48 protein-coding genes and 1 riboswitch (1 of these 49 running past the window's edge) are annotated in these 57,671 nt (G+C 60.7%); of the genes, 30 read left to right on the forward strand and 18 right to left on the reverse strand.

Features of this window, described 5'->3' with window-relative positions; all coding sequences use genetic code 11:
• Positions 1-215: hypothetical protein (locus RHIBUN_RS37130; protein WP_025661928.1), on the forward strand; the 215-nt coding region annotated here is incomplete at its 5' end.
• A 175-nt stretch (positions 216-390) separates the two neighbouring features.
• Here the strand turns inward: RHIBUN_RS37130 and RHIBUN_RS0124985 are convergent.
• From RHIBUN_RS0124985 to RHIBUN_RS0124995, 3 genes are all read right to left on the reverse strand, one after another.
• The gene (locus RHIBUN_RS0124985) at positions 391-1,266 is read right to left on the reverse strand and encodes a hypothetical protein (protein WP_025661667.1); all 876 of its coding nucleotides are present in this window, start codon (positions 1,264-1,266) and stop codon (positions 391-393) included.
• Between the two features lie 133 nt (positions 1,267-1,399).
• Entirely contained in the window at positions 1,400-1,924 is a 525-nt protein-coding gene (locus RHIBUN_RS0124990; protein ID WP_018854826.1) for a DUF1003 domain-containing protein, read from the reverse strand.
• 81 nt (positions 1,925-2,005) lie between these two features.
• The gene (locus RHIBUN_RS0124995) at positions 2,006-3,934 is read right to left on the reverse strand and encodes an LTA synthase family protein (RefSeq protein WP_025661668.1); all 1,929 of its coding nucleotides are present in this window, start codon (positions 3,932-3,934) and stop codon (positions 2,006-2,008) included.
• Between the two features lie 217 nt (positions 3,935-4,151).
• Here RHIBUN_RS0124995 and RHIBUN_RS0125000 point away from each other — a divergent pair, with 217 nt between their 5' ends.
• Both RHIBUN_RS0125000 and bluB read left to right on the forward strand, forming a co-directional pair.
• Positions 4,152-4,985, forward strand: a complete 834-nt coding sequence (locus RHIBUN_RS0125000) for a TolB family protein (protein WP_025661669.1) — start codon at positions 4,152-4,154, stop codon at positions 4,983-4,985.
• A 26-nt stretch (positions 4,986-5,011) separates the two neighbouring features.
• A riboswitch (cobalamin riboswitch) is annotated at positions 5,012-5,194 on the forward strand.
• A gap of 39 nt (positions 5,195-5,233) precedes the next feature.
• A complete protein-coding gene (gene bluB / locus RHIBUN_RS0125005) occupies positions 5,234-5,923 on the forward strand; it encodes a 5,6-dimethylbenzimidazole synthase (RefSeq protein ID WP_025661670.1) in 690 nt (229 codons plus the stop codon).
• A gap of 6 nt (positions 5,924-5,929) precedes the next feature.
• Here the strand turns inward: bluB and RHIBUN_RS0125010 are convergent, their stop codons facing one another.
• Entirely contained in the window at positions 5,930-7,015 is a 1,086-nt protein-coding gene (locus tag RHIBUN_RS0125010) for a DUF2865 domain-containing protein (RefSeq protein ID WP_025661671.1), read from the reverse strand.
• Between the two features lie 122 nt (positions 7,016-7,137).
• Positions 7,138-9,450: an NADP-dependent malic enzyme gene (locus tag RHIBUN_RS0125015; RefSeq protein WP_025661672.1), complete on the reverse strand. Its 2,313-nt coding sequence runs from the start codon at positions 9,448-9,450 to the stop codon at positions 7,138-7,140.
• 227 nt (positions 9,451-9,677) lie between these two features.
• On the opposite strand from RHIBUN_RS0125015, the gene RHIBUN_RS0125020 reads away from it, so the two are divergent.
• Both RHIBUN_RS0125020 and RHIBUN_RS0125025 read left to right on the forward strand, forming a co-directional pair.
• Positions 9,678-10,502, forward strand: coding sequence for a UDP-2,3-diacylglucosamine diphosphatase (locus tag RHIBUN_RS0125020; RefSeq protein WP_082728551.1), 825 nt, complete (start codon positions 9,678-9,680; stop codon positions 10,500-10,502).
• A gap of 163 nt (positions 10,503-10,665) precedes the next feature.
• Entirely contained in the window at positions 10,666-11,886 is a 1,221-nt protein-coding gene (locus tag RHIBUN_RS0125025) for an MFS transporter (RefSeq protein WP_025661674.1), read from the forward strand.
• On the opposite strand, the gene dgcA is transcribed toward RHIBUN_RS0125025, so the two are convergent.
• On the reverse strand, positions 11,838-12,821 hold the full coding sequence (gene dgcA / locus RHIBUN_RS0125030) for an N-acetyl-D-Glu racemase DgcA (RefSeq protein ID WP_025661675.1): 984 nt from the start codon (positions 12,819-12,821) through the stop codon (positions 11,838-11,840). The two genes, RHIBUN_RS0125025 and dgcA, sit on opposite strands and share 49 nt — an antisense overlap.
• Positions 12,822-12,920: 99 nt before the next feature.
• Between dgcA and RHIBUN_RS0125035 the strand changes: the two genes are divergently transcribed.
• The 4 genes from RHIBUN_RS0125035 to RHIBUN_RS0125050 are packed head-to-tail and all read left to right on the forward strand — an operon-like array spanning position 12,921 to position 16,956.
• Positions 12,921-14,090, forward strand: a complete 1,170-nt coding sequence (locus tag RHIBUN_RS0125035; protein ID WP_025661676.1) for an MlaE family lipid ABC transporter permease subunit — start codon at positions 12,921-12,923, stop codon at positions 14,088-14,090.
• A gap of 9 nt (positions 14,091-14,099) precedes the next feature.
• Entirely contained in the window at positions 14,100-14,945 is an 846-nt protein-coding gene (locus RHIBUN_RS0125040; RefSeq protein ID WP_037089011.1) for an ABC transporter ATP-binding protein, read from the forward strand.
• 9 nt (positions 14,946-14,954) lie between these two features.
• A complete protein-coding gene (locus RHIBUN_RS0125045; protein WP_018854837.1) occupies positions 14,955-16,325 on the forward strand; it encodes an MlaD family protein in 1,371 nt (456 codons plus the stop codon).
• Between the two features lie 22 nt (positions 16,326-16,347).
• Positions 16,348-16,956, forward strand: a complete 609-nt coding sequence (locus RHIBUN_RS0125050) for an ABC-type transport auxiliary lipoprotein family protein (protein ID WP_018854838.1) — start codon at positions 16,348-16,350, stop codon at positions 16,954-16,956.
• Positions 16,957-17,140: 184 nt separating this feature from the next.
• Here the strand turns inward: RHIBUN_RS0125050 and RHIBUN_RS0125055 are convergent, their stop codons facing one another.
• On the reverse strand, positions 17,141-23,350 hold the full coding sequence (locus tag RHIBUN_RS0125055; protein ID WP_025661678.1) for a membrane protein: 6,210 nt from the start codon (positions 23,348-23,350) through the stop codon (positions 17,141-17,143).
• Between the two features lie 464 nt (positions 23,351-23,814).
• On the opposite strand from RHIBUN_RS0125055, the gene RHIBUN_RS0125060 reads away from it, so the two are divergent.
• Together RHIBUN_RS0125060 and RHIBUN_RS0125070 are read left to right on the forward strand one after the other, a co-directional pair.
• Entirely contained in the window at positions 23,815-24,183 is a 369-nt protein-coding gene (locus RHIBUN_RS0125060; RefSeq protein ID WP_025661679.1) for an Hpt domain-containing protein, read from the forward strand.
• Positions 24,184-24,387: 204 nt separating this feature from the next.
• Positions 24,388-24,708 (forward strand): 2Fe-2S iron-sulfur cluster-binding protein, encoded by a 321-nt coding sequence (locus RHIBUN_RS0125070; protein WP_018854842.1) that lies wholly within the window; start codon positions 24,388-24,390, stop codon positions 24,706-24,708.
• A 290-nt stretch (positions 24,709-24,998) separates the two neighbouring features.
• On the opposite strand, the gene RHIBUN_RS0125075 is transcribed toward RHIBUN_RS0125070, so the two are convergent.
• Positions 24,999-25,625, reverse strand: coding sequence for a DUF922 domain-containing protein (locus RHIBUN_RS0125075; protein WP_025661680.1), 627 nt, complete (start codon positions 25,623-25,625; stop codon positions 24,999-25,001).
• 98 nt (positions 25,626-25,723) lie between these two features.
• Between RHIBUN_RS0125075 and folP the strand changes: the two genes are divergently transcribed.
• Genes folP through folK form a run of 3 tightly spaced genes read left to right on the forward strand, consistent with a single transcriptional unit; the run spans position 25,724 to position 27,466 of the window.
• A complete protein-coding gene (gene folP, locus RHIBUN_RS0125080) occupies positions 25,724-26,590 on the forward strand; it encodes a dihydropteroate synthase (protein WP_025661681.1) in 867 nt (288 codons plus the stop codon).
• Positions 26,587-26,955, forward strand: coding sequence for a dihydroneopterin aldolase (gene folB, locus RHIBUN_RS0125085; protein WP_025661682.1), 369 nt, complete (start codon positions 26,587-26,589; stop codon positions 26,953-26,955). Before folP ends, folB begins: the two co-directional genes overlap by 4 nt.
• Complete coding sequence (gene folK / locus RHIBUN_RS0125090) at positions 26,948-27,466, forward strand: 2-amino-4-hydroxy-6-hydroxymethyldihydropteridine diphosphokinase (protein WP_025661683.1); 519 nt, start codon at positions 26,948-26,950, stop codon at positions 27,464-27,466. The genes folB and folK overlap by 8 nt, the downstream gene beginning before the upstream one ends.
• A 52-nt stretch (positions 27,467-27,518) precedes the next feature.
• On the opposite strand, the gene RHIBUN_RS0125095 is transcribed toward folK, so the two are convergent.
• The 4 genes from RHIBUN_RS0125095 to RHIBUN_RS0125110 all read right to left on the reverse strand — a co-directional run bounded on the left by RHIBUN_RS0125095 (position 27,519) and on the right by RHIBUN_RS0125110 (position 31,402).
• The gene (locus RHIBUN_RS0125095) at positions 27,519-28,070 is read right to left on the reverse strand and encodes a hypothetical protein (protein WP_018854846.1); all 552 of its coding nucleotides are present in this window, start codon (positions 28,068-28,070) and stop codon (positions 27,519-27,521) included.
• Positions 28,071-28,279: 209 nt separating this feature from the next.
• Positions 28,280-29,356 carry a TIGR01620 family protein gene (locus RHIBUN_RS0125100; RefSeq protein ID WP_025661684.1) on the reverse strand — a complete coding sequence of 359 codons (1,077 nt, stop codon included), beginning with the start codon at positions 29,354-29,356 and terminating at the stop codon, positions 28,280-28,282.
• Positions 29,353-30,825 (reverse strand): YcjX family protein, encoded by a 1,473-nt coding sequence (locus RHIBUN_RS0125105; RefSeq protein ID WP_025661685.1) that lies wholly within the window; start codon positions 30,823-30,825, stop codon positions 29,353-29,355. Before RHIBUN_RS0125105 ends, RHIBUN_RS0125100 begins: the two co-directional genes overlap by 4 nt.
• Positions 30,826-30,904: 79 nt before the next feature.
• Positions 30,905-31,402: a histidine phosphatase family protein gene (locus RHIBUN_RS0125110; RefSeq protein WP_018854849.1), complete on the reverse strand. Its 498-nt coding sequence runs from the start codon at positions 31,400-31,402 to the stop codon at positions 30,905-30,907.
• A 272-nt stretch (positions 31,403-31,674) separates the two neighbouring features.
• Between RHIBUN_RS0125110 and dksA the strand changes: the two genes are divergently transcribed.
• Positions 31,675-32,094, forward strand: coding sequence for an RNA polymerase-binding protein DksA (dksA, locus tag RHIBUN_RS0125115; protein ID WP_007532954.1), 420 nt, complete (start codon positions 31,675-31,677; stop codon positions 32,092-32,094).
• A 76-nt stretch (positions 32,095-32,170) separates the two neighbouring features.
• On the opposite strand, the gene RHIBUN_RS0125120 is transcribed toward dksA, so the two are convergent.
• Positions 32,171-33,187 (reverse strand): flagellar biosynthetic protein FliO, encoded by a 1,017-nt coding sequence (locus tag RHIBUN_RS0125120; RefSeq protein ID WP_025661686.1) that lies wholly within the window; start codon positions 33,185-33,187, stop codon positions 32,171-32,173.
• Between the two features lie 288 nt (positions 33,188-33,475).
• On the opposite strand from RHIBUN_RS0125120, the gene RHIBUN_RS0125125 reads away from it, so the two are divergent.
• Positions 33,476-36,076, forward strand: a complete 2,601-nt coding sequence (locus RHIBUN_RS0125125) for a PAS domain-containing sensor histidine kinase (protein WP_025661687.1) — start codon at positions 33,476-33,478, stop codon at positions 36,074-36,076.
• Between the two features lie 28 nt (positions 36,077-36,104).
• Here the strand turns inward: RHIBUN_RS0125125 and RHIBUN_RS0125130 are convergent, their stop codons facing one another.
• Together RHIBUN_RS0125130 and RHIBUN_RS0125135 are read right to left on the reverse strand one after the other, a co-directional pair.
• Entirely contained in the window at positions 36,105-37,031 is a 927-nt protein-coding gene (locus RHIBUN_RS0125130) for a pseudouridine-5'-phosphate glycosidase (protein WP_025661688.1), read from the reverse strand.
• Between the two features lie 28 nt (positions 37,032-37,059).
• Entirely contained in the window at positions 37,060-38,004 is a 945-nt protein-coding gene (locus tag RHIBUN_RS0125135; protein ID WP_025661689.1) for a carbohydrate kinase family protein, read from the reverse strand.
• A 240-nt stretch (positions 38,005-38,244) separates the two neighbouring features.
• Between RHIBUN_RS0125135 and recA the strand changes: the two genes are divergently transcribed.
• From recA to RHIBUN_RS0125150, 3 genes are all read left to right on the forward strand, one after another.
• Positions 38,245-39,333, forward strand: coding sequence for a recombinase RecA (gene recA, locus RHIBUN_RS0125140; RefSeq protein WP_016554154.1), 1,089 nt, complete (start codon positions 38,245-38,247; stop codon positions 39,331-39,333).
• Between the two features lie 154 nt (positions 39,334-39,487).
• Entirely contained in the window at positions 39,488-42,148 is a 2,661-nt protein-coding gene (gene alaS, locus RHIBUN_RS0125145; RefSeq protein WP_025661690.1) for an alanine--tRNA ligase, read from the forward strand.
• Positions 42,149-42,287: 139 nt separating this feature from the next.
• Positions 42,288-43,139 carry an AraC family transcriptional regulator gene (locus RHIBUN_RS0125150; protein ID WP_025661691.1) on the forward strand — a complete coding sequence of 284 codons (852 nt, stop codon included), beginning with the start codon at positions 42,288-42,290 and terminating at the stop codon, positions 43,137-43,139.
• Positions 43,140-43,150: 11 nt separating this feature from the next.
• Here RHIBUN_RS0125150 and RHIBUN_RS0125155 read toward each other — a convergent pair whose 3' ends face one another.
• From RHIBUN_RS0125155 to RHIBUN_RS0125165, 3 genes are all read right to left on the reverse strand, one after another.
• Entirely contained in the window at positions 43,151-43,771 is a 621-nt protein-coding gene (locus RHIBUN_RS0125155; protein ID WP_018854856.1) for a glutathione S-transferase family protein, read from the reverse strand.
• 88 nt (positions 43,772-43,859) lie between these two features.
• Complete coding sequence (locus RHIBUN_RS0125160; protein WP_025661692.1) at positions 43,860-44,306, reverse strand: GNAT family N-acetyltransferase; 447 nt, start codon at positions 44,304-44,306, stop codon at positions 43,860-43,862.
• Positions 44,307-44,384: 78 nt separating this feature from the next.
• Positions 44,385-45,596 (reverse strand): NADP-dependent isocitrate dehydrogenase, encoded by a 1,212-nt coding sequence (locus RHIBUN_RS0125165; protein WP_018854858.1) that lies wholly within the window; start codon positions 45,594-45,596, stop codon positions 44,385-44,387.
• 187 nt (positions 45,597-45,783) lie between these two features.
• Between RHIBUN_RS0125165 and RHIBUN_RS0125170 the strand changes: the two genes are divergently transcribed.
• The 11 genes from RHIBUN_RS0125170 to RHIBUN_RS0125220 form a co-directional block, all read left to right on the forward strand.
• Positions 45,784-46,314, forward strand: a complete 531-nt coding sequence (locus tag RHIBUN_RS0125170; RefSeq protein ID WP_025661693.1) for a hypothetical protein — start codon at positions 45,784-45,786, stop codon at positions 46,312-46,314.
• A gap of 133 nt (positions 46,315-46,447) precedes the next feature.
• Positions 46,448-48,430, forward strand: coding sequence for an FUSC family protein (locus RHIBUN_RS0125175; RefSeq protein ID WP_084659809.1), 1,983 nt, complete (start codon positions 46,448-46,450; stop codon positions 48,428-48,430).
• 57 nt (positions 48,431-48,487) lie between these two features.
• Positions 48,488-49,318, forward strand: a complete 831-nt coding sequence (locus tag RHIBUN_RS0125180) for an RNA methyltransferase (protein ID WP_018854861.1) — start codon at positions 48,488-48,490, stop codon at positions 49,316-49,318.
• A complete protein-coding gene (gene murI / locus RHIBUN_RS0125185; protein WP_025661695.1) occupies positions 49,299-50,099 on the forward strand; it encodes a glutamate racemase in 801 nt (266 codons plus the stop codon). The genes RHIBUN_RS0125180 and murI overlap by 20 nt, the downstream gene beginning before the upstream one ends.
• Positions 50,100-50,240: 141 nt before the next feature.
• Positions 50,241-51,368, forward strand: a complete 1,128-nt coding sequence (locus tag RHIBUN_RS0125190; protein ID WP_025661696.1) for an MFS transporter — start codon at positions 50,241-50,243, stop codon at positions 51,366-51,368.
• A gap of 92 nt (positions 51,369-51,460) precedes the next feature.
• Positions 51,461-52,975 (forward strand): ATP-binding protein, encoded by a 1,515-nt coding sequence (locus RHIBUN_RS0125195; RefSeq protein WP_025661697.1) that lies wholly within the window; start codon positions 51,461-51,463, stop codon positions 52,973-52,975.
• A gap of 164 nt (positions 52,976-53,139) precedes the next feature.
• Entirely contained in the window at positions 53,140-54,597 is a 1,458-nt protein-coding gene (phoA, locus tag RHIBUN_RS0125200) for an alkaline phosphatase (protein ID WP_025661698.1), read from the forward strand.
• Positions 54,598-54,841: 244 nt separating this feature from the next.
• Positions 54,842-55,459 (forward strand): 30S ribosomal protein S4, encoded by a 618-nt coding sequence (gene rpsD, locus RHIBUN_RS0125205; protein ID WP_025661699.1) that lies wholly within the window; start codon positions 54,842-54,844, stop codon positions 55,457-55,459.
• 69 nt (positions 55,460-55,528) lie between these two features.
• Positions 55,529-56,458 (forward strand): glutaminase, encoded by a 930-nt coding sequence (locus tag RHIBUN_RS0125210; protein ID WP_025661700.1) that lies wholly within the window; start codon positions 55,529-55,531, stop codon positions 56,456-56,458.
• Between the two features lie 59 nt (positions 56,459-56,517).
• Positions 56,518-57,402 (forward strand): tRNA 2-thiocytidine(32) synthetase TtcA, encoded by an 885-nt coding sequence (ttcA, locus tag RHIBUN_RS0125215; RefSeq protein WP_025661701.1) that lies wholly within the window; start codon positions 56,518-56,520, stop codon positions 57,400-57,402.
• A gap of 29 nt (positions 57,403-57,431) precedes the next feature.
• A protein-coding gene (locus RHIBUN_RS0125220; RefSeq protein ID WP_025661702.1) for an inositol monophosphatase family protein crosses the window boundary here: on the forward strand, positions 57,432-57,671 show its start. The gene runs 585 nt beyond the window's last position; the window shows 240 of its 825 coding nt (coding positions 1-240); it begins with the start codon at positions 57,432-57,434; its stop codon lies beyond the right edge, outside the window.

Genomic DNA, 57,671 nt, shown 5'->3' on the forward strand with positions numbered 1-57,671 from the left:
AGTGGATGCGCCATCGTGTGAGGGTAATCCAGCTCAAGCAATGGAAGCACGGCAGGACGATCTTTCGGGAAATGATGGCAAGGGGAGCGAAACCTGGGGTGGCCCAGCAAGTGGCAGCAAATGCCGGTCGCTGGTGGCGCAACAGCGGCAAGCTCCTTAACGCCACCCTCACCATTAGATGGGCTGACCAACTTGGAATGCCCAGGCTCGTCTAACCTCAATCTCTCGAACCGCCCGGTGCGGACCCGCATGCCGGGTGGTGTGGCAGGGGTGCGATCACATCGATCGTCCCCTATGCCGATTTATACGATGGTGGCGGGTGGCGCGCTCTGACTACCGCATCGGACGTTGGTCCGTATAAGTTCCGCATCGGCGGGATGCTCAATGGTGCTAGCGGATTTGGTCGGCCGCCCAGTGGATAGCGCTGTCTAATTCAGCAAACTTTGCGGATTGCCAGTGGAAATAGTCTTCGATGAATGTCTTGGAAAGCCATAGCGTGCCGAGGTTGCGCGGGTTTTCCCAGCCGAGCATGCCGTCCGTTTCTGCTTTCTTGAACATCCGTTTCAAGTTGGTGAGGGAGATGCCGAAGTCGCTCGCGATTTCGCTGATCGTCACGCCTTTCAGCAGAGTGCGATCATGCTCCCGCGCGTCGTCCGGCAGGCGGCTGATCAGATCGTGCAGCACGAGGCCGCCGACATCCGACCAGAGGAAATGCCCGATGCTGCTCGGTGGTTCTTTCCAGACCGGATCCTGGATAAGGGCACGCGCAGCGCGTGGCTGTGCGAGAAGGAAGTGTCGCGGGGTGTCAGCGGTCAGGCTTGCGCGATTGCCGCCGTCGAGTTGATCGAGGCAGGCCATATGGCCCTGGAACCAGGAGGCCATGGCCTCCTCGCTCGCCTCGGTCGTCTCGAGGCGACGCAGGCGCCGGTCGGGCGTTTCATCGGCAGCATCCCGCAGGAACTTATAGGCGATGAGTTCGGCAAGGAACGAGGCAGCCGTATTCTTGCTGGCGAGATCGAACTCCTTGGCGGCCTGCATCATGCGGCCGGCCGTGAGTCCCGAAAGCGGGTTGTCTCGGTCCCGTCCGGCGTGCATGGCAAAGAGCGTTTGCGTCAGCAGCCACTTTTGGTGCGAGGCGGCGAGGCGGGCAAGGCGAGGAGCTCGCTTGTGAATTCCGATAAGGTGGAGCGCGATCTGGCGTTCGATCGACAGAAACAGAGGGTGATGAAGGATTTCGTCGCGTGTATGCAGTCGGCCAGTGAGCATCGTATCGTATTGTCGGATCGGATTGGTTCCCGTTGCTCCTCCAACATTTGCGTCGGTGTTTCAATGCGGGACTTGGTTAGCGGATCGTTAATCGATTGTTATAGTTAAATTCAAGCGATCCCGGATCCTTCGATCAACTGGGCAGACGCTGGTTCAAACGCTCGATGTCTTCGCGCAATGCTGCAATTTCGGTGAGCACGCGCATGTCAATCTTCTGATGGAGGGATAGAACTTCCAGTTCTGCTTTGAGATTGACCTCATAGTCTTTTGCCGCCTCGAACCGATCGCGCTCCGCCTGGCGGTTTTGCGACATCATGATGATCGGAGCCTGGATCGCCGCCAGCATCGAAAGCACGAGATTGAGGAAAATGAACGGATAGGGATCGAAGGCGCGCGTCAGCAATACAATGGTGTTTACAACGCACCAGAAGACCAGGAAGAGCAGGAAAGCAATAATAAAGCTCCACGAGCCGCCAACACGCGCAATCGTATCTGCCAAGCGCTGGCCGGAGGAAGATTCGGCTTGAAGAGCGGCATTGATATCGGTCGAGATTATCTTGCGCTCGTGCGCCTTCGCGAGAACGCGCCTTTCGATCTCGCCGAGTTCGTCGGCCGGCTTGTCGAAGTGATGGTGGATGAGGTCCGATAGGTTATGCATGGCCGACTCCGAATGCTAGATCGCTCGGGCGCCAGTATTCCGTAATGTTTTCAAATTGCAATGCGGGCTTGTGCCGCTTTTCTATGTGCCTTGCGCATAGAGCCAGGCATGCTGCGGGAAGAACCGCTCGAGCGTCTGAGCCTTGCCGAACATGATGTCATGCTGGAGGTATCGATAGTCCCGGACGAGGGGATCGAGGTTCTTCGGCTTCAGGACCCAATCGGGAGATGCCGCGTTGTCGCGGGCGATGAGCTGATACCGGTCGATGACGCTGTACTTCTTCTGCACGCGGCCAAGGAAGCCCGTGTAGTAGGGATGCTCGAAGCCGGCGAACTTCAGGAGGTGGTACGGAAGCAATGAGGGGCTGATGGTGCCGACATCCTTCTTGCTGCCCTTCTTGTTCGACCAGATGACGAGCGGGGTCTCGTGTTCCTGCTTCATGACGCTCACTGATGCCTTGCGGGTGGCAACCTGGTCCGGCATGTAGCCGGTCGCCATGTAGACATTGCCGAGCGGGGGCAGGTGGTCGCCCCACAGCACGATGATCGTTTCGCGGTCGCGCTTTTCTGCCCAATCCATCAGCATCTTGAGGCTGTCGTCGGCTTCCTTGACACCCTGCGTATAGGTGCCAAGGGTGGCGCGGTCGGCATCGTTCAGGTTGCCCTTGATGTCGATAGTGTTGTGGGCGTAACGGTTCGGTTCGTAGGGGCCATGTCCCTGCAAGGTGACACCAAAGAAGAAGAACGGGCGATCCATGCCGTCAGCCTCGTTCATGATCTCCTTCATAAGCGACTCGTCCGAAGCGAAGATGCCTCGCTTTTCCATGGGAGGCAGGGTTTCTTCGGAGCGGAACTGCTCGAAGCCGAAGTCCTTGTAAACCTCGTTGCGATTCCAGAACCAGCCGCTGAACGGATGCAGCGACCGCGCCGCGTAACCTTCGCCACGGAAGAACGTGGCGAGCGAGGGAACATCACGACGGATGTATTGCTGGTAGGGAATGCTGCCGTATGGCAGGAAGGCGTTGGAGAAACCTGTCAGCGCCTCGAATTCGACATTGGCGGTCATGCCGCCAAACTCCGGCGAGAAGACATAGCCGGACTGCTCTGCACGGATCGTCGGCATAGGATCTGGCGACAGGCTCAGCGTCTTCAGGCGGGTCGGATCCCAGAATGACTCGCTCATCAGCATGATCACGTCAGGCTTTTCGCGTGGTCCGCTGAGGTAGCCGTAGTTGCGGCCGGGGATGGCGTCGAGCGCCTCTGTACCGAAGCCGACAGGCGCTGCCACGTCTGCCATCGGAATGTTGAAGATGAAGGCGAGGATGAAGCCGTTGCTCCGGTAGTTTTCCTTCTGGTCCCACATCATCGGAACCACCTGCAGGCGGTCACGGATGAAGGAATACTGGGAATAGTCCATCAAGGACCCGAAAGCCGCGATAACGGGCAGGCCGACGCAAAGCCGGCGGACGCGAGAGGCCCTTGGGAGCTTCGGGAAGTTGCGCCAGGCGAAGCGCCAGAAGATGACAATCGCGGTAGCGGAAAGGACAATGCCGACAAGCATTGCAACGGCCGTCCAGGGGCGGTCGCGCACCATCACAGGGAGCAGTTCCATGATCTGCCGCCCGAAAAGGACGTCCGATGGATAAAGCGGGTCCGAAAGGTAGTGCTGCTTCTGGTTGGATACGATGGCGGGGACGATCACAAGCGGAAGAACGATCAGCGCCGAAATGAACCGCCGGCCCAGGACTGCATCGAGCGACAGCATCAGGACAGTCAACATCACAACCGTCGTCATCCCCGGACGCACAGGCGATGTCAGGAATTCGCGGACGTCGGCCAACCCATCGCGGGCAATGATCTCGACAGTGGCGGTGGCAAGGAGCGCAAGCAGGGCACAAAAAGCAACGCTGAGTGCGGTGCGTAGCGCGGGCGACCGAGCGCTTCCCCCGAAATCGGTGGAAAGCGACGCAAAACGCGCTGCCGCTGCAGACCTCATTACCAACGCGATCAACTGGAAAACTCCGACGTCATAAAAGCTTCGTCGAACTGTCACATCTTCGTCATGAACGCTAGATGAACCGCTAGGTTTCCCGCATTTGTGATCGGTGGATAAAACGCCCATCACGCAGGAGCTACCTCCAGAGCAGATTCTCGGTCAGGCGCATTTGCTTGTGCTGAGTGGCGAGCCGTCGTAGGTCTGGCGGATTCGATGCTCAGGAGGATTCAGATTGCGCAGTTCCGTTGAGATCTACAACATCAGGACAGGCGAGGCGCGCGTCGTCTGGCAAACCACGCAACTCGTTGAGGCGCCGAACTTTTCGCCGGATGGGACCTATCTACTGTTGAACGGCGACGGACTCCTCTACCGTCTCGCACTTGATGGTTCGAGCAAGGTCGGCAAGGTCGATACCGGCTTTGCGACGACCTGCAACAACGACCACGGTATTTCGCCCGATGGCCGCCAGATCGTCATCTCCGACAAAACCGAGTTCGGGAAGTCGACGATTTATGTGCTGCCGGCCGAAGGTGGTACGCCGCGGCTGGTGACGCAAAATCGGCCATCCTATTGGCACGGCTGGTCGCCCGACGGGAAGCAACTCGCCTATTGTGGCATCCGCAACGATTTGTTCGATATCTACACGATCTCCGTTGACGGCGGCGAAGAAAAGCGGCTGACCCACGGCGAGGGACGCAATGACGGGCCGGACTATTCCGCCGACGGTCAATGGATCTACTTCAATTCTAGCCGCACCGGCCTCATGCAAATCTGGCGAATCCATCCCGATGGGACCGGTCTCGAGCAGGTCACCAGTGACAACTATGGGAACTGGTTTGCCCATCCGTCGCCCAACAACGACAAGGTTCTGATCCTTTCTTACGATCCTGATGTGTTCGACCATCCACGCGATCTCGATGTTCGCCTGCGGCTGATGGACATGGATGGCGGAAACCTGACGACGCTCTTCGATCTCTTCGGCGGGCAGGGAACGATCAACGTGCCCAACTGGTCGCCGTCAGGTGATGAGTTCGCCTACGTGCGCTACTTTCCCGTCTCGGATTAAGGGATTGCGTCGGCCAGGGTTTATAGGCATAGACGCGTCCGTCGGGTGCCCGCCGCAGGCGGGAGAATCGGGAATTCGGTGAAAGACCGAAACGTGCCCAACGCTGTAAGGCTGACGGCTGCCGCAAAGAGCCACTGGTCCAGTACCGGGAAGGCGCGGCAGTCGGATGACGCCAAGTCAGAAGACCGGCCCGACATCATAGACTGACCCGCGTGGACGGCGGGCGGTTGTGTTGTTGGGGATTGACGATGCGACCAGACCATTCAGGCTCCCTGTCGGGAGCCGCAGCCTTTTCGACTGAGGAACGCGACGCCGTCTACAGGGCGATTTCGACGCGACGCGACGTGCGTTCCGAGTTTCTCCCGGATGCCATACCGGACGATGTCGTCAAAAGGCTTCTGACGGCCGCACATCACGCGCCGTCCGTTGGGTTCATGCAGCCCTGGAATTTCATCCTGGTGCGCGATGACAAGGTGAAGGAGGCCGCGTGGCAGGCCTTCGATCGCGCCAACCGCGAGGCGGGCGAGATGTTTGAAGGCGGGCGGCAACAGCTCTACCGGTCACTGAAGCTTGAGGGCATCCGCACCGCACCGCTCAGCATCTGCGTGACCTGCGATCCGCATCGCTGCGGCGATGTCGTTCTTGGCAGGACGCACAATCGGCGAATGGATTCCTACTCCACGGTCTGTGCCGTGCAGAATCTGTGGCTCGCCGCCCGAGCCGAAGGCGTGGGGGTCGGCTGGGTGAGCATCTTTCACGAGTCCGACATCAAGGACATCCTCGGTGTTCCTGATCGGGTCGAGATCGTTGCCTGGCTCTGCGTCGGCTATGTCGACCGGCTCTATGACCAGCCGGAACTCGCCGTCAAAGGATGGCGCCAGCGATTGCTGCTGGAGGAACTGGTGTTTACGGATCGCTGGGACAATCCAGCGGACTGAGGGCGGCTATTGCTGCCGCGGCTGAGGGCCCGGCTTTGCCGGATGCTTGAGGTCGATTGTGCCTTGGTCGCCGGCCAAGAACTGCGGACCGATCTGGCGCACCTTGTTGGTCGCCGGATCATATGGCCTGTCCGGCACCTGAGGCTGCGGTGCAGCCGGGGCGGCGACCTTGCTCGCTGGCTCGGGCTTCTTGGTTTCGATCGTAGTGATCGATCCTTGTTGCGGCGGTTCGCTGATCGATTGGCTTTTTCGCATCCGTTCATAGTAGGCGTTGAGGTCGCAGCTGCAGGATGATTTTTCGCCGGGTTTGCGGTTCTTGTAGGCGAAAGCGTTCGGCATCGCGCTGTAAGGAGCGCCCGTTGCCGCCGATATCATCTGTGAAGTCTCAGTGCTGGAGACGTCATGATAAAAGAGCTCGGTGTCGATGCCGGGACACATCTTCGAGCAGGTGTCGGCATCGCGGGCGAAGTCCTGCGAGGTTGCATTCGAGCTTAACGGAAAAAAGCCACCGTCGCAGGTGCGCACACAGACGGTATTGAGATGAGAGGGCGTCGACATGCCGGGGAGACCGTAGCGGCGTTGGCCGGGATCGCCACCCGGCGGTACGAAGGTGTCGTTTCGCAGCGCCTGATCTTCAATGCTTGGAGGCGGTGCATATCCATCGCCGCTGTCGGCGGGCCACTGTTCCTCGTTGCAGCCATTGTCATCGAGCGCCGCAAGAAGCTCGTTTCGCGTGCGGACATCCTCGCTTTGGCCACGCAGCTCGTCGCGCCGCTGCTGCAGATAACGGATGTTGTCGACCATTTTGCTCTCCGCGCGCTCAAGCTCCCCGCAATAGCCGTCATCGTCGCCGATCACGACCATGCTGCCGCTTGTGCAGCCGTTCTGACGGAGATCGCTGCGGACCTTGCGAAGCTCAAAGTTCTGTTCGGCGATGGCGCTGGCGAATTTGCGCACCTCGGGCGTGCTGCCGATGATTTGCGGCAGATCGGCAAGGCGGGCACGCAGGTCTCCGCAGATCGCCGGCACCTGGGCGTGGGCCGGGCCGATCAACACAAGTGCGGCTGCGAATGACAGAATCCAGCGGTTCAAGGCATCGTCCCATCGGTGAGCAGGTCGTAAGGCGCGGCGTCCTGCCGCGCCTCCATTGCTAGCCCGTTTGTCTTAACAGGCTGCAGTCGGAATCTTAGCGCATTTTCTCGATCGGCCGCAAATCACGCCGGCTGTGAAGCCTCGACGACGGCGAGGGCAGCCATGTTGACGACACCGCGGGAGGTCACCGAGGGCGCCAGGATGTGCGCCGGCAGCGCAGCGCCCAGCAGGATCGGCCCTACATGCAAGCCGTCGATCATCGATTTCACGACGCCGAGGGTGATGTTCGCCGAATCCAGGTTCGGGAAGACCAGCAGGTTCGCTTCGTCATGCAGGGTCGTGTCGGGCATGACGCGCTTGCGCAGGGCGTCGGAGATCGCGCTCTCGCCATGCATCTCGCCGTCGACTTCAAGCTCCGGGGCTGCTTCGCGAACGAGCTTGAGAGCAGCACGCATCTTCGTCGCGCTCTCGGATTCACGCGAGCCGAAATTCGAGTGGGAAACGAGGGCCACGCGCGGCGTAATGCCGAAGCGCTTGATTTCCTCGGCGGCGAGAACCGCGGACTCGGCGATTTCTTCCGCAGTCGGATTGAAGGTGACGTAGGTGTCCGTGAAGAACGTGGCTCCGCGCTGCGAGATCAGCAGGCTGAGTGCCGAGAAGTCGCAGACGTCATGCCGCTTGCCGATGATCTGGCGAACGTCGCGCAGATGCTTCTCGTAACGGCCTTCTAGGCCGCAGATCAGCGCGTCGGCTTCGCCGCGCTTCAGCGCCAGCGCGCCGATGACGGTCGTGTTGGTACGAACGATCGTGCGGGCGGCCTCCGGAATGACGCCGCGACGCCCGACCAGCGAGAAGTAGAGATCGACATATTCGCGGAAGCGCGGATCGTCTTCCGGGTTGATGACGTCGAAATCCGAAAGCGGGCGGATGCGCAGGCCGTAGCGCTGGAGGCGCGTTTCGATGACCTGCGGGCGGCCGATCAGGATCGGTTCGGCAATGCCTTCTTCCAGCAGCACCTGCGCGGCGCGCAGCACACGTTCATCCTCACCCTCCGAGAAGATGACCCTCTTGCGCTCGGCATTCTTCGCCGCAGCAAAGATCGGTTTCATGATGAAGCCGGAACGGAAGACGAAACGGTTGAGCTGGTCGAGATAGGCGTCGAAATCGGTGATCGGACGCAGGGCGACACCGCTTTCGGCGGCAGCCTTCGCGACCGCCGGGGCGATCCGCAGGATCAGGCGCGGGTCGAAGGGCGAAGGGATCAGGTAGTTCGGGCCGAAGACCGGCGTTTCGCCCGAATAGGCGCGGGCGGCGACGTCGGACGGCTCCTCGCGCGCAAGTGCGGCGATGGCGCGCACGGCAGCCATCTTCATTTCTTCGTTGATGGTGACCGCGCCGCAATCCAAAGCACCCCGGAAGATGTAGGGGAAGCAAAGAACATTGTTCACCTGGTTCGGGAAGTCGGAGCGACCGGTGCAGATCATTGCATCGGGGCGGGCAGCGCGGGCGAGATCGGGCATGATCTCCGGCGTCGGATTGGCGAGCGCCATGATCAGCGGGTTTTCGGCCATCTGCGCCAGCAGTTCCGGCTTCAGCACGCCGGCGGCAGACAAGCCAAGGAATACGTCGGCGCCACCGATGTTTTCCGCAAGCGTGCGCGTGTCGCTCTTTTGGGAGTAGACGCTCTTCCACTCGTCCATCAACTCTGTACGGCCTTCGTAGACCAGGCCTTCGATGTCGTGGACCCAGATATTCTCGCGTTTGGCGCCCAGCGTGACGAGGAGGTTGAGGCAGGCGAGGGCAGCGGCACCCGCGCCCGAAGCGACGATCTTGACCTCGTCGATCTTCTTGTTGGCCAGTTCCAGGCCATTGAGGATCGCCGCAGCGACGATGATGGCCGTGCCATGCTGGTCGTCATGGAAAACCGGGATCTTCATGGTCTCGCGGAGGCGGCGCTCGATCTCGAAACATTCCGGCGCCTTGATGTCCTCGAGATTGATGCCGCCGAAGGTCGGCTCGAGCGAGGCGACGGTCGAGACCATCTGATCGACACTCGTTGCATCGACCTCGATATCGAAGACATCGATGTTGGCAAACTTCTTGAAGAGGACGGCCTTACCCTCCATGACCGGCTTTGATGCCAGCGGACCGATATTGCCGAGGCCGAGAACGGCCGTACCGTTTGAAATGACCGCTACGAGATTTGCGCGCGAGGTATAGTCGGCGGCCGTCTCGGGATTGTCGCGGATGGCGAGACAGGGTGCTGCGACGCCGGGGGAATAGGCCAGCGCCAGGTCGCGCTGGTTGCCGAGCGGCTTGATTGCCTGGATTTCAAGCTTGCCCGGACGCGGATAGCGATGGAAGTAGAGCGCCTGCTCGTCGAGGCTTCCACCTGCCAAATTCTTTTCCGTCTTGGACTTTTCGTGATGATCCATCATCGCCTCCGGCTGCCGCATGCTGTCTTTGAACTGCCTTCAATACATCAAACGGGATGGTCGAACAGTCGGAATTTCCGTTCGAAATGCGAAAACAGCGCAAATCTGCCGTGACGGGAGCGCAGGTCTGTAGAGACCGGGAAAATCGGGCGTGACAACCGGATGTCATCTTCTTGAAACACGACTCTGGTTTTGGATGGTCGGGTGAACCATGGGACACGAGCAGGATGCTTGTGAGGGACAATATGGATACGCGGCACTTCCGTACGCTTTTCATTTCCGATGTGCATCTCGGCTCCAAGGCCGCGAAGGTGGACTTCCTGTTGGATTTTCTCAAGCATCACGAGGCGGATACCATCGTCCTCGTCGGCGATATCATCGATGGCTGGCGACTGAAGCGTAGCTGGTACTGGCCGCAGGATTGCAACGACGTGGTCCAGAAGCTGCTGCGCAAGGCGCGGAAGGGCACGCGGGTGATTTATATCCCCGGCAATCACGACGAATTCCTTCGTGACTTTCCAGGCACCCATTTCGGTGGCATCGAGGTTGCCGAGCGCATCATGCACGATGCGGCCGACGGCAAGAAGTACCTCGTGCTGCATGGCGACGAGTTCGACGTCGTGGTGCGCAACGCCCGCCTGCTCGCCTATCTCGGCGACTGGGCATACGACATGGCGATCATGATCAATATTGGCCTAGCAGCAATCCGTCGCCGGATGGGGATGCCGTACTGGTCGTTTTCCGCATGGGCCAAGCTTCAGGTGAAGCATGCAGTCAACTTCATCGGCGAGTTCCAGCGCGTCGTTGCCGACGAAGCCCGTAAGCACGGTGCGGACGGCGTGATTTGTGGCCACATTCATCACGCTGTCATGGAAGACATGGATGGGATCCGTTACATCAACACTGGAGACTGGGTCGAAAGCTGTACGGCGATCGCCGAGCATCAAGACGGCGCCTTTGAATTGATCGAATGGCGTTCCATGAGCGGTACGCAGGCGGTCCCGATGGCGATCGGTCATCGCGAAAAGGACGTCGCCCCGCAAGCCGCTTAGGCGCAATCTCCCAAGCCAGCAATTCAATGCATCAGTTTAGCCCGTTGTGTCTTTGCGACAGGCCCTATTTATTTTTTTAAACGTTTCAATCGGGCAATTTCTTGCCATAGTCGCCCTTAGGTTGACGTGATAGGCAGCGTTCAGTTTCCTGCAGGTCCACCTAATGATTCCCGCTCAAAACCCTCAGACAGGCGAGGGCGCCCCGCCGCGCTTTCGGCTTCTCAGTGCCCTGTCTTACTGCGCGCCCCTGCTCGTCAATGGCGTTGCGTTGCCATTCTTTCCGATGTGGCTTGCACAGCACGAATTCAACGACCACGAGATCGGCGTCGTCCTCGCGGTGCCGATGGTCGTGCGCGTGCTCGTCGCCCCGATCGTGGCGATGTATGCCGACCGGATGAGGGAGCGAGCGGATGTGCTGCTGTTTTCCGGAGTCCTGTCGCTGCTGACAGCCATCGCGCTCTACTGGACGAACACATTCTGGCCGGTGCTGATCGTCTACACGATCCAGGGAGCGACCTTTGCCTGTTATGTCCCGGTTGTCGAATCGATCGTGATCTCCGGAGTGCGGCGCTGGGGTCTGGATTACGGCTCCATGCGGGTATGGGGGTCGGTAGCGTTCATCGTCTCCACTCTGATCGGCGGGCAGCTGATCGGGCATTGGGGTGGCGAGATGGTGTTGCCGGTCATGACCTTTGGCTTTGTTATGACTGTTGTGATGGCTATCTATTGTCCCCGGATCGGCCCGACGCGCAGGCGCGGGATACCTGTCGATATCTCGGCTGCAACGGGGAGTTCTCTGCGCCAGCCCCATTTGTTGGCGTTGCTGATCGGGGTCGCAATCCAGCAGTCGAGCCACGCGGTGCTGCAGGCCTTCGCATCCCTCTACTGGCGAGAACTCGGCTTTTCCGGCACCGAGATCGCCGTTTTGTGGAGTGCTGGTGTTGCGGCCGAAGTGACCGTCTTCTTTCTTTCCCGCCGGCTGAACCGCCGGTTCAGCGCCTGGACGCTAATTCGGTTCGGGGCGGCTGTCAGCGTGTGTCGTTGGATTCTGTTCCCGATGCATTGGGGGTTCTGGGGCTTCTTCCTGCTTCAGTGCATGCATTCCTGCACCTATGCGTTCGTGCATACGGGCGTGCAGACACGTATCGTCGCCTCAGTGCAGGAGACGCAGGAATCGTCGGCGCAGGGCGCGTATTTCTTCTACAACGGCATGTTCATGGGGCTGATGACCATCGCCTCCGGTTACATCTACGCTTGGCTCGGCCTCGCAAGCTACTACGTGATGGCACTCGTCGCCCTGACCGGTCTCGGGCTGGTTATCGCGGCTTACTATCTTCAGCCCCAGAGCGTCGGTTCCGGCGGGAAAACGAGAGAGGCCGTATAACGCAGTCCCGGTTCGCGGTCGCGAGCAAGCAGCAGCGGTCCATCGAGGTCGACGAACTCGGCGTCCTGGGCCAGCAGCACGGCTGGCGCCATTGCCAGCGACGTGCCGACCATGCAGCCGACCATGATCTTGAAATCAAGGCGTTGCGCCTCTTTCTTCATCACAAGCGCCTCCGTGAGGCCACCCGTTTTGTCGAGCTTGATATTGATCGCGTCGTAGCGGTCGCGAAGGCTGGCGAGGTCCCCGGTATGGTGGACGCTTTCATCCGCGCAAACGAGGACGGGACGACGGATCTCCGCCAGAAATTCGTCCTTGCCGGCCGGCAGCGGCTGTTCGACCAAGGCGACGCCCATCTCGGCAGCGATGCGCAGATGATGCACAAGCGTTTCGTCAGGCCAGCCCTCATTGGCATCGAGGATGATCGCCGCATTGGGCGCTGCCTCGCGAACCGCGCGGATACGGCTTTCGTCATCGCCGGTGCCGACCTTGACCTTCAGGAGGGCCCGATCGGCGTTTGCGCGCGCCTGTGCAGCCATGACGTCAGGTTCGCCGAGCGAGATCGTGAAGGCGGTCGTCAGCGGCTGCGGCCGCGCCAGGCCCAGCGCCATGATCACGGTTTCGCCCGAACTCTTGGCTTCCAGATCCCAGAGGGCGCAGTCAACGACATTGCGCGCGGCGCCGGGAGGCATAGCTCGCTGAAGTTCCTTTCGCGTCAGGCCGGCTTCAATCAACGGCTTTGCCGCTTCGATCTGTGCTGCCACGCTTTCCATGGTCTCGCCATAGCGGCGATAGGGAACGCATTCGCCTCGGCCGGCAAACCCGTTTTTCCGGATTATGCAGAGGATCACGTCTGCCGACGTTTTGGCGCCCCGCGAGATCGTGAATGTGCCCGCTATGGGGAAGGAATCCGTCCGAATTTCAAGTGACCGTGGCATATTTGCAATCCTGCGCGCATGGAAATTTGGTGCGGCTTGGGTATATTGATCCGAAGCGGCGAGCCGTTAGTTCGCGAGTCGGCAATGTCGCCGTAAGCCTTGAAAGACACAAGCGTTTTGAAGTCCGAAACCCGTAACGCCGCCTCACTGCATGTGGACGACCAGAGCCATGGCGCGGGTCAGTTCGTTCATATCGAAGGGAACTGGCGAAGCGCCAACCTGCATCTCGTTTTGCGTGACTTCGACAAGCTTACCGCCGGCCGAAGCGGCGAGGTGACACTCGACCTGTCAGGCGTGACCGATATCGACACTGCGGGCGTCTGGCTGCTCTGCCGGCTGAAGAAGCAGGTGGAAGGCGCCGGTGGGATCGTGCGCTTCGAAGGCAGTAACACCCATATCGACGAGATGATCGCGGAGTTTTCCGAGGAACCGCCGCAGCCCGAGCAGGAGCCGCAGCCAAGCGCAAGCTGGCCGGAGCGGATCTTCGCACCGATCGGCAAGATCACCTCCGAGCTCTGGAACAACCTCGCGGCCGCGATGTATATCCTCGGCTCCGCTGTCCGCGGCGCGCAAATGAAATTCGGGCGAGGCAGCGGCGTATCGCCGGCGTCGATCGTCAACCAGATCGACCACATGGGCGTGCGCGCGGTGCCGATCATATTGCTGATGTCGTTTCTGATTGGTGCGATCATCGCGCAGCAGGGCGCCTTTCAGCTCCGCTATTTTGGCGCCGAAGTCTTCGTCGTCGATCTCGTCGGTATCCTGCAGCTTCGAGAAATCGGTGTGCTTCTCACCGCCATCATGATTGCCGGCCGCTCGGGCAGCGCCATCACGGCTGAAATCGGCTCGATGAAGATGCGCGAGGAAGTGGACGCATTGAAGGTCATGGGGCTCAATCCCGTGGGCGTGCTGATTTTCCCGCGCCTAGTTGCCCTTACGGTGGCGCTGCCGCTGTTGACGGTCATCGCGAACTTTGCCTCGCTCGCCGGCGCAGCCGTGGTCGCCTGGGCCTATTCCGGCATCACCTTCGCCAACTTCGTCTCCCGCCTGCATGAGGCGATCACGCTGTCGACGGTGCTGTCCGGGATGATCAAGGCGCCGTTCATGGCGCTGGTTATCGGTATCGTTGCGGCGGTCGAGGGCTTAAAGGTAGGCGGCAGCGCCGAGTCGCTTGGCCAGCACGTGACCGCGGCGGTAGTGAAGGCGATCTTTGTCGTTATCCTCATGGACGGGCTTTTTGCCATGTTCTATGCGGCCATCAATTTCTAAGGATTGTACGTGGACGGGCAGCATACAGAGACCGGAAACAACGAGGGGCGAGATGTCGTGCTATCAGCGCGCGGCGTGACCGTCGCATTCGGGTCGAAGGTTGTTCTCGACCATCTGGATCTGGATATCTATCGCGGCGAAATTCTCGGTTTTGTCGGAGCGTCGGGAACGGGCAAGTCGGTCTTGATGCGGACGGTGCTTCGGTTGCTGCCGCGGCGCTCTGGAACGATCAAGATTCTCGGTCAGGACTTCGATGAGTTGGACGAGCCGCAGCGCAACGCGCTCGACATGCGGCTCGGTGTGCTGTTCCAGCAGGGGGCGCTGTTTTCCTCGCTGACCGTCCGGGAGAACATCCAGGTTCCAATGCGCGAGTATCTGGACCTGCCCCAGTCGCTGATGGACGAACTCGCGCAGCTCAAGATCCGCCTCGTCGGGCTTGCGGCTGATGCCGCCGACAAATACCCGTCGGAGCTTTCGGGCGGGATGATCAAGCGTGCTGCGCTGGCACGCGCGCTTGCGCTCGATCCGGAATTGGTCTTCCTTGACGAGCCAACGTCGGGCCTCGACCCGATCGGTGCCGCGGAGTTCGACGAGCTCATCGCAAGGCTCAGGGACACCCTCGGCCTGACCGTCTACATGGTCACGCACGACCTCGACAGTCTCTTCTCGGTCTGTGACCGGATTGCGGTGCTTGGCAAGAAGCGGGTATTGGTCGAGGGAACGATCGACGACATGCTGGCCTGCGACGATCCCTGGGTTCAGGCTTATTTCAAGGGCAAGCGGGCGCGTTCGGTCGTGCCGCAGCGTGGCCACGCAGGCAAGGACAGCCTGGCGCAAGATAGCCGCGGGAAGTGAGCGGATACGATGGAAACAAAAGCGAACTACACGATTGTCGGCTTTTTCACGGTGCTCGTTATCGCGGCGGCGTTCGGTTTCGTCTACTGGATGGCGGAATATGGGCGCGGTGGGCCGATGGCCGAACTGATCGTCCGGATTCCCGGCTCCGCGAACGGCTTGAGCGTCGGCTCGCCGGTGCGGTTCAACGGCATTCAGGTCGGTTCGGTCAAGTCGCTGTCCATCGATGCCGACGATCCCAGTTTCTCACTGGCGTTCACCGAGGTGCGGGTCGACGCGCCTATCTATCCCTCGACGAAAGCCATCCTTGAAATCCAGGGTCTGACGGGTGCTGCCTATATCGAACTTTCGGGCGGGAGGATCGGCGAAAAGAACATCCTTCAACAGTCCCTCGAGACCGGAAAGCGAGCGGTCATCGTCGCGGATCAGTCGAGTGTCACGAATCTTCTGGCGACGGCAGACAAGATTCTTGACAGAGCGAACGATGCTGTCGGGCAGATTCAGGGCTTTGTGACGGATGCACGCGGGCCGCTGACGAAGACATTGCAGAATGCCGAGACCTTCTCCGATGCACTGGCCAAGAACTCAGGCAACATCGACTCGTTCCTGCAGAGTGTCGGCCAACTCTCCGAGACCGTGCGTAAGGTCTCGGGTCGTGTCGACTCGACGCTGGAAGCGGTCGAGGCCCTTGTGAAGGCCGTCGACGCGAAGAAGATCGACACCATTCTCAGCAATGCCGAGAAAGTCAGCCGCGACGTCGCCGATGCTTCGGGCAACTTCAAGGGAGCGATCCAGAAGTTCCAGGAAACGGCGACGACCTACAACGACCTCGGCAAGAAGGCGCAGGCGACGCTCGATCGAGTAGATACGTTGGTCGCGCAGATCGACCCGGCGAAGGTCAAGGGATCCGTCGACGATATCTCCCAGGCGACAAAGGACGCACGCACCGCAGTCGCTTCGATCAAGGACGTCGCGAACACTGTTTCGGCTCGGCAGAAGGACATCGACCAGACGATCCAGAATGTTTCGCAGATGGCGAACAAGCTGAACGCGGCGTCCACACGTGTCGACGGCATTCTGATCAAGCTGGACGCGCTGCTCGGTACGGACAATACGCAGTCGCTTTTTGCGCAGGCGCGTGACACGCTCACCTCATTCAAGAAGGTCGCCGACAATCTGAATTCGCGCATCGGTCCTATTGCGGACAACTTGCAGAAATTTTCCAGCGGTGGGCTGCGCGATGTGCAGTCGCTCATCAACGACACGCGCTCCACCGTGCAAAACCTCAACGATGCGATCGGCAATTTTGACCGCAATCCGCAGCGGCTGATCTTCGGTGGGGATACCGTAAAGCAATATGACGGCCGGACGCGGCGTTAATAGGGATATTAGGGGAGCGCATATGGCCGTATCGGATCTGTTGCAGCGTCGTTCGTGGCTATCGACGACCGCGATTACGCTGCCGCTATTGGCGGGTCTGGCAGGCTGTGGGACGGCTGCCAGGAACGACACCTACGACCTCTCCGCGTCGGTGACTGGCAGTGGGCCGGCGGCCAGGGGCCGGCAGATCCTGGTGCAGCAGCCAACTGCGTTGCGGGCGATCGACAGCGAACAGATTGTCATTCGGGTGGCGCCGTCGCAGATACAGTACCTTTCCAAGGCGCAATGGGGCGACAAGCTGCCGCGCATGGTTCAGGCAAAGCTCGTCGAAGCCTACGAGAACTCAGGCAAGCTCGGCGGCGTCGGCGTGCCGGGGCAGGGACTGGCGATCGACTATCAGCTCGTGACCGATATCCGCGCTTTCGAGATCGACACGACCGGTGGCAGCCACGCGGTCGTCGAGATTTCGGCCAAGATCGTGAACGACCGGAATGGCACCGTGAGAACCCAGAAAGTGTTCAGACAAGCGGTGCCGGCCAATGGGTCCAACGACGGTCTTGTGAAGGGTCTCGATCGCGCGTTCGCGAGCGTGACGGCTGAGATCGTGAACTGGACCCTCCAGTCGATCTGATCGAGGGCGCCGGCAATGCACCACAAGGTGCCTGCTGGCGCGTGCCGGCCTAGCGCGATGGCGTAACACGATCCACCGTCCACGACCCGACCCGACCTTTCGCAGAGAGCGACGTCAGGACAATCGCCCGAGATGAAAATGGCCGCCTCTTGGGCGGCCATTTCATTTGTTCCTTGAGTGTGGCTTAGCCCAGTCGCCCTGCGGCGTGAGCAAGCATCGTATAGACCTTGCCGGTATCCGAGGTCAGATAGGACTGCGTGATCGTCTTGTCGCGATCGCCGCGGGAAACATCAGAAAGGAGCTTCTCGAAATCGGCGATATAACGATCGACGGCGGTGCGGAACTCCGGCTCGCGATCATACTTGCGCTTGATCTCGTCGAAGGTCTGCTGGCCCTTCAGCGTGTAGAGGCGGCGCGTAAAGACGTCCCGTTCGCCACGCTGGTAACGACGCCACAGATCGACCGAAGCGTCATGATCGATTGCACGCGCGATATCTACCGAAAGCGAGTTCAGCGATTCGACGACGTGGCGCGGATTGCGGCTATCGGCCGTGCGGGCAGGTGCCGCCGCGGCAGCCTCGGCGCGTGGGGCTGGGTGCCGTGCTGGAGCTTCCTCGGCGGTCTCATCGCGCGATGCACCACGCAGGAGGTCGCTGATCCAGCCGCCGCTTGCCGGGGGAGCGGCAACGGGGGCGCGCTGCGGCGTTGCGGCTGCAGGCGTCAGGGAGCCACGCAGACCGAGGTTCTCGATCGGCGAGGGTGTTGCTGCCGGAGCCGGGGCGGGGGCTGCGGGAGGGGTGGGTTGGGGCGCCTGCTGGGTAACGGCCGGCTGAGCCGGGCGTGGCGCAGGCTGAGGCTGAGGCTGAGCAATGGCCCGCGGCGCAGGCTCGGAGATCTCCAGTTGCTGCGTCGAGCGGCCAACGATGTGCGAGATGTCCTGCAAAGCCTTGATCTGCTCGGCAACGGCGCGGCGCATGGCAGCAGCGCTTTCCTTGGCCTCTTCCGGAAGATCGAATGCACCGCGTTTCAATTCGCTGCGGGTCATGTCGAGTTCCTTGCGGATATCGCCGGCCGAGCGGCGGATCTCCTCGGTGGCGCCGGAGAAGCGGGATACTGCCTCCTCGACTGCCTCGCGAAGCGACTCGCGCATGGTCTGGGCAGCGCCGTCGGATGCACGACCTGCCTCGCCCAGCATACGCTCGACTTCCGACAGGGAGGCCGTCAGGCCGCCACGCAAGCGGCTGGAAAGCTCGCTGGAGCGACGTTCGGCGTTGCCGAAGGCGCCGTCGATTGTGGCATTGGCGTCTTCGCCGGCCTTGACGATCGCAGCGCGCATCGTTGAGGCGGCTTCCTCAGCCCGCTTTTCGGTTTCGGAAAGAACGCGGCCGATGTCGGAGAACGAGGATTGCACGCTTTCGCGCAGCGTTCCGCTGACCTGGTTGGAGCGCTGTTCGGCGCGGTCGAATGCGGATTCGACCATGCCGCCCAGGGCACGCATCGTCCGTTCGATTTCCTCGGAGCGCTGGACAAGTCCCACGGAAAGGTTCTGGAGGGCGCTTTCGCGATCCTCGAGCGTTGACACGAGGTTGGATTGAGCGGCTGCCAGCAGGCCGGATGCCTGGCTGAGCACCTTGGAGTGTTCGTCGAACCGGCCGATGATACCGCCGACCTGGGCAAGCGTCTGGCCCGAAATGTCCGAGAGGCGGTCGACCTTGCCTTCGAGCAGGCGCGTCGAGGCAGACACCATTTCGGCGGCCTTCTGGGCAGACTCGGTGAAGCGCGACGTCGTATCGCCGAGGCGGCCATCCACTGCCGCGAGATTTTCGGCGGCACGGCTCATCACCTGGCCCATAGCTGAGCTGTTGTCCGACAGGCGTTCGATCAGCTTGTTGACGTTGGCAAGCAGGCTGTTTTCCATCGCGTCGACGGCCGAGGATGCGCTTTCGGTCCGTGCCGTGATTGCGTTGACGAGCGCCTCATTCTCACTGCGCAGGCGCTCGGTGCTGCGTTCGGTCGCTGTCGTAATGCGCGCGGCGGCGTCCTTACCTGCTTCGGCATAGCGGTCGATCAGCGGTCGCGCCGTCTCCTCGAGAATGCGCGACAGCTCCGTGGAACGACCGGACAGCATCGAATTGAGCTCGCGGGTGCGATCGTCGAGCGTCGAGCGGATGGCGTCGCCACGCGCCTCGAGCGCCTTTTCGACATTGGTCAGCGTCGAGTCGATTTCGCGCGTGCGATCCTCGAGGTTCGAACGGATTGCATTGCCACGTGCTTCCAGAGCACGTTCGACGTCTGCCATGGTTGAGGTAATTTCCTGACTTGCGTCGGAAATCGTCGTGCGGATACCGGCACCATGGTTTTCGAAAGTCGCTTGGGCGTCGCCGAGGGCGCGGGAAATGGCGCCAACCTGGCCACTGACGAGGGTCTCGGCTTCGGCGACCTTCTTGATAATGGCATTGCCGGCTTCCGAGAAAGTCTGGGCAACGGCCGCTGCCTGGCCGGCCAAACGGTTCTGGGCGTCGGAGACGCGGCCGACGATCTGCTCGGAACGCTCTTCGATCGTGCGGGCGAACTCGTTGCTCTTGGCGTCGAGGCCTTCGGCAAACTGCTGGCCGGTGCGGCCTAGGTTTTCGGCGGCGCGGGCTGCTTCGTCGTCGATGCCCTTCGTCGTCTCGGCGACGGCGCTGCGCAGCGAAGCCGCGAGCCCGGCAGCCTTACCTTCGATCGTGCGATTGACGGCGTCGAGGCCGACTGTGAGGGCCCGGTCCATCGTGGACAGGCGCTCCTCGATGCGGACGCTGCCGCGTTCCATCGCCTCGTCGATGCTGACCGTACGGGAGTCGATCTCCGAGGTGAGGTTGGCGGTGCGGCGATCGATCGTTTCGGTAAACTTCGTGGCGCTGCCGTTGATCGCCGCAGCGATACGGTTCGTTGCGTCTTCGCCGAGCGTTCCGAGGCGGGAAATGCCGTCGGACAAAGTGCTGGAGAGGCGACCGCCAGCGGCGTCGACCTGCTCGGCCACGCCGCCGACGCCGTCACGGATGCGGTTTTCGAGGGCGGCAAGGCCGGCCTCGACGCGCGAGCCGGTTTCCGCAAAGCGGCCCGTCATGCCCTCGATCGACTGGTCGAGCTGTGAAGAGAAGGTCTCTGCCGAACGTGAGATCTCGCCAGCAGCCTCCTGGAAACGGCCGGCAATGTGACCGGTGCTGTCGCGCAGGCGGTCTTCCAGGGCCCGGCCACTGTTGTCGATCGCCTGGCGAAGCGAGACTTCATGGTCTTCCAGGGACATTTCCAGCATGCCGACGCTGGTGGCAATCGAGGCGCTGATCGTCGTCGCCTGATCGGAGAGCGTATCGCTGATACGGCTGTGGGCGTCGGTGAGGGCGAGGTTGATAGCCTGCTCGCGATCGGCCAGCGTCGAACGGATGCGTTCATGGGCCGAGTCCAAGCCGCTTTCGATACGCGTAGCGGCATTGCCGGTCAGGGCTTCGAAACGATCATGCGCAGCCGCAAGACCGCCTTCGATGCGGGCGGCAGCGTCGCCGTGCAGTGTTTCCAATTTCTGATGCGCATTGCTGAGGTTGTATTCGATGCGGGCCGCGGCGCTGCCAGCCAGCTGCTCGATCCGATCGCTGCCGCTCGACAGCGTGCCGGCAAGCGTCGATGCGTGTTCGTTCAGGGAACGCTCGAGGCGCTCCTGGCTTTCCGTGTAGGCGCTGCGGATGGCGTCCGACTTGTCGACGAGGGCGCCGGCAACCCGGGACTCGGCGCCGGCCACGGTGTCGAGCAAGGCGTTGGTGCGGGCTTCCAGTGCATCGTCAAAACGGCTCTGGCTTTCTCCGAAGGAGATCGCGAGCGCCATGGCCTTCTCGTCCAGCGTATCCGAGAGGCGGTCCTGGACCGTAGCAATCGAATTCGCGATGGTATCGACGCGCCGGGCAAGCGCCTCGTCGATGCGGCTATGACCTTCGTTCAGCGATACCGTAAGCGCCATGACACGGTCATCAAGCGCCTCGGTGATCCGGTCGTGCCCGCCGGCAAGCGAGTTGCTGATCGTTTCGGCGTGATGGCCGAGCGTGTCTTCAATGCGCGACTGGCCTTCGTTGAGGGAGATGGCGAGGGCCATTGCCTTGTCATCAAGAGTATCGGCGAGCTTCTCATGGCCGCTGGCGATCGAAGCGGCAATCGCTTCCGCACGCTTGGCGATCGCATCCTCGAAGCGGTTCTGACTCTCATCCAGCGAGATGGCCAGCGTCATGGCCTTGTCGTCGAGTGCGTCCGCAAGGCGCTCATGGCTGCCCGAGACGGCGCTGATGATTGCGTCCGAGCGGCTTGCCAGGGTGCTCTCAAAGCGGTCGTGGCTGTCGGCAAGGGCGGCAGTCAGCGCGCCTCCGCGATCGGTCATCACGCCGTCGATCCGCTCATGCGCGGAATCGAGCGCGTGCGTGATATCGGCAGCGCGCTTGGAGATCATCGTGTTCAGATCGTCGGCGCGGCCGAAGGCCGAAGTAATTTGCTCGGTGCCCGCGGAGACGGCCGAGCTGAGATCGGAGGTCGTGGACAGCAATGTTTCTCGGAACTCTGTCGCGCGTGCGGAGAGATTATTGTGGAGTTCCGAGGTGCCCGACGCAAGCGCCAGGGAGATTTCGGACGTGGCGTGGCTCAACGCCGAGGTCATGCCTGTCGTGTGGGTATGGATAGCCTCGGTGACCTCGGAGACCTTGCCTGCCAGCGAGGTTTCCATAACTTCCTGGCTGGTCGCGAGGGCAGTGGCCAGTGCGAACGATTGATCGGTCAGCGACGCGCCAAGGCGTTCGATGCTCGAGCTCAAAATGCCGTTCAGCGACTCCGAACCGCCGGTCATGGTGTCGTTGATGCGGTTGAGGCTCTCCATGAGCTTCGTGTCGAGCGAGCCGGCACGCTTGTCGAAGGCATTGGCGAATTCCGCGACGCGCTCATCGAACGAGGTCGAGAGCTGCGCGACAGTCGCTTGCAGCCGTTCGTCAAAGAAGCCGGAACGAAGGTCGAGATCCATGATGGTGTCGTCGACGCTCGACTGCAGGCTCTGGCGGAAGGTCGAACCCTTCTCGTCGAGCGCGCTGTTGAGCTTGGAGAGAACGTCATCAAGCGTGGTGCTGATCGTGCGCTCGCCACCGGTCAGGCTCTCGTTGATCTCGCGGGTGCGGGCGATCAGGATTTCGTTCAACTGGCGGGCACGGTCGTTCAGCGCGGCGTTCAGCTTCTCGGCGTTGCTGTCCATCGTGGACGCACGCGTCTCGAACTGCCGAAGGACAAGCTCTCCATGCTCGCTCAGGCTCGACGCCAGGGTATCCAGCCGCGTGTCGAATTCGTTGGTGAGTGCGAATCCGGAGGAGGTGAGCGTTTGCAGCAGTGAATCCGTCTTTGCCGCAAGCAGCGTGCCGAGCGACTGGATGGCCGATTCCGACTTTTCGGTGATCGCCGCGGCGCGCGTGTCGATCATCGAGGCGAATGCTTCGCCCGAGGTCGCAAGGCGTATCGCGATCTCTTCCGTGGCAAGAGAGAGGTCTTCCTTGAGCTGATCATGCACGCCCGAGATCGACGTGCGGATGCGCTCAGCGTGGTTGACGATCGCTTCGCGCTCCGACCCGAGTTCATGGACGAGGCCGCGCACGCGCAATTCATTGTCGGCGTAGCTGCGCTCGAGGGCGTTGACCTCGGAGTGGACGAGGGTTTCAAGCTCCGAAGCGCGTGCGATGGTGCGTTCGATGCCTTCGTTCATCGCCGAGACTTCGCGGCGAACGGCCTGGCCGACCGTCATGATGCGTTCGGAAGCGACGGTCTCGGGCTCGGAGAGGCGAAGCGCAACTTCGGCCATGGAGCGTGCTGCGTTGCGCATGTCCTGGGCGCGCGCCATCATGACGGCAAAGGCATAGAACAGCAACACCGGCACGATGATGCCGATGAGGCCGGCAACAATGCCCGGAAGAGCCAAAAGATCGGCGATCGAGCGGATCTGCCAGATCTGCGGCGAATAGAGCAGGGCCATGAGGCCGAGACCGCCGACGATCCAAAGCAGCGACACGATGGTTGCGTTGCGAACAGCCGATCGGCTGGAGCCGGTCTCCAGGGACTTGAGAAGCGTAGCCGGCGATATGCGGTTGGCGTCGTTGGCGGCGAAGGACGGGGCGCGAGACGGCTGCTCGGGCTGGCGAGGCGTATTGGCGGGGCGCACGCGCTCCTTGGAGCCTTGTTGATTGCGGGCACTCGGTGTTTCGGACAATTTGGCCTCCGGGGCGTCGGTCTTGCCGTTGCGAGACAGCGTATCGTCTTCTCCGAAGTCGATCTGGAGCGCCTCGTCCAATGCCTTGAACGCCTTGTCCTCGATCGATTCGCTGTACTTGTTGTTCGCCATTTACGTTACGCCTCGTTACATCCCAGCCGGTTCAACAACGCCTCGGGCTTCCCGCGGAGCCCGCACAAAACCTTAGCCTCTGAGCCCGCCCGTCGACATTGCCGAGGACGGATAAGCATATCATTTCAGAGTGGATAGCTGCTTTTTCATACAGACGGTATCAAAACATTACCATTATCCACTTGGCGAGCAAAGGCAGGTACCGGAAAGCTCGCCCAGTAGTATCGTAGTGACACATCCGGGACTGCTAGACAATTAACGCAACCGCTCAAATTCCCGGATAATAAGGTCTTGTTAACATCATTTAATAAAAGCGGGCCTTTGAAACCAAAGCGTTAGAGACGTTTAGCTGGCGTTAACCATACCTCAAGAAATCCGCCCTGAATGTGCCGGAATTTAACGCGATGGCCACTCGGTGCCCGCACTTTTGTGGAAAGTCGGCATGGACGACGGAGGATTGGCACATGGCAGCAGTCAGTATTGCGTTTGCGGCGCCCGACATTTGCAAGGGACCTCGGCCTTCACAGGAGCGTCCGGTAGATCTTGTGCATCTGGCAAACCAGACAATGGGCGACAAGAGCCTGGAAATCGAAGTTCTGCAAATGTTTGCGCGTCAGGCGCGGGCCTGCCTGCAGGAAATATCGTCCGGTGACGCGAAGATCGTTGAAGCCGCGGCCCATCGCCTCAAGGGCGCGGCCGGAGCGGTTGGGGCGTTTCGCGTCCATGCGGCTGCCGAGGCGCTTGAGGGCAATTGCGGCGACGCGGCCAGCATGGCGGCGGTCGGTACTGCCGTGATCGAAGCGGAGAATTTTATCCTCAAGCTTTGCCGCTGAGTTCTATAAATCTGACGGAATAGAGGCCCGCTGATCCATTTCGGAGCAGCGGGTCTTTTTGTGACCGCCAGCATGGCGCATTTTGACAAGCGCGTCGCTTCTCAATCTGTGATGAAGGACACCGAGCGGTCGATGTTGACTGCCTCGGCGATTTGTTGGAAGAAAAAATCCAAACCCTCCCATTGACGACCACCGGAAATCATCATGCCCAAACTGACCATTGTCGCCTTCGACGGCACGCGCTTCGATCTTGATGTCGATCAGGGATCGACCGTTATGGAAAATGCCGTGCGCAATTCGGTACCAGGTATCGAGGCCGAATGCGGCGGCGCATGTGCCTGCGCGACCTGTCACGTCTACGTCGACGACGAATGGACGGAACGCGTCGGCTCGCCTGAGGCGATGGAAGAGGACATGCTCGATTTCGCCTTTGACGTGCGTCCGACGTCGCGCCTCTCCTGTCAGATCAGAATGAAGGCGGCTCTGGACGGGCTCGTGGTTCACGTGCCCGAGCGGCAGGCCTGATTCCACCACAGTCCAAAAAAAGCCTCGCTTGCCGTTAGACGAGCGAGGCGAGGTAGGCGCATTACCTGCGGACGAGGGAGGATCATCCGCGGCTTCGCAACGCGCCAGGAGAACCCAGGAGCGAAAGTTCGGGCTTACGGACCTGAACTTTCGAATGTTTGAATATTACCGCGTTATGGTTGATTTAGCTAGACCGAGAAATAACCACTAAATCACTGGGGCGATTGCGGTTTCGCACAAGTTTTGTTACGCGGCTAACCTTTTGTGATCGCGTTAAGCTTGAGAATCAGCTATCTTGCGCCGCCGGATATTTTAATCCGATCGTTCAGAAGTCTCATCATTCGACTTTGAAAATTGACGGCTTCGATTCGGTCGAATCGGGCCTGCAACCTGTCGTGCTCATCGATGCCGCGGGTCGATACCTCGGTGACGAGCTCCTGCATACGCTCGCAGCTGCGCTGCGGTGGAAGTGCGAGGATCTGCTTTTCCATGACACGCGCCTGGTTTCGCGCGATCTCTGCATGGCGCTCCTCGTGCCGCTTGATGTCGCTCGCAAGTGCATCCCAGATGATTGACAACTGCTTGCTGGCACCCTTGCGGTCGGTCCAGCGGGGCAGGATTATCTGCGTATGGACGGTGACCTTGGCGCTGGAGACGCGGCAGCGCCCTCCGGCCTGAACATAGGTCGCATCGCCGCCGAAGCGGATCTTGGTCGCACCCGGGTGGCGGGCGGACGAGCCACTGGCCGTCGGCCCGTTGATGCTCAGTTGCTGGTCGAGTTGGTCCGCGGTTTTGCCCTTGATGGGAAAATAGGAATAGCTTCGCGTCGCGATTACGGTGGCGGCAGCTGGGCTGCACGCCGCTACGGCCATGGAAAAGCCGAGGAGGAGGGGCATATAACGCGGTACGGAATGCATTCTGCAGATACTCATGTTGAAGTTTGCCGGAGCTTGGGGCATAGCCACGGCCAGTGCAAGGTCATGGGCGCCTTTTTCGATCGATAGGATGAATGCCGTTGGCACAGCTTGAGAGCAGTTTCTGGCGCGTCGGGCATGGCCGCGAGATCGAACTGGGCGCGCGCGCCGTCCTTATGGCGATCGTCAACGTGACACCGGATTCTTTCTCGGACGGCGGGCGATACGAGACGGTCGATGCGGCCGTGACGTATGCGCTCCAGGCGGTAAGCGATGGCGCTGAGATCATCGACATTGGCGGTGAATCGACGCGCCCCGGCGCAGACGTCGTCACTCCACTGGAAGAACAGGCCCGGGTGCTGCCGGTGATCGAGGCGTTGCGCGGCAAGACCGATGCCTTGATCTCGATCGACACCTATCGCGCTGAGACCGCCCGGCTTGCCGTCGCTGCAGGCGCGCATGTAATCAACGACGTATTCGGGTTGCAGAAGGAGCCGGAGGTGGGAAGGATCGCAGCCGATACCAGTGCGGGACTGTGCCTGATGCATACCGGCCGCGATCGGGAGAAGCTTCCGGATGTGATCGGAGACCAGTTCTACTTCCTGGAGCGCTCGCTCGCGCTCGCTTCGGCGGCCGGCGTGCCCAAGGATCGCATCGTACTGGATCCGGGCTTCGGCTTTGCCAAGGATATACAGGAGAATGTGGAACTGATGGCGCGTTTCGGAGAACTGCGCCGCTTGGGGTTGCCGCTGCTTGCCGGCACGTCGCGCAAGCGTTTCGTCGGCGCGATCACAGGTCGGGAAGCCGCCGATCGGGATGTGGGAACGGCTGCGACAAGCGTATTGTTGCGTTTGGCGGGCGCTAGCATTTTTCGTGTACACGATGTCGCAATCAACAAGGACGCTTTGGCCATCGCCGATGCTATGCTCGCGGCGCGCTATAGCTTTGAGCAGGGACAATTGGCATGAGCACCACCTACACCATCACGCTTCAGAACTGTGCCTTCTTTGCCCGCCATGGCGTTCATGACGAAGAAGAGTTCCTCGGCCAGCGCTTCTTTGTGGATGCCGAGCTCGACGTCGTCGCCGGCGACGCCCTGGAGAGCGATTCCATCAATGACACGGTCAATTATGGCATTGCCTTCACCGTGATCGAGGAGATCGTGACGGGCAAGCGTCGCTATCTGATCGAGGCGCTTGCGCTTGATATCGCCAAAGGGCTGTGTTCGAAGTTTCCGCAAATCACGCGTGCAAAGATTACGGTGCGCAAGCCGAACGCGCCGGTGCCGGGCGTTCTGGATTTCGTTCAGGTGAGCGTCGAACACTTTGCCTGAGTCCATTTTCAAGACGGCAACACTCGGCCTTGGCGGCAATCTCGGCGAGCCTGTGCACGCGATGGCCGTGGCATTGAGGGCGCTTGACCAGCGCTCCGATTGTCGTGTGGTAGCCGTGTCGCGGCTCTATCGGACGCCGCCATGGGGAAAGACCGACCAGTCCTATTTCTTCAACGCTTGTGCTGAAATCCAGACAACGCTTGGCCCCGAGGCGCTTCTCGACGTCTGCCTCGATATCGAACGGGAGATGAAGCGCGAGCGTATCGAGCGGTGGGGGCCGCGAACGCTCGATATTGATGTCCTGACCTACGCTGATGTGGTGCAATCGGCACCGCGACTTGAGCTACCGCACCCGCGCATGACGGACCGTGGCTTCGTGCTGATGCCGCTTGCCGATTTTGCGCCTGACATGCTTGTCGAAGGAACAACCGTTCTCGAGTGGCTGGCGAAGGCCGATGTGCAGGGGATCGAAGTGGCCGATCAAAGCAGCGCTTGGTGGCATATCGCCTGAAATGCAAAAGCGGCGGAAAATCCGCCGCTTTGGAATGTCTGGGGTTGGAACGCTATTCGACAGAGCCGACCGTGATTTCGTCGACCTGGCGCGTCAGCGTCAGGCCGATGACAGGGATCATCTGGCTTTCGACCTTGACCGAAACGGTGACGTTCATGGTCTTGTCGTCACGGACACGGGCGATCATGGCGCCGTTGAGCTTGGAGCGATTGAGGCCGACGACGACGGTATCCTGCGTGACAGCACCTGACACGACGTCGAGCCCCTTGCCTTCGGCGCCGTCAAGAAACTTCCCCTTGTAGGAACTCCCCGACTGGGTGATGAGCGCGGTCATCGGCTGCTTGAAGACGCCGACCCTGCAGCTTCCGTCGAGCTTGATGCCAGCACCTCCGGCGCTCACTGGTTCGCCCACCAGATTGCAGGTGAATTTCGTGCCTTTGTACTTTCCGGCAACGATCTCGCCGGGACCGCGCCAAGTGCCGGCGACAGACTCGAAAAAGGCTTTGTCACGTGTCGCCGCAGTCGCCGACGAAGCCATGTCGGCGGCCGGTGACAACGCCACCGCAGCCAGGCCGAAAAGAAGAAGAAACTTGCGCGAATACATGGATTTTCCCTAGCGACACCATCGCTTAACTAGGTTCAAGTTTTGCCGATGAATGGTTAATGCTTGGTTTCTTTTAGGCCGAAAAGCACTGAGCAGCAAGTAATTCCGCGGCTCGCAGAGGACGGCGCGGAATGTTAGTGCGTTGAATTCTTGACGAGTATTTTGGTGCAGCGCTTCTGCCACGGCAGGCGCGACGAAAGTTTCAATTCTCAGGAATTCTTGTCGCGCGCTGTCATGGACGGTGTCAGGTCCCCGATGAAATCGCCGATTCCCGGACGTTTCAGCGCGTGAAAAGAAAGGGGACGGCAAAGATCCATCGCCGCGATCCCGATGCGGGCCGTCATCAGGCCGTTGATGACGCCTTCGCCGAGGCGCGCCGAAAGCTTCGACGCCAATCCATGGCCAAGTACCTGCTGCACGAGGCTATCGCCGACCGCGATCGAGCCCGTCACGGCGAGGTGCGCCAGAACATCACGCATCAGCCGGATCATGCCCAGCGTTCCCGGCCGGCCGCCATAAAGATCCGCCATGGCTCGGACAAGCCGGGCCGCCTCGTAGAGCACGTACAGGAGATCGACGATCGCGCGCGGGCTGACCGCCGTAACGATGGAGACCCGTTTCGAAGCGTTGACGATCAAGGCCCGCGCCTGCCGGTCGAGCGGTGCCAGAAGCTCGCGTTCCGCGAGGGCGATGAGATGCGGTGGGTCGATGATGTCGCCTTCCGCCGCCTTCAACGTGGCCCGGCCCTTCGCCGTCTCCGGCTTTCCGGAGAGCAACGATTCCAGCCGCTTGACCAGCGCACGTGCCTTCGCCGACTTCGTCTCCACCATGGCGGCCTCAGCTTCCGCCTTGATTTCCTGCACGGCCGCCAACCGCATCATGCCCGCCGTTTCACGAACGACGATGGCAATCACCGCCAGAATGCCGATTGCGAGCGCTCCAAGGGCCGCATAGCCGAGCCAATCCGCGCGGCTGAAGAGATTGCGGATGAGGCTGTCGGTCCAAAGCCCGAAGGCGAGGGAGAAGAGAACGCCGAAAGCGGCGGCAGCGATTTTCGCGAATGAGGTGCCACGCTTGCGCGGCAGGGCGACAGCAATTGGAGGGACATCCTTTTCGGGGTTGAGGAATGGATCGTCCTCGTCGGCGGTCAGCACGACATCGTCCGTGAAGCTACCGGGCTTTCGCGGGCTGTGTTTGGTCGTGACAGGCGTGGAGGGCGTGTCCTCCTCGTAGGAGAAGGCGGCCGGCGCGCGCCGTGCGGGGTGTTCGGAGGGCGGCTTGATCATGCGAGGCGATCTCCGAACAGAAACTGCATGGCACGGTCGAGGCGAATATGCGGGACCGAAAGCTTTATGCCGCCACCGGTCTCTTCGAGGTGCGGCGGCCGAAAACGCACAACGCTGACATCGGGCAGCACGATATTTTCTCCGGATTCGATACGCTCGAACAGGTTCTCCGGGTCTGCCGGCAGGTCGCCCGGAAAGATTGCCGTCTTCTTGTGGCCGTCAAAGCTCTCTCCACCGATGGTCTCGCCTGCCATCGGTGTTCCGACGATGACCGGGAGGTCATGGCCGTCGCGTTTCACCGTCGCTTCGCGCGTGGCGCGGACCGAAGCCAGTGCCATGACGTCGATTCCCGCGCCTGTGACACCAATGCGTTGGACGGCACGGTCGACCAGGCGGCGGGTGAGGGCGTCGAGCCGGTCATGGCTTTCATGGTGCAGGTGGTCAGCTTTGGTTGCGGCGACAAGGACGCGATCGATACGGCGGCCAAGCAGCGACGTCAGCCATGAGTTCGTGCCCGAGCGGAAGCAGGCCAGAACGTCCGTCAGGGCGCGTTCGAGGTCCTGCACGGCCTCCGGACCACGGTTGATGGCTTGCAGCGCATCGACGAGGACAATCTGCCTGTCGAGACGGGCGAAGTGTTCGCGAAAGAAGGGCTTCACGACGACGGATTTGTAGGCCTCATAGCGTCGTTCCATCATCGCCCAAAGCGATCCCTTTTGCGGCTTGGCTTCCGGCGTGAGTGCAAGCGGCGCGAAGGTCAGGGCAGGAGAGCCGTCGAGATCGCCGGGTAGCAGGAGGCGGCCAGGCGGCAGCGTGGAAAGCGAGCGTTCATCGGCTTTGCAGGCTTTCAGATAATCGGCAAAAGCGGTGGCGAGGTCGCGAGCCCGCATTTCGTCTGCCGGGGCGTTGCTATCTGTGGCGCGTGTAAGGGCAAGCCAGGCGCGTGAGAGTTCCGCACGAATGCCCGTTCCGGCCAAGGCGATCGTCTCTTCGCAAAACGTCCGATAGTCCTTTCCAAGCAACGGAAGGTCAAGAAGCCACTCGCCTGGATAATCGACAATGTCGATCGACAGGCGGCCGGGCGAGAAGAGCCGGTTCCAGCCGCTGGCGCTCTGGTATTCGAGCGTAATGCGCAGTTCAGAGATTGCTCGCGTCGAATCGGGCCAAACGCGGTCCTTCACGAGTGAGCGGATGTGATCTTCGTACTGGAAGCGCGGCACGGCATCATCCGGCTGCTGCTCAAGACGCACCGCCGAGACACGACCTGACTGCACTGGCTCGAAGAGAGGCAGCCGCCCGCCGTGCAGCAGATTGTGTAGCAGCGAGGAAATGAAGACCGTCTTGCCGGAACGCGACAAGCCAGTGACGCCAAGGCGCACCGTGGGATTGATGAGGCCCGATGCCCGGTCCGCGAAATTGTCCAGGGCGATGCGCGCGTCATCGGAGAGTGAGGTCAGGCTGGGCGGCAAGGCGGAGTTCCGGTTTCTAATCGTGACAAGCCATATAGGAAGGGCAGATCGACGCGAAAAGACGTTCCGCGAAAAGACCTTAGTCGATCACGAAATCAACGAGCTGCCAGCCTGTCAACTCGCTGTCATAGTCCAGAACCGCAAGTCCGGCAGTCGGAAAGCCTGTCGGCAGTGCCTGATGGAGCGCCTCGTGACCGATCAGCGCTTCAAGCGTCTGCTCCATGGTCGGATTGTGGCCGACAAGCATGACAGAGCCGAGCGCCTCCTGGGCGTCGATGATCTCGAGGTAGATATCAGGCGATGCATTGTAGAGTTCATCGACGAATCGAAGCTCGAGCGTGGAGCCCATGGCCCGATGCACCGCGTCGGCAGTATCGCGGCAACGCGCTGCCGTCGAGCTCAGAAGCAGATCCGGCCGGTACCCCTTGTCCGCCGCTTTGTCGGCGATGAGCTCGGCGTCTGCATAGCCTTTCGCGTTCAGGGGACGGTCGAAATCACGCTGCCCGGGTGTTGCCCAAGCGGCTTCGGCATGCCGCAGCAGATAGATCCGGGAGGGTGGAGGCGTGATTGCAGCCATAGGAAAATCCACGTCGAAGGGACTTTTTCAGTAGCGGGTCGGCGGCACGCACGTCAACCGCAGCGCCAGGTGTTGCGGCCAAATCCGGGTAGGAAAGTGCGGGGTTACCGGGAGGCGAATAGGCGTTCGGGGGAATAGTGATGAGAAAATAGTCTGTTAGCTCAAAAATATGACAGATTTAAAAAACTGTTTACCTAGCGTATTTGGCTTGAATCACCAGTAGTGCTCGCGATATACACCCGCCACATGAGATCTGCTTCAGGAGAATCGCGTTGAGTGAGAAGATCGATCTTAGCAACTACGTACCCTCGGAAGAGGAAGAGTTCATGAACGGCAATCAGCGGGCTTACTTCAGAGCCAAGCTGGTCGCCTGGAAGAATGACATCCTCAGAGAGGCGCGCGAAACCCTCGACCACTTGGCCGAGGAAAGCGCAAACCACCCGGATCTTGCTGACAGGGCATCGTCCGAAACCGACCGGGCCATCGAACTGCGCGCCCGCGATCGCCAGAGAAAGCTGATTTCCAAGATCGACGCAGCACTGCAACGTATCGAAGACGGCACCTACGGCTATTGCGAGGAGACCGGAGAGCCGATCGGGCTCAAGCGGCTTGATGCTCGACCGATTGCGACGCTCTCTATCGAGGCTCAAGAGCGGCACGAGCGGCGGGAAAAAGTCTACCGGGACGAATAAGTCCCTACATACCGACAACAAAAAGGGCACCGCGACGCAAACCGTGGCGCCCTTTTTGTTTTGTTCGGTTGATCCGCTACTTGTCGCGGTTAACGCTCATCTCGCCGAAAATGCGTGCGACTTCGTTTTGAAGAGCGGCATCCGCGCCGGTGAGCGGCGCCATTTCAGGATCGCGGCGAGGCTGGTTGCCTGACGCCGGACCGGGTTTTGCGGCGGGCGCCTGTGGCGCCGGCACAATACGCTCGGCGGCAAGCGTGCTCGTCATTTCCTCTTCGAGAATGCGCTGGAAGTCGCTCGGCTGCGCGGCAGGCGCCAGCGTGCCAACCTCGACGAACGCCGATGACGGCTGTGCGGGCGCGGGAGTGCTCCGGACGGAAGGCTGCGTCACCTGCGGCTCGATGCGCTGCTGCGGCAACACGCGTTGACGGGCGGAATCGAGGATGTCTGCCGCGGCCGAGGCTTCGATCGGGGCTGGTGCCGGTCGCGGTTCAGGACGCGGCTCGAAAGACGGCGCTGGGCGTGGGGCACGCTCACGTTCGGCGATGACGGGCGCAGGCGAGGCGGGAGTCGCAACCATGACCGGTTCTGGCCTGGCTTCGATCGGCGCACGTTCGGGCACGTAGGGTTCGGATGGCGTATGACCGCGGACCGGGGGCACATACTGGGATTCGGTCGGTACGATGTGAACGGGCGCCGGCGGCTCTGGCGCTGCCTCGAGCTGTGGTGGCGCGACAGGGGCAGGAGCCGGCGCCACCAGGGCTGGGGCTGGTTGAGCAGTTGCCTCGACCGGTGCGGACTTGTCGGTGGCCTCACCAATCCTGCTCTCGATGACGATATCGGTCGGCCCGCCGATCATGATCAGATGCTCGACGTCATCCCGACGGACGAGGACGAGGCGGCGGCGCGCATCGACGGCGGCTGCATCGAGGACCTGCAGCCGTGGTTGGCGGTTGCGGCCCCCCCGAAGGAAGGGCGAAGGTGCGCGGTTACGCATGAACCAGAGCACGACGATCAGCAGTAATAGAGCTATGCCAACGCCGCCGGCTGCGAGAAGGAAGCGGCTCCCATAGGCTCCCATGAGATCATCGAACATCTTGGCTTACTCCCTTCGCGGTTTTGAACCACATGGCGACTTTTACCACTTCGTAGACAAGTCGTGATGGCCTTGTCCAGTCATGCCAACCCGAAGTGGAATTCGAACATGCTTTCTTAACAACGCATTTTAATGGCGAAATTGGCGCTCTTCGTTGTGAATTCAATCAGTCTTCACAGAGAGCAGTGTTTTTGCGGAGACCGCAAATTGGTAAGAAGGAAAAGGCGCCTGATTCCTGCTTTGTCTCCCTGTTACGAGTGAAGCCCGGCAGGCCATGCGAGGGAATAGATGACGAGACCGCGTCAGGCCGACGATTATAGCGAACCGCTCTTGGACCGCGGGGGCCGCACGGGAACGGCTTTGCGGATCATCCTGCTGGCCCTTGTGCTGATCGGCGCAGCCGCGGCGTTCGTCGTTTTCAAGAGTTCTCTCGACAACGAAATGGTGCTCGGCGTTCTCGGCGTGCTTGCCATGGTCGGGATCTTCTTCCTCGTGTCGTCGGTGATCGGCTTTATCGAAGTCATGCCGCAGCGGCAGTCCGACAGCCTGGCGCGGGCATTTTTGAACAGTCACCCCGACGGCTCTCTCATCACCGACGACAAAGGCCGTATCGTTTATGCGAACGCGGCCTATGGCGAGTTGACGGGCGCTCGCAAGTCAACTGAAGTTCAGACGCTCGAAGCGCTGCTGTCGCGTCATCGGGAATCGAACGAGGCGCTCTATCGCCTTTCCAACGGGCTTCGCGAAGGCCGGGAGGGGAGCGAAGAATTCCGGCTGCTGCGGTCCCTGGGCCCCTCGACAAACGGTTCCGGAGCGCATTGGTACCGCCTGAAAGCACGGACCCTGCAGAGCGAGGAGATCGGACGCAAGCCGCTCCACATCTGGCAGATCAGCGACATTACCTCCGAGCGCGACGATCAGGAGCGGTTCTTCAAGGAACTGCAGAATGCGATCGACTATCTCGACCACGCACCAGCCGGGTTCTTTTCGGCCGGCCGCAAGGGAGAGATCTTCTACCTCAACGCAACGCTGGCGGAATGGCTTGGCATCGATCTTACCAAGTTCGTTCCGGGTTCGGTCACGATCGGCGATTTTGTCGCGGGCGAGGGGCTTGCGCTTATTCAGTCGGTGCAGGCCGATCCGGGCCTGAAAAAGACGGTGACGCTCGATCTCGACTTGAAGAAGATGAACGGCCAGAGCCTGCCGGCGCAGATCGTCCACAGCGTGACGTCAATGCGCGATGGCGCTCCTGGAGAGAGCCGGTCGATCGTACTGACGCGGCAGAAGAGCGGCGAGAACGATCAGTCCGCCTCGGCGGCCGCGATGCGATTCACCCGCTTTTTCAACAACACGCCGATGGCGATTGCCTCGGTGGATGGGGCAGGCAGGATCCTGCGAACCAATGCCCCATTCCTGAAGCTGTTTTCGGGTATCGTTTCCCGAGACGATGTCGAGAACGGCGCACTGCTCGAAGTCATTGTGCAGGACAGCGACAAATCCAAACTGCAGCAGGCGCTCGCGGCGGCGAAGGACCGCCAGGGCGATATCCCGCCGATCGATTCGCGCACGCCGACCGATGAAGCACGCCATTTCCGCTTCTACGTCAACGCGGTGATCGACCAGAGCGACGAGACGCCGGAAGAGGCGGCGATTGTCTATGCCGTCGAGGTGACTGAGCAGAAGGCGCTCGAAGCGCAGATGGCGCAGACGCAGAAGATGAATGCGGTCGGCACACTCGCGGGCGGGATCGCGCACGACTTCAACAACGTCCTGACCGCGATCCTGCTGTCCTCCGATCATCTGCTGCTGCAGGCCCGGCCGGCGGACCCTGGCTTTGCGGATCTGATGGAAATCAAGCGCAACGCCAATCGCGCGGCCGTGCTCGTGCGGCAACTGCTGGCGTTCTCGCGCAAGCAAACGATGCGGCCGACGGTGCTCAATCTCACCGATGTGGTTGGCGACCTCAGGATGCTGGTCGATCGCCTGCTGTCCGGTACCAACGTAAAGCTCGACGTCGAGTATGGCCGTGATCTCTGGCCTGTGAAGACCGACCTGTCGCAGTTCGAGCAGGTGCTGATAAACCTCTGCGTCAACGCGCGAGATGCGATGCCGCAGGGCGGGAAGCTGACGCTTCGCACGAAGAACGTGACGGCGGCAGAGGTGGCGGCTTTCAACTATTCCTACATGCCGCATGAGGACATGGTCCTCATCGAGGTCTCGGACAACGGGACCGGCATTGCGCCTGAGATCATGGACAAGATTTTCGAGCCCTTCTTCACGACGAAAGAAGTGGGCAAGGGAACGGGCCTTGGCCTCGCGATGGTTTACGGCATCGTCAAGCAATCGGGCGGCTACATTCAGCCGGAGTCGGAAGTTGGCAAAGGCACGACGTTCCGCGTCTTCCTGCCGCGCCACATTGTCGAGCCAGCGGTTGCCGCGGAAGGCGATGCCGTCACGCCTACTATCGGCACACCTGCGGAACAGGCGCCCACCGCGGTGGAGCAGCCCGAGGATCTGACAGGCTCGGCCGTGATCCTGCTGGTCGAGGATGAGGAAGCGGTGCGTCGCGGCGGCAAGCGCATGCTTGAGACGCGCGGCTATACAGTTTACGAGGCCGGGTCCGGCGTCGAGGCGCTCGATATCATGGACGAGCTCGCGGGTAAGGTCGACATTGTCGTTTCGGATGTCGTGATGCCGGAGATGGATGGTCCATCGCTGCTGCGCGAACTGCGCAAGAACTATCCGAACCTGAAATTCATCTTCGTTTCAGGCTATGCCGAAGACGCGTTTGCCCGCAACCTGCCGCCGGATTCCAAGTTCGGCTTCCTGCCGAAGCCGTTCTCCCTCAAGCAGCTTGCCGTCGTCGTCAAGGAGACGCTGGACAGTTAAGGGGCGCCGCAGCGCCCCTTCTTCAAACTCAGCCAGCCAGCGCGACGGCAATTTCTGCCGCGAGTCGAGCATTGTTTTCCACCAACGCAATGTTGGTCTTTAGGCTCTGGCCGTCGGTCAGGTCGAAGATCGTGCTGAGCAGGTAAGGGGTTACTTCCTTGCCGCTGATTTCGTCGCGCTCGGCGCTGTCGAGGGCGCGCTCGATATAGATTTCCATTTCCTCGCGGGGGATCTCGTCTGCCTCCGGCACCGGATTGGCAATGAGCATGCCGCCGTCAATGCCGAGCTGCTCACGTACAGTCTGGAAGTTGGCGATGGCAGCCGGGCTGTTCAGCGTCAGCGGACTGCGCAATCCGGACGAGCGTGACCAGAAGGCCGGGAATTCCTCGCTCTCGTAGGTGACGACAGGCACGCCCGCGGTCTCCAGGACTTCAAGGGTCTTCGGTATATCGAGGATCGCCTTGGCGCCGGCACAAACGACGATGACGCTGGTGCGGCCGAGTTCCTCGAGGTCAGCGGAGATATCGAAGCTTTCTTCCGCGCCGCGGTGGACGCCACCGATGCCACCCGTTGCAAAGACCTTGATGCCGGCACGCTCGGCGGCGATCATCGTTGCTGCGACGGTCGTTGCGCCGTGACGGCGCTCGGCGATCGCAAAGGCGAGATCGGCGCGCGAAACCTTGAGGACGTCCTTGGCCTGCGCCAATTGCTCCAACTGGTCGGATTCGAGGCCGATATGCAGCGTACCGTGAATGACCGCGATGGTGGCTGGGACCGCGCCCTGCTCACGAATGAGCGCCTCGACGCTGCGGGCCATCTCGATGTTGCCAGGGTAGGGCATGCCATGGGTGATGATGGTCGATTCAAGCGCCACGATCGGCGCGCCGCGCTGCTTGGCGCTTGCGACTTCCTTGGAGTAGGCGATCGGCAGGAGGGGGGAGATCGGTTTCGTCATTGTCGCTTCCATTTCATCGGTATTGCCTTCAATGCAAAATTCTCGCCGGCGGAACAAGGGAAAGTGTCTCCCTCACGAGATCTGGGGAGAGGTTTTCATTGACGGCATGCGGCGATTGTACGGTAAGTGCCGCGGCCGCGGCGCCCTCCCTGATGGCATCGGCCAAGGAAATTCCACGCATCAATCCGGAGATAACGCCGGCTGCAAGCGAGTCACCCGCACCGGTGACATCCGCGACATCTTCGAGGTTTGCCGGCTGCTGGGCAACAACATGGCGATCCGCGAAGGCGATCAGCTCGCGTTGGCCGCGGGTGACGACGCCACCGCGTAAACCGATGTCACCCAGCAGTGACGGCCAGTGCGCGGGATCGTTTGGGCGCTCGCCGCTCAATGCGGCAGCCTCGGCCTCGTTGAGGAAAAGATAGTCGATCCCTTCGATGCATGGTTTGAGCTTGAGGGCCTTCGCGGGCGAGATGGCGATCGCGCCCACCGGCTTGCCGAGAGCTTTTGCGCGCTCGACGATCGATGCCAGCGTCTCTGCCGGCAGGTTGGCATCAATGAGAATGAAATCGGTGGCGGCAAAGGCGTCACGTACGGCACGGATCGAAAGGCGCCGCGGCACAAACATCCGATAGAGATCCATGTCGGCAAGCGCAATCACGAGGTTTCCGTCGTTCTCGATGATTGCGGTGTAACTCGGCGTCTTCCGATCCAGGAAAATGAAGGGGCGATCATGAACCCCAGCGAAGTCGGCCGCCTCGCCGACCATCTCGCCGATCGGATCGCCGCCACGCGGTGAAATCATCGTCACATCGAAGCCCAACCTGGCAAGGTTGCGCGCCGCATTGAAGCCGCCGCCGCCCGGCTCCTCAAACCATGAGCCTGGATTGCTGGCGCCGAGCACGGTGTCACCTGAGATGCGTCCGCGCCTGTCGATGTGGGCTCCGCCGAGGACAAGAATCTTCCGCTTCATTTCATCGTCCCGCATGGTCGAAAGATACGAATCGTCCTGCCGCCGCTGGTCGGCTGGCGACCAGAGCGCTATATCTAAGCCGTTGCATTCCATCACGAAAACAAATGTAGAACACTGGCAATTTTACCTTTTTGTTTCAATCATTTGCTCCCAGCTTGCGCAATGAGAACAAATGCGGTACAAAATCGCCATCGCTGGCGACATTGCTTGAGCGGCTTCAATAACCTAAAGGTGGATCGAATGTCACAGAATACATTGCGGCTTGTAGAGGACAAATCGGTGGACAAAAGCAAGGCACTTGAAGCGGCACTCTCACAGATCGAGCGGTCGTTCGGCAAGGGCTCAATCATGAAGCTCGGCTCGAACGAGAACGTCGTCGAGATCGAAACGGTTTCGACAGGTTCTCTCGGGTTGGATATCGCGCTCGGCATCGGCGGCCTTCCAAAGGGCCGTATCATTGAGATTTACGGACCAGAAAGCTCGGGTAAGACGACGCTGGCGCTGCAGACGATAGCGGAATCGCAGAAGAAGGGTGGCATCTGTGCCTTCGTCGATGCGGAACACGCGCTTGACCCGGTTTACGCCCGAAAGCTCGGTGTCGATCTGCAGAACCTCCTGATCTCGCAGCCGGATACTGGCGAGCAGGCGCTCGAGATCACCGATACGCTGGTGCGTTCCGGCGCTGTCGACGTTCTTGTTGTCGACTCGGTTGCCGCGCTGACGCCGCGTGCCGAAATCGAAGGCGAAATGGGCGACAATCTGCCGGGCCTTCAGGCGCGCCTGATGAGCCAGGCGCTGCGCAAGCTGACGGCTTCGATTTCGAAGTCCAACACCATGGTCATCTTCATCAACCAGATCCGCATGAAGATTGGTGTCATGTTCGGTTCGCCGGAAACGACGACCGGCGGCAACGCGCTGAAATTCTATGCGTCCGTTCGCCTCGACATCCGTCGTATCGGTGCGGTCAAGGAGCGCGAAGAGGTCATCGGCAACCAGACGCGCGTCAAGGTCGTCAAGAACAAGATGGCGCCTCCCTTCAAGCAGGTCGAATTCGACATCATGTATGGTGAAGGCGTTTCGAAGACCGGCGAGTTGGTCGACCTTGGCGTCAAGGCTGGTATCGTCGAGAAATCAGGGGCCTGGTTCTCCTATAACAGCCAGCGTCTTGGCCAGGGCCGCGAAAATGCGAAGCTGTTCCTGCGTGACAATCCGGATCTCCTGCGCGAGATCGAGACGGCGCTTCGTCAGAATGCTGGCCTGATTGCGGACCGCTTCCTGCAGAATGGCGGCCCTGATGCAAATGACGGCGACGAGGCTGCAGACGGCTGATTTGCCTGACGGTTTCCCAGAGTTCAAAACCGGTCGCATTCCTAATGAGATTGCGGCCGGTTTTGTTTGTCTGCTGGACAGTGGTTAAGGCGAGCGATAAAAGCCACTGGATTTAAGTTTTGACCTGCCTTCCGGCAGCATTGAAGGGCATAGCATGAGCGGTGTGAATGATATCCGGTCGACCTTCCTCGACTACTTCAAGAAGAACGGCCACGAAATCGTTCCGTCGAGCCCGCTGGTGCCGCGCAACGATCCGACGCTGATGTTCACCAATGCCGGCATGGTGCAGTTCAAGAACGTTTTCACCGGTCTGGAGCAGCGTCCATACAAGACGGCCTCGACCGCGCAGAAGTGCGTCCGCGCCGGCGGCAAGCATAACGACCTTGATAACGTTGGCTACACCGCACGCCACCACACCTTCTTCGAGATGCTCGGCAACTTCTCATTCGGCGATTACTTCAAGGAGCGGGCGATCGAGCTTGCCTGGAACCTGATCACCAAGGAATTTGCGCTCGACGCCAAGCGGCTGCTGGTCACCGTCTATCACACGGATGATGAGGCCTTTAACCTCTGGAAGAAGATCGCAGGCCTGCCGGACGAGAAGATCATCCGTATTCCCACCAGCGACAATTTCTGGGCGATGGGTGATACCGGCCCGTGCGGCCCATGCTCGGAAATCTTCTACGACCACGGCGCTCACATCTGGGGCGGCCCTCCCGGTTCGCCGGAGGAAGATGGTGACCGCTTCATCGAGATCTGGAACCTCGTCTTCATGCAGTACGAGCAGGTCACGAAGGAAGAGCGCATCGACCTTCCGCGTCCGTCGATCGATACCGGTATGGGACTGGAGCGCGTCGCGGCAGTTCTGCAGGGCAAGCACGATAACTACGACATTGACCTGTTCCGTGCCCTGATCGAGGCTTCCGAGGAGGTCACGGGTGTAAGGGCCGAGGGCGAGCGCCGTGCGAGCCACCGTGTCATCGCCGACCACCTGCGCTCCTCCGCGTTCCTGATTGCCGATGGCGTGTTGCCGTCCAACGAAGGCCGCGGCTACGTGCTTCGCCGCATCATGCGCCGCGCAATGCGCCACGCCGAGCTCCTGGGTGCCAAGGAACCGATGATCTGGAAGCTGTTGCCGACACTCGTTCAGGAGATGGGTCGCGCCTATCCGGAGCTGGTGCGTGCGGAATCGCTGATCTCCGAGACGCTGAAGCTGGAGGAAACTCGATTCCGCAAGACGCTGGAGCGTGGTCTTTCACTGCTTTCCGATGCAACGACGACGCTCGGCAAGGGCGACATGCTCGACGGCGAAACCGCGTTCAAGCTTTACGACACCTATGGCTTCCCACTCGATCTGACGCAGGATGCGCTGCGCGCCCGCGAAATCGGCGTCGACATATCAGGCTTTACGGACGCCATGGAACGCCAGAAGGCCGAGGCGCGCTCGCACTGGGCCGGCTCCGGCGACAAGGCTACCGAGACGATCTGGTTTGAACTCAAGGAAAAGCACGGCGCGTCCGAGTTCCTCGGCTACGACACTGAGACCGCAGAAGGCGTTGTTCAGGCCATCGTGAAGGACGGTGCCGCGGTCGATGCTGCGTCGGCCGGCGACAAGGTTCAGATCGTCGTCAACCAAACGCCGTTCTACGGCGAGTCCGGCGGCCAGATGGGCGATACCGGTGTCATCACCTCCGATACCGCGAAGGTTGAAATCACCGACACCCAGAAGAAGGGCGAGGGCCTCTTCGTCCACATCGGCATTGTTGTCGAGGGCACAGTGAAGGCCGGCGAGCCGGTTGCGTTGACGGTCGACCATGCGCGCCGTTCGCGTCTGCGCGCGAACCACTCCGCCACCCACTTGCTGCACGAGGCGCTGCGCGAAGTGTTGGGCACGCATGTGGCTCAGAAGGGCTCGCTCGTTGCGCCCGAGCGCCTGCGCTTCGACGTTTCGCATCCAAAGCCGATGACGGCCGACGAGCTGAAGGTCGTCGAGGACATGGCGAACGAGATCGTGTTGCAGAATTCGCCGGTCACGACGCGCCTGATGAGCGTCGATGACGCGATCTCGGAAGGCGCCATGGCGCTGTTCGGCGAAAAATACGGTGACGAGGTCCGCGTCGTGGCCATGGGCCAGGGCGTGCGCGGCGCAAAGGCCGGCAAGGCCTATTCGATCGAACTTTGCGGCGGCACGCATGTCGGCGCGACCGGTCAGATTGGGCTGATCCGCATTCTCGGCGAAAGCGCGGTAGGCGCCGGCGTGCGTCGTATCGAGGCGGTCACCGGCGAATCTGCGCGCGAATACCTGGCGGAACAGGACGAGCGCGTCAAATCGCTCGCAACGTCGCTGAAGGTGCAGCCGGCCGATGTTCTTGCTCGCGTTGAGGCGCTGGTGGACGAACGCCGGAAGCTCGAGCGTGAGCTGGCCGATGCCAAACGCAAGCTTGCGATGGGCGGAGGGCAGGGCGGCCCTGCCGATGCGGTTCGTGATGTTGCCGGCGTCAAGTTCCTCGGCAAGGCAATTTCCGGAGTCGATCCCAAGGACCTCAAGGGCTTGGCCGATGATGGCAAGGCAAGCCTCGGTTCCGGTGTCGTCGCGCTGATCGGCGTCGCCGAAGACGGCAAGGCGAGCGCAGTGGTTGCCGTGACCCCGGATCTGACGAGCCGGTTCAGCGCCGTCGATCTCGTGCGCGTTGCATCGGCGGCTCTTGGGGGCAAAGGTGGCGGCGGTCGTCCCGATATGGCCCAGGCCGGTGGTCCGGATGGGACGAAGGCTGATGAAGCCATTGAGGCCGTTGCGGTCGCACTGGCAATCTGAGCGAATTGAAGTTTGTAAAGGTCTTAGAGAGGCGGGGCTGGTCCCCGCCTTTTTCTTTGCGGATTCGCCAAAGTCCGCAGGATTTGTCAAACCGGGCTATGGTTTTCTGCAGCCGATCGATTTGCAGGAGGTTTTGACAATGAACGGCGAAACGGCATGGGCGCTCTACGAGAACCGTCTCAGACGGGTATCAGCCTATATCCATGATCATCTCGACGAAGAACTCGACATGGATAAACTTGCCGGGATCGCCTGCATGTCGAGCTACCACTGGCATCGGATCTACCACGCGATTTTCGGCGAGACACTCGCGGCGACAGTCAAGCGATTAAGGCTGCATCGTGCAGCCGGCGACATGGTTCGCACGGATCTTTCTGTCGGGGAGATAGCAAAGCGATCAGGCTATCCCAACCTCCAGTCTTTCAACCGTATCTTCAAATCGGTCTATGGCATGCCGCCAGGTCAGTACAGGAAAGAGGGAAGCCATAAAGCCTTTGAACCCTCACCTAACGGAAAGACTGCAGCGATGTTCGACGTTACCCTACGGAAGATTGAGCCAATTCAATTGCTCGGAGTGCCGCACACCGGCTCGTACATGCAGATCGGCAAGGCGTTCGAGACCTTGTTCGGCACGCTCTATGCGCGCGGGCTTGCCAAGCCGACGATGCGGATGATCGGTGTTTATCTGGATGATCCCGATATCGTGCCGCCCGAGAAGCTGCGCTCGATCGCATGTGTGACTACGGACGGCGAGGTTGTCGCGACGGCGCCGTTCGAAGCGCGGATGCTCGACGGAGGCGAGTATGCCGTACTGCGTCACAAGGGGCCTTATGCAGACATGCACAAGGCTTACCAGTGGCTTTATGCGGAATGGTTGCCCGCCTCGGGTCGGCAGCTTCGCGACAGTGTGATGTTCGAGGAATACCTCAACAACCCACGTGAGGTTCCGCCGACCGAGCTCTTGACCGATATCTACATGGCGCTTGCCTGAGCGACCTGTTTCTACTGGGCAGCCTTCATGGCTTCGTCATCGATCGCGGTGGCACGCTTGTAGGCCGGGCGATCGGAGATGCGGCCGAGATAGTTGAGGAACGCTGGGCGCTTTTCAAGCGTACCTGTGCTCATGCCCCAGCCAATATGGGAGCCGACGTAAACATCGGCTCCCGTGAAACGATTGCCGGCAACGTAAGGTGTCGCACTGACGGCGCCTTCAAGCGCGTTCATCACGTCGGCGAAACTGCCATATCCCGCCATCCGGGCTTTGTCTGGTGGCGTCTCGAAGCCCAATGCCTTGTTGGTCGCCGCTGCCTCCAGCGGTCCGGCGGTAAAGAACATCCAGCGGTAGTAGCTGCCGCGTTCATCTGATGTTGGAGCGAGCCCGGCTTCGGGGAAGGTCTCAGCGAGGTAGGCGCAGATCGCTGCGCACTCAGTCACGATCGTTTTTCCGTGCCTGATGGCCGGGACCTTTCCCATCGGGTTGACGGCGAGATATTCAGGCGCCTTCATCGTTCCGCCGAAGGTCATGATCTCTGTTTTGTACGGTACGCCTGTCTCTTCCAGCATCCAGCGGGCGATGCGGCCGCGCGACATGGGGTTCGTATAAAATACCAGTTCGTCTGCCATGAACTCCTCCTCGTTTGCTGAATGCAGCGTATCAAGTCCGCCATCAGGGACATAGGACAGAGAGGTCCGGCGCAAAGGCCCTAACTATCTACAGCGGCTTGCGATATTGGATGAAACCGGATCGTTCGGCGATCCTGTCGTAGAGTCTTCGGGCGGTGGCGTTTGTTTCATGCGTCATCCAGTAGAGCCGGCCAGCCCCATTCGCGCGGGCAAGATCCGCCACGGCATCGATGAGAGCCGCACCTGTGCCGAGACCGCGCTGCGTGTCGTCGACATAGAGGTCCTGAAGATAGCAGGTGTATTTCGGCAGCCAGGTCGAACGGTGGAAAATCGCATGAACGATACCGACAAGGCGGCCGCTGTCGTCGAAGGCGCCAAGCGCGTGCATGTCTTCGCCTGGATCCTGAAATCGGCTCCAGGTCAGGTTCGTCGTCTCGGGCGGGATAACAACCTCGTAGAAGCGCTGGTAGCCGGCCCACAGAGGCTCCCAGGCGACCCGGTCGGATGGTTGCAGCGGACGGATTGTTATGGTCATCCTCTTGTTCCCTTTGCTTGTCCTTGAAACGAAAACGGCGGGGAAATCCCCGCCGTCCATTCGGATATTGGCCTTGGCTTAGGCCATCGCCTTCTGCAGGTTCTGATCGATCTTGTCGAGGAAGGCAGTCGTGGAGAGCCACGGCTGATCCGGACCGATGAGCAGCGCCAGGTCCTTGGTCATGAAGCCGGCTTCGACGGTGTCGACGCAAACCTTTTCGAGCGTCGCTGCGAACTTTGCGAGTTCCGCATTGTCGTCGAGCTTGGCACGATGGGCGAGGCCGCGGGTCCAGGCGAAGATCGAGGCGATTGAGTTCGTCGAGGTTTCCTGGCCCTTCTGGTGCTGGCGGTAGTGGCGGGTAACCGTGCCGTGTGCGGCTTCGGCTTCGACCGTCTTGCCATCCGGCGTAAGCAGAACGGAGGTCATCAGGCCGAGCGAACCGAAGCCCTGGGCAACCGTGTCCGACTGGACGTCGCCGTCGTAGTTCTTGCATGCCCAGACATAGCCGCCGGACCACTTCAGCGCCGAAGCGACCATGTCGTCGATCAGGCGGTGCTCGTAGGTGATGCCGATTTCCTTGAACTGGTCCTTGAACTCGGTCTCGTAGACTTCCTCGAAGATGTCCTTGAAGCGGCCGTCATAGGCCTTGAGGATGGTGTTCTTGGTCGACAGGTAGACTGGCCACTTGCGCATCAGGCCGTACATCATCGAAGCGCGGGCGAATTCGCGGATCGACTCGTCGAGGTTGTACATGGCCATGGCAACGCCGGCGCCGGGGGCGTCGAAGACTTCCTTTTCGATGACCTGCCCGTCTTCTCCGACGAACTTGATGGTCAGCTTGCCCTTGCCCGGGAATTTGAAGTCGGTCGCGCGGTATTGATCACCGAAGGCATGACGGCCAACGACGATCGGCTGCGTCCAGCCGGGAACCAGGCGCGGAACGTTCTTGCAGATGATCGGCTCGCGGAAGATGACGCCGCCGAGGATGTTGCGGATCGTGCCGTTCGGGCTCTTCCACATCTGCTTGAGGTTGAATTCCTTGACGCGTGCCTCATCTGGCGTGATTGTCGCGCACTTGATGCCGACGCCGTGCTTCTTGATGGCGTTGGCGGCGTCGATCGTCACCTGGTCATTTGTGGCGTCGCGGTTTTCAACGGAAAGATCGAAGTAATCGATCTCGAGGTCGAGATACGGATGGATCAGCTTATCCTTGATGAGCTGCCAAATGATGCGAGTCATTTCATCGCCGTCGAGATCGGCGACGGGATTGGCGACCTTGATCTTCTTCATGTATCTGCCTCGTTAAGCTTGGAAGGGACCGACGTCCCGGGTGGGTGATATAAAAATCCCGAGCGCTATAGCATTGTGGACCGGGAGTGCAAAGCCGGAAGCAGGATGCGGCGGCGTTTTTGCGGCCATTGCCAAGCGGAGGAAAATGGCTAGTCTCCGGCGCAAAACCATTGCCCGGATATTCGCCATGAAGAAGATTCCCCTTGTCCTCGCGATCCTGCTCGGTTCGACCTCGCCGATGCTTGCCGCCGACGTTACCGCGCCTGTGAAGGAGATCATGGATGCGACGATCAAGAACTGGTCGGGCGCAGATAGCGACTGGATCGACATCTTTGATCCGGGCAAGCTATCGCGGCTTTACAGCAAGGATTTCGTGACGAAATACCAGGGAGCGATCCAGAACCCAGCTGCTGACGAAGATGGTGTCTCGCCCTTCGACTACGATGTGATCGTGAATGGTGAGGATGCGTGTCCACTCGAAGATTTGACCTATGAGCCGAAGCCGACCGCCGGTGGCGCGACGGAGGTCGTCGTCACCTTCAAGAAGGCAACCTGCATGGACGACGGATCGGACAAGCAGGCGGTGACGACCGTTCGATTCGAGATGCTTGAAGAAGCCGGCAAGCCTGTTATCGACGACATCGTCACCGAGGGCGATCCCGGGCAACCGGCGAACTCGCTCAAGAATACGATGGTGCAGATCGCCAAAGGTCAGTGAAGCGCGGACTGCATTTTTCCAACGAAGCCTGTGTGCTACGTTTTCGTTGTTGAAGGGCGGCCGCTTCGGGTGATGGGGGGGCCGTCCTCGGTGTGTCGAGAAATTCCCTCGGCCATTGGCTGTCGGGGGCTGAATGAGAGGCCAGGGCCGCTTGCTTTCCGATTTTGATTTCCGCGACTGGCTTCTCGCCAACGACCCGGCGCTCTCGCGCTTGCGAATGGCGTCGCGCGTGACGCTGACAATGGCGCTCTCGTTCGGGGTGCTATTGGCAATCGACAGGCTGCTGCTTCCGCTTCCGACCGCCGCATATGGGTTGGGGCTTGTCCTGTCGATCGAGGGTGGCGTCGCGGTAAAGGACAAGGGGAGCGCACCGCAACTCGTGACACGCTTGCTCGGCTGTGCCGCAAGTGTCTGTGTCGTCGGCCTTGCCGCGGCCCTGGAATCAAATCGCATCGTTTCGGATGTGGCCTTTCTCATCATCATCTTTCTTGCTGCTGCCGGGCGAGTGTTCGGGCCACGCGGACACGCAATCGGCATGTTCGCCTTCACCTCCTATTTCATGGGTGCCTATTTCCGCCCCCCGCTTGGTGAGCTTCCGTTGATTGCGATGGGGCCCATCGTTCCGGCATTGATCGGGCATGTCGTGCGCTCTCTTGTCCTCCCCGATGATTGGCGCCCGGATCTCTTGCGCTCACTCGAAAGTGTGCGCGGCCGCATCAACCAGATCCTGTTCAAGATCGCGACGCTCGCCTCCGTTGGGCGAATGACGGCGAGGGATGCGCACAAATTAGAGCAGTTGGAAAACCGCCTGAAGGAAGTCGTTCTGATGGCCGAGGGGTTCATTCCGCGGCCGCCGTCCGGCGTGTTTGATGGTACGGAGCCTGCGGCAATCCTGGCGATCCGACTGTTCGACGTCCACCTTGCCGCGGAGAGTGCGATTGTGCTGAGCTCGCAGAGCTTGCCGCCGTTCGCTCTCGTTCATGCCGTCATCGAGGGCGATCCCGTTCTGGTGGAGGCGAAGAAATCGGATGATCTGCAGGCCAAGACGGCTCGATCCTTGATCCGGCTGGGAGAGGCGCGAGCGCTCCTCTCGGAAACGATCGAGAAGGGCTACTCGACAGGATTTGCCGAAGTCGGGGCCGTAACCGAAGCGACTGCTGCTCCCGCGAAGATCGACTTCTCGCTGGCCAATCCCCTGATCCGCGCGGCCCTGCAGATTACGCTGGCATCGGCAATCGCAATGACCCTCGGGCTGATGCTGTCACGCGAACGTTGGTTCTGGGCGGTGCTTGCATCCTTCCTGGTGTTCACCAACACGAATTCGCGTGGTGATACGGCGATGAAGGCCCTCCAACGCTCGCTTGGGACGCTGTTCGGGATTGCGATGGGCTTGTTTCTCGCAACAGCTCTGACGGGGCATATGGCGGTTGCCCTAGTAATCACCACGATTGCCATCTTTCTGGCCTTCTATTTTCTTCAGACATCCTACGCGACAATGACCTTCTTCGTATCGATTGCGCTTTGCCTAGTCTATGGCATGACGGGATCGCTGACAGTCGACCTGCTGTTGCTGCGCGTCGAAGAAACAATGCTTGGGGCTGCAGCGGGCACGTTCATTGCCTTCGTCGTTTTTCCTGCGCGAACGCGCAGCGCGCTCAATACGGCGCTGGCGACGTGGTTTTCGGCATTGGAAGAGCTGCTTTCTGCCGCAGCGGCGGGCGAAGCAACGAACGCGCTGATCGCTCTTTCGCAGAAGCTCGATGCGGCTTACCGGGACATAGCTGCAGCTGCTCGCCCACTCGGTTCGACCTGGTCGGTTGTCACCAGGCCGGGACACATACGGCAGACGCTCGCGATCTTTCTTGCGGCGACCTATTGGGCGCGAATCCTGGCGAAGGATTTCGACAGGAGCGCGTGTGACAACGATGGCATGAAACTGATCGATGCTGAACGTGAGCGTGCGACGCTTCTCGCAAAGCGCCAGTCTGACTGCTTCTTCGTCGACCAAAAGGCCAGCAGTGCACCGGAACGGCATTTGCCGCTGTCGCATGCGGGTGCGCGCCTTGGGGTCGAGATGATCGGCTCGACGCTCGATCGCCTCTACCCGAATGGTTGACCCTTGCCGTTTCGGCCCGGCTTGGCTATTCCGCCCGTAGCAAAAGGATCCAGCGTCATGGCAGGCACGAACAGCGAGCGGCAACTTCTCACGGAAGGTCCGGTAATCATTCTCGTCGAACCCCAAATGGGGGAGAACATTGGGATGGTCGCGCGGGCCATGGCGAATTTCGGCCTCTCGGTACTGAGGCTCGTCAATCCGCGTGACGGTTGGCCGAACGAGAAGGCACAGGCCGCCGCCTCGAAGGCCGACCACGTCATCGAGGGCACCAAGGTCTACGACACACTCGAGCAAGCTATCGCCGACCTGAACTTCGTTTATGCAACGACAGCGCGTGAGCGCGATGGCTTCAAGCCCGTACGGTCGCCCGTCGTGGCGGCGCAAACGCTGCGCGCGAAATTCCAGGCAGGCGAGGGCAGCGGCATCCTGTTCGGCCGCGAGCGCTGGGGACTCACGAACGAGGAGGTTGCGCTGGCCGACGAGATCGTCACCTTCCCGGTCAATCCTGCCTTTGCGTCGCTCAACATCGCCCAGGCGGTATTGCTGATGTCCTACGAGTGGATGAAGTCGGGCATGGAGGATGTCGGATCCGTTCCCTTCCAGGCGATGTCGCAGACGCAATCCACGAAGGAACAATTGTTCGGTCTCTACGACCAGTTGGAAGAAGCGCTGGATGCACGCAACTATTTCCATCCACCCGCGAAAAAGCCGAAAATGGTAGACAACCTCAGGGCAGTCCTTTCCCGTCGCGCGTTCACGGAGCAGGAAATCAGCGTGTTGCGCGGCGTAATCTCCTCCCTCGACCGCTTCTCGCGGAAATATCCGCGCGGGAGGCGGCCGCCTGTCGACGTCAAGGAACAGTCGGAAGATGACAGCAGCGCTGAATGAGCTGAAACCGGTTCTGGTCTTCGATTCCGGTATCGGAGGGCTGACCGTATTGCGGGAGGCGCGCGTGCTGATGCCGGAGCGCGGCTTCATCTACATTGCTGACGATGCCGGCTTTCCCTATGGCGGCTGGGAAGAGCAAGCACTGAAGGAACGGATCATTGGTCTTTTCGCCAAGCTGCTTGACGAGCATGATCCCGAAGTCTGCATCATCGCCTGCAACACGGCCTTTACGCTTGTTGGCGCCGATCTGCGTGCGGCGTTTCCGCAGATGACCTTCGTCGGCACGGTACCGGCGATCAAGCCGGCCGCCGAGCGGACACGCTCGGGGCTTGTCTCCGTGTTGGCAACGCCGGGTACGGTCAAGCGGGCCTATACGCGCGACCTGATCCAGTCCTTCGCGCAGCAGTGCCATGTGCGTCTGGTCGGGTCCGAAAATCTGGCCCGAATGGCCGAGGCCTATATCCGCGGTGATGTGGTGTCGGATGAGGCTGTTCTTTCCGAGATAGATCAATGCTTCGTGGAGAAAGACGGATCGAAGACCGATATCGTCGTGCTCGCCTGCACGCACTATCCCTTCATGGCGAACGTCTTCCGTCGACTTGCGCCCTGGCCGGTAGATTGGCTCGATCCCGCTGAGGCAATTGCCCGGCGTGCCCGCAGCCTCGTGCCGCATGTCGCCGATGCCGTGCATCCCGATAATTTCGACTTTGCGGTCTTCACCTCAGGCAATCCCGATTTTGCGACGAGGCGGCTGATGCAGGGTTTTGGTCTCAAGGCTTGATGGGCTGCTTGCAGGGCTGACCGGCTGGTCAGGCGGTTCCCGCGCAATCGCGTCGAACGTTGATGCGATAGGGGCTTTCGCAAGACCTAATGACTGCGCAAACTGAGGGTTGTGATTCGCATCGATCCCGCCAGGCTCCGCATGTCTTTCCAAAAACTTGTTATGGCTATCTTCTTCCTGCAACCGATTGCATTTGGCAGCTGGTTGCCGCGCATTCCCGAAATCCAGGCTCGTCTGGGGCTCGGTCCTGCTGATCTTGCGCTGGCGCTGCTCGGCATGCCGGTCGGCATCCTCACGACGCTGCCTGTCGCCGGACGTGTGGTGTCGCGCATCGGCGGCAAAACCACCGTCATCGCAGGATTTGTAGTTTTCTCGGTGATTGTCTGCCTTCCGGCCTTCTCCCGGACGCCGGTTGAATTGTTCATCGCGCTTGCCCTCCTTGGCGTTGCCATGTCGACGCTGGAGCTTGGGTTGAATGTCGAAGCCGATCGTGCTGAGAAGGATACCGGCTCTGTAATTATGAACCGGTGCCATGGCTTCTGGAGCCTAGGCATCATGGCCGGCAGCCTGCTTGGTTCGGGAATGGTGGCGATTGCCGTGCCGGCCGAATGGGCGATCATGGCGGCAGCCTTCGTCGTTTTGCCGTTTGCCATAGTGGCAAGTCTCCGCCTGCCGCCCGATCGCGAAGCTGGCGCGGCTCCGCCGCATATGCCGTTCAAGCTGCCAAGCAGCGCGCTTCTCGGCATCTGCGCCTTCGTCTTCGGGATTACGATGACCGAAGGAGCGATCGCCGACTGGTCTGCCGTCTATCTCAAGGACGTTTTCCAGACCGACGGCATGATGACCGGTATCGGATATACGATTTTCGCCATGATGGTGGCGGTGGGCCGTTTCAGCGGCGACCATCTGAAACAGCGCCTCGGGGCGATTTCACTGGCCCGGGGCTGCGGCGCGGCTTCGCTGGTGGGCATGCTCATGGTCGTCTTTGCCTGGCATAGCCTGGTGACGCTGGCGGGCTTTGCACTGGTTGGGATCGGTGTGTCGGTCGGCTTTCCGTTGGCTGTTACCGCGGCGGCAAGCCTCAGGGATCGACCGGCGGCCGCCAATGTCGCGATCCTATCCTTCATGGCACTGACCGGCTTTCTGATCGGACCGCCTCTGATCGGTTTTATCGCGGAGGTATCAGGGCTACGGGTCGGATTGGCGGTCTTGCTGGTACCTCTCGCGGTCAGCCTGGCCTTTACGCGAATGTTGAAGGCAAGTTTCTGACGTTTTTCTTCTGTGGGTTTGCGCGGGCGTGTTGCCAAAGACACGGCCAAACCTGCTAGGACGCCGTGTTTGATTGAAAGAGGAATGTGACATTGCAGGTTGGTATCGATATGGGATCGGCGTCGGGAGGCAATCCGGCCACGCTCGATATCGAAGAGCTTCTGGCTACCCGTCTTCTGGTGCAGGGCAATTCCGGCTCCGGCAAGTCGCATCTGCTCCGCCGTCTGCTGGAGCAATCAGCGCAGTGGGTGCAGCAGGTCATCATTGATCCCGAAGGTGATTTCGTCACACTGTCGGACAAGTTCGGCCACGTCGTCGTCGACGGCGAGCGCACCGAGGCCGAATTGGCCGGTATTGCCAATCGTATCCGCCAGCATCGCGTCTCCTGCGTTCTGACCCTCGAGGGTCTCGATATCGAGCAGCAGATGCGCGCCGCAGCCGCTTTCCTCAACGGCATGTTCGATGCCGACCGTGAATACTGGTATCCGGTTCTCGTCGTGGTCGACGAGGCGCAGATGTTTGCGCCTTCGGTCGGCGGCGACGTCTCGGAAGATGCCCGCAAGATGTCGCTTGGCGCCATGACGAACCTGATGTGCCGCGGCCGCAAGCGCGGTCTTGCCGGCGTGATCGCGACGCAGCGCCTGGCAAAGCTTGCCAAGAACGTGGCCGCGGAAGCCTCGAACTTTCTGATGGGGCGCACCTTCCTCGACATCGACATGGCGCGTGCTGCCGATCTGCTCGGGATGGATCGCAGGCAGGCGGAAATGTTCCGCGACCTGAAGCGTGGCAATTTCGTTGCGCTTGGGCCGGCCTTGTCCCGCCGCCCGCTGCCGATCCAGATCGGCAATGTCGAGACCTCGGCGCGTTCGTCGAGCCCCAAGCTCATGCCGCTGCCGGACGCACCGCAGGACGTCGAAGACCTGATCTTCACCCCGGATCCGGAAGAATTTCAGCGGCCGATCGTTCGGCGCGCCGCGCCCGCACCACGGCCGACCACCGATATTCTCGCGGAGTTGTCGCGATCGGCTCCTGCTGCCTCGGCTCCGGTTTCGGAGACGCGTGCGCCTCAGCCCGAGCTGTCGGTCGAGGAACGGGAGGAGCGGCTGACGGCGGTGCTCAACGAAATACTGGACGATCCGAGCTCCGGATTCCGAACAGATTCCGTGCTTTACCAGGAGTTCCTGGTGCGACTTCGCATGCGCCGGGTTCCAGGTGCTCCGATGTCTTTGTCGGAGTTCCGACGCCGCGTGGCGATTTCGCGTTCCGGCGTAGGTGCGGCGACCGCAGAAACCGAGGCCTGGGGAATGGCGTTGTCGCTCTCTTCTGGCGTCACCGACGATCTTCAGGGTGTTTTCCTGATGTTGGCAAAAGCGGCAATTTGTGGCGAACCATGCCCCTCGGATGCACGGATTGCGCGCGCTTACGGCACCCACTCGGCCCGGCGTGCGAGACGTCTACTTGGCTATTTCGAGGAGCAGGGGACTGTGGTTGTGCACACGGACTTCTCGGGCAAGCGCATCGTCGCTTTCCCCGACATGAGTTGCCAGACCGCTCCCGGCGATGCCAATGCGCCTGATGTGGATGAGGTGCGCTCCGCAGCAGAATGACGGCCGAATTGACGGCAAATAGCGCGCGGACAATGTGCCCGGTTTATACTCGATCTCTAATGTCACACGAAGAAGTTGCTTTTGTCACAAGAGCTTCATTCGGTTGGTGGATAAGGCGCGCGACCCGTGCGGTCGATGCGGATTATCAAAAGGAGATCTCGGTCATGAGAAACAACGTTCGTCACCAGCTGCTGCGCCTTGTCGTCGGCGGCCTGCTTGCAACCGTTGCCCTTCAGCCTGGCTATGCCGATGATGCGGCGAACAAGCTTCTGGAACGTGCGGCAAGCGCGGATCTCAGCGCTCCCGGTGGCGCACGCCGCCTTTCCGGCGACATCACCGAGGCTTATCGCGCCGCGCTCATCGATACCCGCCCGAAGAACGTCATCCTCCTGATCGGCGACGGCATGGGCGACTCCGAGATCACCATCGCACGCAACTATGCGGTCGGCGCGGGCCAGTATTTCAAGGGCATCGATGCGCTTCCGGTCACCGGGCAATACACGCATTATTCGCTCGACAAGAAGACGGGCAAGCCGACCTATGTGACCGACTCTGCTGCCTCGGGCACCGCTTGGGCGACGGGCGTGAAGTCCTACAACGGCGCGATCGGCATCGACATTCATGAGAAGAGCCACGAAACGCTGATCGAAAAGGCAAAGGCTGCCGGTCTTGGCACAGGCAATGTCTCGACAGCCGAACTGCAGGATGCAACGCCAGCCGTGCAGATCGCGCACGTGACCCAGCGTAAGTGCTACAGTCCGGCATCCACCACAGAGAAGTGCCCGACGAACGCGCTTGAAAACGGCGGCAAAGGTTCGATCAGCGAGCAGTTGCTGAATACGCGCCCCGACGTGACACTCGGCGGGGGCGCAAAGAGCTTCGGCGAGACCGCCAAGGCCGGCGAATGGAAGGACAAGACGCTTCGCCAGCAGGCGGAGGAACGAGGCTACAAGATCGTCTCGAACCTTGACGAGCTCCAGGCCGTCAAGCAGGCGAACGACAGTGCGCCGGTACTCGGCCTGTTTGCCGAGGGCAATATGCCGGTTCGCTGGGAAGGCCCGAAGGCCAGCCATTACGGCAATGTCGAGAAGGAGCCGGTCGTCTGCAAGCCCAACGAGAAGCGCACGTCGGCAACCCCGACGTTGGCACAGATGACGGCCAAGGCGATCGAACTGCTCAGGACGAACGAGAAGGGCTTCTTCCTGCAGATCGAGGGAGCGTCGATCGACAAGCAGGATCATGCCGCCAACCCGTGCGGCCAGATCGGCGAAACGGTTGATCTCGATGAAGCCGTTCAGGAAGCGTTGAAGTTTGCGCAAGAAGCCGGCGACACGCTCGTCATCATCACCGCCGATCATGCGCACGCGAGCCAGATCATCGATGCCGACGCCAAGGCTCCGGGCTTGACGGAAGCGTTGATGACGAAGGACGGCGCCGTGATGGCCGTGAGCTACGGCAACTCCGACGATGCGGATGACCAGGGCCATACCGGCTCGCAGCTTCGCATTGCTGCTTACGGGCCGCGCGCTGCCAATGTCACTGGCCTGACGGACCAGACGGATCTGTTCTATACGATCAGCGACGCGCTCGGCCTGAAGACCGAGACGGCCAGCGCCAAGTAGGCCGCGTCGGCGAATGCCACGGGCGAAAACGTGGAATTGTGATTGACATTCCAGCGACTTCGCCCTAAAGACCGCCCCAGCACCGGGCAGAGATGTCCGGTGTTTCATTTGACATGTCCCGTGGATTTGTCCTGTTCGCGTAATGGGATGATCCTGTCGGATCCTCGAAAGAAGATCAAAGGAGGGCGTGTTTCCTTCACGCGGTTTGGCAACAGACCGTTCTAACTTTCTGAAAGGAAATACGATGAGCAAGCGCGAATCGTCCAAGTACAAGATTGACCGCCGTATGGGCGAAAACATCTGGGGCCGTCCTAAGTCCCCGGTGAACCGCCGCGAATACGGCCCGGGCCAGCACGGTCAGCGCCGCAAGGGCAAGCTTTCTGACTTCGGTGTGCAGCTGCGCGCCAAGCAGAAGCTCAAGGGTTACTACGGTGACCTGCGCGAGAAGCAGTTCCGCGCGATCTTCGCTGAAGCCGACCGCCGCAAGGGCGATACCTCGGAAAACCTGATCGGTCTTCTGGAGTCTCGTCTTGACGCGATCGTTTATCGCGCCAAGTTCGTTCCGACCGTTTTCGCTGCTCGCCAGTTCGTCAATCACGGCCACGTGACCGTGAACGGCGTCCGCGTAAACATCGGTTCTTACCGTTGCAAGGCTGGCGACGTCATCGAGGTTCGTCAGAAGTCGAAGCAGCTCGTTTCCGTTCTGGAATCTGTTGGCTTGGCTGAACGCGACGTTCCGGACTACATCGAAGCTGACCATAACAAGATGGTTGCTACCTTCGCTCGTGTTCCGGCGCTCGGCGACGTACCGTATCCGGTCGTCATGGAGCCGCATCTGGTGGTCGAATTCTATTCGCGTTAATCGCGAGGCGTTTTCGCATACGGAAAAGCCGCCTCCTGGGGCGGCTTTTTTGTTATCTGGGGAGATACGATGACGGACTTGCAGGCAGTTCTCGATAGCATCCACAAGGAGCTGACCCCCCGTATCGGCGAGGGGAAGGTTGCGGACTACATTCCGGAACTCGCCAAGGTCGACCCAAACCAGTTCGGCCTAGCGGTCGTCACCGTGGATGGCAAGGTCTACAGCGTCGGCAATGCCGATGTCCCGTTCTCCATCCAGAGCATCTCGAAGGTTTTCATGCTGACGCTTGCACTCGGCAAGGTCGGCGAGGGACTCTGGAAGCGGGTCGGCCGCGAGCCTTCGGGCTCGGCGTTCAACTCGATCGTCCAGCTCGAGCACGAGCAGGGCATTCCACGCAATCCCTTCATCAACGCGGGGGCAATTGCCGTGACCGATGTTGTCATGGCCGGCCATGCGCCACGCGAGGCTATTGGTGAGTTGCTGCGCTTCGTCCGCTATCTCGCCGATGACGAGTCGGTCACCATCGATGATCGCGTTGCAAAATCCGAGACACAGACGGGCTACCGCAATTTCGCGCTCGCAAACTTCATGCGGGCCTATCGCAACCTCGATCACCCAGTCGAACACGTGCTTGGCGTCTATTTTCACCAGTGCGCCCTGTCGATGACCTGCGAGCAGCTGGCGAAGGCCGGGCTGTTTCTGGCCGCACGCGGCAGCAATCCGATGACTGGCCACTCCGTTGTGTCGCCGAAGCGGGCGCGGCGTATCAACGCGCTGATGCTGACATGCGGCCACTATGACGGTTCCGGCGACTTTGCCTATCACGTCGGTCTCCCCGGCAAGAGTGGTGTCGGCGGTGGTATTTTTGCAGTGGCGCCCGGCATTGCCTCGATTGCGGTGTGGTCGCCGGGGCTCAACGAGGTCGGCAACTCGCAGCTCGGTGCTGTCGCGCTCGAAATGCTGGCGGCCCGCACTGGGTGGTCTGTTTTCGGCGATTGATGCTGGGTTGTCGTGACGCTTTCTGCTAAGGCGGAGGCAGACTCTGATTGGACGAGAAAATGAACATCGCAGCCAACATTGCCGATGAGCTGGAAACGCCGAACGCGGATGGGGCGATCGCGCACGCGCTCTTTGCCGAAGCTCCTGACTCGGTGTCGTTCAACAAGCTGCGCAAGCGGCTGTTGCGGAACGTCAGACAGGCATTCGACGATTTTGCGATGCTGAAGGGGCAGACGCGTTGGCTGATCGGTCTCTCCGGCGGCAAGGACTCTTATGGATTGCTCGCCCTTCTTCTCGACCTGCAGTGGCGCGGTCTTCTGCCGGTGGAACTGATCGCCTGCAATCTCGACCAGGGCCAGCCGAACTTCCCAAAGCATATCCTGCCTGAATATCTCACCAAGGTCGGCGTCAAGCACCGCATCGAGTATCGCGACACGTACTCCATCGTGAAGGAGAAGGTTCCTGAAGGAGCGACCTATTGCTCGCTCTGTTCGCGCCTGCGTCGCGGCAATCTTTATCGGATTGCCAAGGAGGAGGGCTGTGACGCATTGGTGCTCGGCCACCACCGCGAGGATATTCTCGAAACCTTCTTTATGAACTTTTTCCATGGCGGGCGGCTCGCTTCGATGCCGGCCAAATTGCTCAATGACGAGGGCAACCTCGTGTTGCTGCGCCCGCTCGCCTATTGCGCGGAAGACGACATGGCGAAGTTCGCGGCTGCCATGCAGTTCCCGATTATTCCATGCGATCTTTGCGGCTCCCAGGACGGGCTGCAGCGCAATGCGATGAAGGACATGCTCGCCGATATCGAGCGGCGTATGCCGGGCCGCAAGGATACGATGCTGAGAGCGCTTGCGCATGTGAACCCGTCGCATCTGCTCGATCCCAAGCTTTTCGATTTCGCTGGCCTGATGGCCGGAGAGACCGCGCCGAAGAGTGAATAGTCGGCGCCCACGGCAAAGAAGGAAAGTCCATGTGTTCCACGATAGATGTAACGACGCTTGCCGATCTCCTGAGGCGGGCGGCGAAGGCAGAGATATTGCCGCGCTTCCGTCGACTTGGAAGCGATGACGTGCGCGCCAAGAGCGAAGCGACCGATCTGGTGACGGAGGCGGACCTGCAGGCGGAGCGGATGATTAAAGCTGAAGCCGCTGCACTCTGGCCGGATGCCGTGTTCATCGGAGAGGAGTCGGTCGCGGCGGATCCTGATCTG

The sequence above is a fragment of the Rhizobium sp. IBUN genome (assembly GCF_000510625.1).
Lineage (GTDB): Bacteria > Pseudomonadota > Alphaproteobacteria > Rhizobiales > Rhizobiaceae > Rhizobium > Rhizobium altiplani.

Coding starts and splice junctions, on each gene's coding strand:
- RHIBUN_RS0124985 (WP_025661667.1), bottom strand. CDS start 1,266: ATGCTCACTGGCCGACTGCATACACGCGACGAAATCCTTCATCACCCT.
- RHIBUN_RS0124990 (WP_018854826.1), bottom strand. CDS start 1,924: ATGCATAACCTATCGGACCTCATCCACCATCACTTCGACAAGCCGGCC.
- bluB (WP_025661670.1), top strand. CDS start 5,234: ATGCGACCAGACCATTCAGGCTCCCTGTCGGGAGCCGCAGCCTTTTCG.
- RHIBUN_RS0125015 (WP_025661672.1), bottom strand. CDS start 9,450: ATGGATCATCACGAAAAGTCCAAGACGGAAAAGAATTTGGCAGGTGGA.
- RHIBUN_RS0125020 (WP_082728551.1), top strand. CDS start 9,678: ATGCTTGTGAGGGACAATATGGATACGCGGCACTTCCGTACGCTTTTC.
- RHIBUN_RS0125025 (WP_025661674.1), top strand. CDS start 10,666: ATGATTCCCGCTCAAAACCCTCAGACAGGCGAGGGCGCCCCGCCGCGC.
- dgcA (WP_025661675.1), bottom strand. CDS start 12,821: ATGCCACGGTCACTTGAAATTCGGACGGATTCCTTCCCCATAGCGGGC.
- RHIBUN_RS0125045 (WP_018854837.1), top strand. CDS start 14,955: ATGGAAACAAAAGCGAACTACACGATTGTCGGCTTTTTCACGGTGCTC.
- RHIBUN_RS0125050 (WP_018854838.1), top strand. CDS start 16,348: ATGGCCGTATCGGATCTGTTGCAGCGTCGTTCGTGGCTATCGACGACC.
- RHIBUN_RS0125055 (WP_025661678.1), bottom strand. CDS start 23,350: ATGGCGAACAACAAGTACAGCGAATCGATCGAGGACAAGGCGTTCAAG.
- RHIBUN_RS0125060 (WP_025661679.1), top strand. CDS start 23,815: ATGGCAGCAGTCAGTATTGCGTTTGCGGCGCCCGACATTTGCAAGGGA.
- RHIBUN_RS0125070 (WP_018854842.1), top strand. CDS start 24,388: ATGCCCAAACTGACCATTGTCGCCTTCGACGGCACGCGCTTCGATCTT.
- RHIBUN_RS0125075 (WP_025661680.1), bottom strand. CDS start 25,625: ATGCATTCCGTACCGCGTTATATGCCCCTCCTCCTCGGCTTTTCCATG.
- folB (WP_025661682.1), top strand. CDS start 26,587: ATGAGCACCACCTACACCATCACGCTTCAGAACTGTGCCTTCTTTGCC.
- RHIBUN_RS0125095 (WP_018854846.1), bottom strand. CDS start 28,070: ATGTATTCGCGCAAGTTTCTTCTTCTTTTCGGCCTGGCTGCGGTGGCG.
- RHIBUN_RS0125100 (WP_025661684.1), bottom strand. CDS start 29,356: ATGATCAAGCCGCCCTCCGAACACCCCGCACGGCGCGCGCCGGCCGCC.
- RHIBUN_RS0125110 (WP_018854849.1), bottom strand. CDS start 31,402: ATGGCTGCAATCACGCCTCCACCCTCCCGGATCTATCTGCTGCGGCAT.
- RHIBUN_RS0125120 (WP_025661686.1), bottom strand. CDS start 33,187: ATGTTCGATGATCTCATGGGAGCCTATGGGAGCCGCTTCCTTCTCGCA.
- RHIBUN_RS0125125 (WP_025661687.1), top strand. CDS start 33,476: ATGACGAGACCGCGTCAGGCCGACGATTATAGCGAACCGCTCTTGGAC.
- RHIBUN_RS0125130 (WP_025661688.1), bottom strand. CDS start 37,031: ATGACGAAACCGATCTCCCCCCTCCTGCCGATCGCCTACTCCAAGGAA.
- RHIBUN_RS0125135 (WP_025661689.1), bottom strand. CDS start 38,004: ATGAAGCGGAAGATTCTTGTCCTCGGCGGAGCCCACATCGACAGGCGC.
- recA (WP_016554154.1), top strand. CDS start 38,245: ATGTCACAGAATACATTGCGGCTTGTAGAGGACAAATCGGTGGACAAA.
- alaS (WP_025661690.1), top strand. CDS start 39,488: ATGAGCGGTGTGAATGATATCCGGTCGACCTTCCTCGACTACTTCAAG.
- RHIBUN_RS0125150 (WP_025661691.1), top strand. CDS start 42,288: ATGAACGGCGAAACGGCATGGGCGCTCTACGAGAACCGTCTCAGACGG.
- RHIBUN_RS0125155 (WP_018854856.1), bottom strand. CDS start 43,771: ATGGCAGACGAACTGGTATTTTATACGAACCCCATGTCGCGCGGCCGC.
- RHIBUN_RS0125160 (WP_025661692.1), bottom strand. CDS start 44,306: ATGACCATAACAATCCGTCCGCTGCAACCATCCGACCGGGTCGCCTGG.
- RHIBUN_RS0125165 (WP_018854858.1), bottom strand. CDS start 45,596: ATGAAGAAGATCAAGGTCGCCAATCCCGTCGCCGATCTCGACGGCGAT.
- RHIBUN_RS0125170 (WP_025661693.1), top strand. CDS start 45,784: ATGAAGAAGATTCCCCTTGTCCTCGCGATCCTGCTCGGTTCGACCTCG.
- RHIBUN_RS0125175 (WP_084659809.1), top strand. CDS start 46,448: ATGAGAGGCCAGGGCCGCTTGCTTTCCGATTTTGATTTCCGCGACTGG.
- RHIBUN_RS0125180 (WP_018854861.1), top strand. CDS start 48,488: ATGGCAGGCACGAACAGCGAGCGGCAACTTCTCACGGAAGGTCCGGTA.
- murI (WP_025661695.1), top strand. CDS start 49,299: ATGACAGCAGCGCTGAATGAGCTGAAACCGGTTCTGGTCTTCGATTCC.
- RHIBUN_RS0125190 (WP_025661696.1), top strand. CDS start 50,241: ATGTCTTTCCAAAAACTTGTTATGGCTATCTTCTTCCTGCAACCGATT.
- phoA (WP_025661698.1), top strand. CDS start 53,140: ATGAGAAACAACGTTCGTCACCAGCTGCTGCGCCTTGTCGTCGGCGGC.
- rpsD (WP_025661699.1), top strand. CDS start 54,842: ATGAGCAAGCGCGAATCGTCCAAGTACAAGATTGACCGCCGTATGGGC.
- RHIBUN_RS0125210 (WP_025661700.1), top strand. CDS start 55,529: ATGACGGACTTGCAGGCAGTTCTCGATAGCATCCACAAGGAGCTGACC.
- ttcA (WP_025661701.1), top strand. CDS start 56,518: ATGAACATCGCAGCCAACATTGCCGATGAGCTGGAAACGCCGAACGCG.